Raw genomic sequence first — 56483 nt, 5'->3', positions numbered from 1 at the left:
CATCTGGCCCCAGGAGGGGGCCGGCGGCACCACGCCGAGGCCGAGGAAGGACAGGCCGCTTTCGATCGTGATCGCTGCTGCTGCCGTCAGCGAATACTGAACCGACAGGGGGCCGGCGATGTTCGGCAGAACAGTTCCAAGCACGATGCGGTGCGAAGGCGTGCCAAGCGCGCGGGACGCTTCGACAAAATCAAGGGAGGTGACCCGCAGTGCCTCTGAAAAGGTAATGCGCGCAAAGGTCGGAAAATACAGGACCGAAAGCACGGCAACCAGCGTGACGCTGCCCGGTCCGAACAGGGTGACGACGAGCAGCGCCAAAAGGATCGGCGGGAAACAGAGCACGATGTCGGATAGCCGGCTCGTCACGAATTCCGAGGGTCCACGGAAATAGGCACCGACCAGACCGAAAAACGTGCCGATGATGCAGGCAATGGTGGTCGCCACGAAAGCGACGGTCAGCGATACTTGGCCGCCGTACAGCACGCGGGCCAGCCGATCGCGGCCGAATTCATCCCGACCCAGCCAATGTTCTAGGTCAGGGGCGGCGAGCCGATAGCGAACGGCGATCTTGACGGGATCGTCGGCAGTGATCAGCGGGGCGGCAAAGGGAATGATGATCAAGGCTGCCAGAAACAGGCTGGGCAGGATCATGCGCTTGGGAAAGTTCCGGACTGACATCATTGCAGGCGGATCCTCGGATCAAGCAGCGAGGACAGGATATCGATCGCGAGATTGATACCGATGAAGATGGCCGCGACGGTCAGGATGACGGCGCGGACCGTTGGGTAATCGCGTTGTTCGACTGCCGAAACCAGCAGGCCACTGAGGCCGGGCCAGTTGTAGATGAACTCGACGAGGACGGTAGAGCCGAGAAGGATGCCGAGCTGCAGGCCGACGACGGTGATGATCGGTCCGAGCGCATTGTAGAGGATGTGTCGGCGAACCACCCGCTTGCGGCGAAGTCCTTTGGCCACCGCGGTGCGCACCCAGTCGTGACCGCGCATTTCCAGCACGCTGGCCCGGGTCATACGAAACACGATCGTCGCCAGGTGCAGGCCGACGGTCAGTGCGGGCAGAACCAGCATCTGAAGATGCTGAATCGGATTGGTCGCGAAAGCGACATAACCGCCGGCCGGCAGCCAGCCCAGGACCTGTGCGAAGAAAAAGATGAACAGCGTGCCGAGCACGAAGCCCGGAATCGAGGTCAGAAGCGCATTGATGGCGGAGGCGGCAATGTCGAATTTTCCGCCTGCCCGCAATCCCGCCGCCGTGCCTGCGGGAATGGCCAGCAACAGCGCGAAAATCGTACCGGCGATAATGATTTCGAGCGTGCGCGGAAGGCGCAGGGCGATGACCGAGGAAATCGAGCCGTTGTCGACAATCGACGTGCCGAAATCCAGCCGCGCGGTATTGTAAAGGAAGGTCACGTATTGCGTGAGGACCGGCTTGTCGAGGCCCATATTGACCCGCAGATTGGCGATGGCTTCGGCGGAAGCGGAACCGCCGCCGGTCGACAGCAGCAGTTCGGCCGGGTCACCCGGTACGATGATGAGAAGCGAAAAGATGATCGTGCCGATGACCAGCAGCATGGCAGCGGCTGCTGCCATGCGACGAGAAATGAAGGCCAGCATTCAGCGCTCCTTATGCGAATTTCGTCTCGTCGAGCGCGTAACCCGATGAACCGCTGAGGAAGCCCGGCAATTGCTCGAACCCTTCGACCGACTGCTTCATGGCATAGGCCTGGATGCGCCAGTTCAGCGGAACTTGCGGTACCTCCTCGTAATAGGCGACGACCAGCTGTTGGTAGATCGCCTTGCGCTTGTCCGGATCGACCTCGTTGCGGCCCTGTTCCAACAGCCCGTCTATGCGCGCACTCTTGAAACCGAAGGATTGCAGATAGGACGGATTGCCGGAATAGAGCAGCGACCAGAGTGCATCGGGGTCGTTGTAATTGCCCGACGTCCCGTGGACTGCGATGTCATATTTGCCTTCCTTGCCAGCCGTGACGCGGGTGCCCCAGTCGGGCAGATCGAGCGTCGCATTGATGCCGATGGCGCCGAGATAGGCCTGGACGACGGATGCCGTGTCCTGGTGCATGCCGTAGGTGGCCGTTGCCAGAAGGCGGCATTCGAAGCCGTTGGCATAGCCGGCCTCGGCAAGCAGCGCCTTGGCTTTCTCGACATCGTATTTCCATTCATGGGCCGGATCGGCGAGATCGAATTTGGAGCCGCGTGGGTTCGGGAAACCAAAGAGCGGTTCGCCACGTCCGGCAAAGGCAGCATCGACGACATCCTGCCGTTCGATTGCGTAGCCGACCGCCTGACGCACCTTGGGATTGGCGAACGGGCCGCTGGTGACGTTGAACAGCAGGAACATGAAGGGTCCCAGCGTGGCCTTCATCTTCAGCGTCTTGGATGCCTCGACCGTGTCGAACTGCGTCCAGGGAAGATATTCGATCAGGTCGACGTCGCCGGCTTCGAGTGCTGCATAACGCAGGTTTTCGTCGGCATAGGCGACAAAGCGGATGCCCTCGACCCGCGGCTGGTCGGCCATGTAGAAGTCTTTGAAGCGCGCAACTTCGATATAGACGTTCTTTTCGCTGCCCTTCAACGTGAAGGGGCCGGCGCCGATCGTCTCGCCGTCGGTGCTCTTCTTCGAAATCACCGGGCAGCAATAGCTCGCCAGCAAGTCAAGAAAGATGGCGCTCGGCGCCTTCAGGGTGATCTTGACCGTTTTGTCGTCGACCGCCTCGACAGCAGAAATGATCTTGAGATCGCTTTTCAGAAAGGCTGTGGAGCCATTCTTGGTGATCTCGTTCAGCGAGAAGGCAACGTCCGCTGAAGTCACCGGGCTGCCGTCGTGGAAGACGGCGTTCGGGCGCAGCTTGAAAACGACGGTGGTCGGGTCGGTCCATGAGAAGCTGTCGGCCAGTTCGGGCACCAGCTTGCCGCTGGCATCGTAACCCATCAATCCGCGGTACAGCATCAGCTTGACGGTGTTGGCGGCGCCCCCGGTATTATCGAAAGGCTTGATGGTCGGCGGGAAGGTCGAGAGGCCGAACTTCAACACGGAGGCCGGTGTCTGGGCAAGCGTGCCCTGCGGCAAGGTCATCGCGACGATCCCAGCGCCGAGGCTGATCAGTACACTGCGTCTGGTGGGGGACAGGCAATCGGAAGGTGTCACAGATACCTCGGGTTTGTTGGAGGGAAAATGCGGCTTCGGTTGTTCCATCAGTCCAACTTCGAAGCCGTCTGCTGTCCAATCGAAAAAATTTTGGTGGAATATAGATTTCTTTGCCGGCCACCATCAGACGAGTTTGCCTGTTAATTTGCCGATTGATTCTTATGCACAAATCGTAATCAGATCGCGCGCCCTGGCAAACAAGAACGCCAGCATTATTTTCCTCGACCCGTAGTTTGATGGGCCAATTGGTGCCGATATCTCTTGGGGGTGCTCCCGAAACGGAAGGTCTTTCGACGGCGCGTTGGTCAAAACACCTGCGCAGAGGCGTTTCCGATTTCATGGTTTGACGGACGAGGCGGCTATCGCAATCAGCCGCAACCGACAGGGGAACAACTGGCCCGTTCTTTGCTTCGCAGATGCCATGAAGACTTTGAAAAACCAGCGCCAGCAATCGGTCACGGATGTCACATGGCGGCGCCTGTTCGGTGCGTTGAACAAGGACGGGCAGGCTCTCAACCTGCAGATCCGCCGCATGATCGTCAATGCCATCGAGACCGGTGTGCTCAGTCGCAATACGAGATTGCCATCGACCCGACAGCTCGCGGCCCTTCTGGGCATTGCCCGCAACACGGTGACGACGGCCTACCAGTTGCTGACAGACGAAGGTTTTCTGATCTCGAAGGAGCGCAGCGGCATTTTCGTGGCGGCCGGCGGAGCGGCACCGGTGGTCAACCAGCCGCCGTCGGCTTCGTTCGGCCAGTGGCAGGCACGGTTTGCCATCCAGCCTTCCGCACAGCGGCAGATCTGCAAGCCGCGGGACTGGCTGGATTATCCCTATCCCTTCCTGTTCGGGCAATATGACCCGGCGCTCTTTCCGACCAACAACTGGCGCGAGGCCGTGCGCGCTGCCTCTAGTGTCAGGGAGATCCAGGGCTGGGCGGGAGACATGATCGATGATGACGACCCGGATCTGGTCGAACAATTGCGCAGCCAGGTCCTGCCACGTCGCGGCATCTTTGCTGGTGCCGGCGAGATCATCGTGACGATCGGCTCGCAGCAGGCCCTGTCGATGCTCGTGCAGCTGCTGGTCAGCCGCCGCACTGCGGCCGGCATCGAGGATCCGGGTTACCCGGATGTGCGCAACATGGTGAGCCTCGCGACATCGAACATCGTCTGCCTTAACCTCGACCGCCAGGGCGTGATTCCGGATGCGGATTTTGCGCGCAGCAACGTCGCCTTCCTGACCGTTAGCCACCAATGCCCGACCACGTCGGTGATGCCGCTCGAACGCCGCAAAATGTTGCTGCAGGCGGCACGTGTCGATGACGTCCTGATTGTCGAAGACGATTACGAGGCCGATCTTTCGATCGAAAGCGATGGTGACATCCCCTCCCTTAAGAGCCTGGATAGCGATGGTCGGGTCATCTATGTCGGCAGCTTTTCCAAGGTGCTCGCGCCGGGATTGCGGGTGGGCTACATCGTTGCGCCGCGCCCGGTCATTGACGAGCTGCGGGTATTGCGCCGCCTGATGCTGCGCCACCCGCCCACCAACAACCAGCGTGCGCTCGCAAACTTCATCGCGCTCGGTCACTACCGCCAGCACCTCAACCGCACCGGAACCGTGATGCTGGAAAGGGCGCGGATCATCTCCGAATGCCTTCCGCATCTGTTGCCATCCTGCACGGTGACGCGAGGCGAGGGAGCGACGAGCTTCTGGATAGAGGGACCGAAGGATTTTGACGCCCGCCGCATGATGGAGGCAGCCCGGCAGGCGGGCGTCCTGGTCGAAGCGGGCGACATCTTCTTCAGCGATCCGGCGCACGGCCGCCGCCTCTTCCGGCTCGGCTTCGGTTCGATTGCCGCAAACCGCATCGAGGCGGGTCTGTCGCGCCTGGCGCCATTCGTCGAGCCGTCCCGACCAACCGTCTCGCCATCCGTGCCACGTCGAGCGGTCGCCTCCATCCATCCGACCTTGAGTGCCCCCTGACACTGTGGGTCCAGAACGGACATTCCATGGTGCCAGAGCGGGTTGCGCCATCACTAGGCTGCGGGGCCGTGCTATGCGGACATTCCACGTTCAAGGAGATGCCCCATGAATTCGGCGATATTGCCCAACGATATCCAGGCCGTGATCGAAGCCGACCGCGCCCATGTCTGGCACCATTTGACCCAGCACAAGACCTTCGAGACGGCCGATCCGCGCATTTTCGTCGAAGGACGCGGCATGCGGGTATGGGATGCGACCGGACGTGAATATCTGGACGCGCTTTCCGGCGGCGTGTGGACAGTCAATGTCGGCTTTGGCCGGGAAAGCATTGCCGACGCGGTCCGCGATCAGCTGGTCAAGCTCAACTATTTCGCCAATTCCGCCGGCTCCGTCGCCGGCGCGCTCTTTGCGCAAAAGCTGATCGAAAAGATGCCGGGAATGACCCGCGTCTATTATTCGAATTCAGGATCGGAGGCCAATGAGAAGGTCTTCAAGATGGTGCGGCAGATTTCGCATCGTCATCATGGCGGCCAGAAATACAAGATCCTTTACCGCGAACGCGATTACCACGGCACCACGCTCGGCACGCTGGCGGCCGCCGGCCAGCCGGAACGGCGCGAACAGTACGGACCGCTGCCCGAGGGTTTCGTCGAGGTGCCGCATTGCCTCGAATACCGCAGCCAGTATGGTGACATCGACAATTACGGCGAGCGTGCCGCCGACGCCATCGAAGAGGTCATCCTGCGGGAGGGGCCGCAGACGATCGGCGCACTCTGCCTCGAGCCCGTCACCGCCGGCGGCGGCGTCATCGTTCCACCCGACGGCTATTGGCCCCGGGTCCAGGAAATCTGCCGGAAATATGACATTCTCCTCCATATCGACGAGGTTGTCTGCGGGATTGGCCGCACAGGAAAATGGTTCGGCTACCAGCATTTCGGCATTGAACCGGATTTCGTAACCATGGCGAAAGGCGTCGCCTCCGGTTATGCGGCGATTTCCTGCACCGTCACCCATGAAAAGGTTTTCAACCTCTTCAAGGACAACCCATCGGACCCGATGTCCTATTTCCGCGACATCTCGACGTTTGGCGGCTGTGTTGCCGGCCCGGTTGCTGCGCTGGAAAACATGCGCATCATTGAAGAGGAAGGGCTGTTGGAAAACACCACTCGCATGGGTGAACGCATGCGCGCCAACCTGCGGGAGCTGCAAGAACGCCACGCGGTAATCGGCGATGTCCGGGGTCTGGGTCTTTTCTGCGGTGCGGAACTGGTCAGCGACCGGCAGTCGAAGACACCCGTCGATGAAAAACAGGTTCAGGCAGTCATCGGTGCCTGCATGAGCGATGGCGTCATTATCGGCGCGACCAATAGGTCGCTGCCAGGCTTGAACAACACGCTGTGCTTCAGCCCGGCCTTAATCGCGACGGCAGCCGATATCGACGCGATCACATCTACTGTCGATCGGGCGCTGACAAAAGTGTTCGGCTGACAGCTGCGCGAGGTTTCCGTTCCAGACAAGGGCTCGCCATGATTGGCCGAGCCCTTGTTCATTGGCTGATCAGGCCGTCTGTTCGCGATGAACCTGGAACGGCGCCCAGGACTGGCTGATCGGCATGATCTCAAGGCTGTTGATGTTGACATGCGCCGGCAGGCTGGAGACCCAGTAGATGGTCTCGGCGATGTCCTCCGGCTGCAGCGGATTGGCGCCCTGATACAATCGGTCGTAGGACGCCTGGTCGCCGCCGGTGCGCACCAGGGTAAACTCACTTTCCGACAGCCCCGGCTCGATCGACGTCACGCGTACGCCCTTGCTCGAAAGGTCGCTGCGCAGGCCCAGCGAGAACTGGCGCACGAAGGCCTTGCTGGCACCATATACGTTGCCGCCGGGATAGGGCCAGTTCGCCGCGATCGACGCCAGGTTGACCACAAGCCCGCGGCGCGCGACCAGCGTTTCCAGCAGAAGCCGGGTGATGGTGACGAGACCGGTGATATTGGTGTCGATCATCGTTTTCCATTCGGCAAGATCGCATGTGTCGGCCATTCCGGTGCCGAGCGCCAGGCCGGCATTGTTGATCAGGGCATCGATCGCCTGGAACTCCAAGGGCAGCGACGCGAGTGCAGTGCGCGTGGCTGCCTCATCCCGGATGTCAAAACAGATGCCGATGGCGCGTGCCTTTCCTCCCAGTTCAAGGACCAGCTGATCGAGACGATCCTTTCGCCGGCCGGTAACGATGACGTTCCAGCCTTCGGCAACGAAACGCCGGGCTATGGCCTCGCCGAAGCCCGCGGTGGCGCCGGTAATAAGGGCGGTTTTCTGCATGATAGGTTCCTTTGGAGGGATCAGAGATCAGACGGTGAGGAATGCGCCGATGGCTTGGACAAGGCCGATGGTGGCGATCAAAACCAGACCACCGGACGATAGTCTGTGCCAAAGGTCCGGTGACATTCGCTGTGACAGGAAAAAGCCGACACCAAAACCGGCGAGCGCCAGCGGGAAATAGAAGGCGAGCAGTTGCATGAGCTGCAGATCAATCGTGCCGAGGAAAAAACGGCTGACGAGGCTGGCAAGATCGACGACGCCGAAAAAGACCGCCAGTGTGCCGCGAACATATGGCCGCTGCGTTCCGCCGGCCAGCAGCCATGCGGCCGCCAGCGGCCCGCCGACGGCAAAGGCTGATAAGAGCAGCCCGACGGTAAAGCCCAACAGCATGCCGAAGGATCGGCCGGCCAGCCAACTGGGTGGATTGCGGATCATGGCTACGCAGGCCGTAAGCGCGACGATGATCGCGATCATCATCCGGGCCATGTCTCCGTCGAGCCGTGCTGCCAGCAATCCGCCGCAGATGGCGCCGCAGAGACCCGAGAGAAGAAGAATGCGGCCCGCAACCCAGTCAATTGCGCCATGCTTGCGATTGAGCAATGTGAAGCCTGTCAGAAGCAAATCGTTGAACAGGATGAATGGCACGCTGACGGCCGGCAGCATCATCGCTCCCGAAATGCCAAGTGAGGCGACCATCGCGTAACCGAAGCCGGTCACGCCGCGAAACCCGCCCGCGCCGATCGTCACGATCGCAATTGCCAGCGCCTCCATTCCCCCTCCAAAGCCAGAGCGGCTGCCGAACCACTTCTGCGGAGTGTTCTAGGCAAACGGGGCAATGCCGGTGAGAGCCAGACGGCATCAATGATGGGGCCAGTGTGCATGCACAGGGCCAGATGACTGGCGAATCGCCGCAACTGGCTCTTTCGGCATGGCAATTGCTTCACGCTTAATGCGGGTAGTTTCCGTCCTCTTTTAGGAGTGAAGTTCATGAAGCGCCTGAGCAAAGCATTCGCATCCGTGGCCATGGCCTGCAGCATGGTGTTCGGCGCATCCTTCACCGCCTCGGCGGCGGACAAAAGCCTGACATTCGCCTATCAGGACATGATGACCCCCATCCGCGTGCTGATGGAATCCGGCAAGCTCGAGGCCGAAACGGGCTACAAGATCAAATGGGTAAAATTCGGTGGCGGTGGCGACGTCATCCGCGCCATGTCGTCCGGCGACGTCAATATGGGCGAAGCTGGTTCCTCGCCGGTTGCCGCGGCAGCTTCCCAGGGCCTGCCGATCAAGCTGTTCTGGATCCTCGACGACATCGCCAATGCCGAGCAACTGGTTGCCCGCAACGGCAGCAACATCAAGACGATCGCCGACCTCAAGGGCAAGACGGTTGCCGTGCCGTTCGTATCGACCTCGCATTACCAACTTATGTATGCGCTCTCAGAAGCCGGCCTTTCGTCCAAGGACGTCAAGCTGCTCAACATGCGGCCGCCGGAAATCGCCGCCGCGTGGGAGCGCGGTGATATCGATGCGACATTTATCTGGGCACCGGTTCTGGATGTCGCCAGAAAAAGCGGCACCGTCATTGCCAGTGCCGGCGATTTCGCCGCCAAGGGCAAGGCGACCTTCGACGGGATCGTCGTCACCGACGAATTTGCCGAAGCCAATGCCGAGTTCATGACGACATTCGTCAAGCTCCTGGCCGCCTCCGACGCGGACTATGCCAAGAACAAGGCCGCCTGGACGCCGGACTCCACCGAGGTTCGTGCTGTCGTCAAATGGACCGGCGCTAACGCCGCCGACGTTCCGGCCGGCATGGCCGCTTACAAATTCCCGCCACTCGAGGAACAGGCGTCGGCGGCCTGGCTTGGCGGCGGTGCCGCCAAGGCTCTGCAATCGACCTCCGAGTTCCTCAAGGAACAGGGCCGTGTCACCGATCTCGCTCCCGACTATGCGGCCTTCGTGACCGACAAATATGTGAAGTCAGCCGCCAAGTAGGCGACGGTTCCCAACGGCCGGACCGAGGATTTCGGTCCCGCACAGCTTCTGACGGAGTGATCTCGATGCTTCAGATCCGCAATGTAAGCGTCCACTACGGAGAAGGCGAAGGCGGCACGGTCGCGCTGTCGCGTATCGATCTCGATATCGGACCAGGAGAGTTTGTTGTGGCGCTCGGTGCCTCCGGCTGCGGCAAGACCACGCTTCTTTCCTGCATCGCCGGTTTCCAACCGGTGACCGACGGCACGATCTTGATCGACGGCCAACCGGTGAGCGGACCGGGCCCCGATCGCGGCGTGGTATTCCAGCGCCACGCACTAATGCCTTGGTTGTCCGTCGTCGAGAACGTGGCATTTGGCTTGCGCATGCAGGGCATGCCGAAAGCGGAGCGGCTCCAGCGTGCCCGCCACATGCTCGATCTTGTCAGACTCGACGGTTCTGCCGACAAGAAGATCTACGAACTTTCGGGCGGCATGCAGCAACGCGTCGGAATCGCCCGCGCGCTGGCAGCCGATCCGCGCATGCTTTTGATGGACGAGCCGCTTGGCGCGCTTGACGCCTTTACCCGCGAGCAGGTGCAGGAGTTGATCCTCGGCGTTTGGGCAAAGACCAGCAAGATGGCTTTCTTCATCACTCATGACGTGGAGGAGGCCATTTTCCTTGCCACCAGGCTGATCATCATGACGCCGAGACCCGGCCGAATAGCCAGGATCATGCCGCTGGAGTTCAGCAGGCGGTTCCTCGAAAGCGGCGATGCGCGGGCTTTAAAATCCTCGCCGGACTTCATCGCTGTTCGCGAGGAAGTGCTTGCAGCCATCCACCAGGGAGACGGGATGACACGGGATGCCGCAGCATGAACGATTTCTCGAAAAGTCATTCGGTAACGGCAGCCATCCCGGCCCGCAGGCAGGCTCGGAAAATGCGTCGCAGGAGGCCGCTCAGCGGCGTGCAGATCGGCCTGATCAGCCTGCTGATGGTGGCCTTCATGCTGGCCGTCTGGCTGGTCGTCACCCATCTCGGCCTGGTCAAGCCGCTGTTCCTGCCAAAGCCGGAGACGGTGCTCAGGGCGTTTTCCGATGCGATCGATGGAAGAATTGACGGGGCGCCGCTGACGGAACATGTGGCGATGAGCCTGTTCCGGGTCATTTTCGCCTTTGCGCTCGCGGCTCTGATCGGCATTCCCGTCGGCCTGGCCATGGGCATCAGCCCGGCTATCCGTGCCATGTTCGACCCCTTCATCGAATTTTACCGGCCGCTGCCACCGCTCGCCTATCTGCCGCTGGTGATCATCTGGTTCGGCATCGGCGAGACCTCCAAGGTTTTGCTGATCTTCCTCGCCTGTTTCGCACCGGTGGCGCTGGCCGCGCGCGCCGGCGTGCTGGCCGCCTCGTCCGACCAGATCAACGCTGCGCGTGCACTGGGCGCCAGCCGCCTGCAACTGCTGAGCTTCGTGATCCTGCCGGCAGCGCTTCCCGACATTCTGGTCGGTCTGAGGATCGGCATGGGTGTTGGCTGGACGACGCTGGTTGCCGCAGAAATGGTGGCGGCCTCGACAGGCGTCGGCCAGATGGTCCTTAACGCTTCGAACTTCCTGCGCACCGACATCGTGTTGATGGGCATCTTTGTGATCGGCTTCTTTGCAGTGGTCTTCGAATTTGCCATGCGCTGGCTGGAGAAGAAGCTGGTTCCGTGGCGTGGCATGGCCTAGAAAGCGCACCTGCCAGAGACGGCGGTCAGATCGACGGCCTTTGTCTAAAACAGTATCTGCACGTCAGGCACTTAACCACCCGAGGCTGCCAGCGCTATCGCATCTGCAACCTCTTCATATCGATCGGTGAGGTTGCTGGTTGCCACCCGCAGATGGTGGGTGGGTTGAACCGCGAATTTCTTGCCCGGGTGTACGGCAATGCCTCGCGCCGCAAGCGTGACGAGAGCAAATGGCTCGGAGGCGACAGGAACCCAGGCGCATAGACCACCCCCGGACGGCACAAACACGTCACGGTCTGCCAGAGCCCTCACAAGATTGTCGCGGCGCGCCTGATAGATCCGGCGTGCCTCTTTTAGGCCTTGTGCCGTCGTCTCGTCTCGCAGCATCCAGGCAGCGGCCCCCTGCAGGATGCGACTTGTCCACCCAGAGCTGAAGCTCCGATAAGACTGGATCTGATCGATGATCGTGCGCGTGCTGGAAAGAACCGCCAGGCGTAGATCCGGCCCTAAGGTCTTCGAGTAGGACAGGATATGGATGACCCGATCGGGGAAAACGCGCCCCAGCGACTGGCGTGGCGCGTCGGAAATATCCGCTAGGCCGTCATCCTCGATGATCAGCACGTCGGTATCACGAAGTTCCTCGGCGAGTTCCGCCATTCGCTGAGGCGCCACGGTCTGGCCAGTCACTGAGTGCAGCCTTGGCTGTAAGATGAAGGCGACTGGCTTGCTGAGCATTGCCTGCCTTAGGGAAGCGGGCAGGGGGCCGTCGGCATCGCAGGCGACCGGCACGATCTTGGCGCCGTGATCCTCCAGAATATCGAGAAGCCGCATAGCCGTCGGCTCTTCGATGGCAACAGCGGCACCTGGCGGCACAAGCGCATGGATCAGCGTGTAGACCGCGTTATATCCGCCGTTTGTCGCCAGAAATGCCTCCGCCTCGTAAGGCCAGGTCCGGCGAACTTCTGCCTCAAGCTCCGGCAGGATGCGACTGCGCTCATAGCTATTGAGCCTTTCCGTCGATGCCGCATGAACCAATGCATTCTCGAGCCTCGGCAGCAGCGCCCGGTCGGGCACGGCCATTGTCAGGTCGAGCACTCCGGCACCGTAATGGCCGACACTGGCCAGTCTCTCCGGCTTGGCGACGAAGCGGTCGCCGCTGACACAGGTGCCGTTGCGGCCGCGCCCGGTGATGATCTTCTGGCGACGTAGCTCGCTCCAGGCCGCCGAAATGGTCGCTGGGCTTACGCCCAGCGAAAATGCCAGATCGCGGATTGGAGGCAGCTTTGCGCCCACAGGCAACGCTCCGACTCGGATTAAGGCGCTGGTCTCTAACGCGATTCCGCGAATTGAGCGATCGCTCAATTTTTCAGCAAACCAGGCCGAATTATAGGCATCGATCATTTCGTCACCATTTAAATGTTCAATAACGTAATAACATTTGATCAGCCGTCATCGGGGTGATCACCGAATTGGTGTCCCAGCTGGCCAGCAGGCCTGCATCGCAGGCAAAGTCGAAGGCGCTTCCCCGACATTCGATCCAGTGCTCAACCCATCCGCTGCGCCGATCTGGAGAAAACCGGTGCCAGACCCCGGGAAAGAGCAGGAAAATCGAGCCTTCGCCGATTGTGACCTGCCGACGCTCTGTTCCGAATTCCAGCCGCCCGCTGCCGGCGCTGATCTGCACCACCTGATAAGCATTGAGGATGCGGCCGCGCGACCAGCTGAAATGGTGATCGTCGGGATGACGGCTCGGTGGATAGTCGGAATAGGGCGCGATTTCTGTATAGCCGGTGGAAACGGCTGTACATCCCCAGGCCGCGCAAAGACGATTGTCCGGCATGTAAACGAAATAGTTCTTCATGTTCCCTACTGCGCCAGAGGATCATTTTTTGAATGCAAAAGATCATTTTTGAGGAATATGCTGTCGTGTCAACGAAAATGCTAGATGTTAACGTCAGTGGGTAAGGTCAGTTTTCGGATGACCTGAACATCTGCGCTGAGATTATCAGCGGCTGCCGCTGCCAGGGAGGGCAGGGGCCGGGAGGAGAGAGATATGAAACATCAAGCCAGACTGCTGGTGGTTGCCGCGTGCCTTGCGGCGTCTGCTTCCTATGCCGAGGATTTCCACGGGTTCGATCCAGTGAAATTTGACGGCAACATGCTATCGGCCGACAATCTGAAGTCGATGGCGGCGGAAGCGGCGAAGGTCACGCCGCCGAAGAACGGCAAGGGCTACAGCATCGGCTTCGCCAATTTGCAGCGCGACATTTCCTTCGGCGTGCTCGTCGAAAAAGGCATCCAGCAGAATGCTGACGCCGCGGGCGTCGAACTTGTTATCGCGGATAACCGTCTCGACGGGCCGACCGCGCTTGCCAACGCCAAATCCTTTGCCGAACGCAAGGTCGATTACGTCATCGAATTCCAGACCGATGCCAATTTCGGTCGGACCGTCATGGACGTGTTCAAAGCGGACGGCACGAAGGTGACGGCGATCGACATCCCGATGCCGGGCGCGAGCTTCTTTGGCGTCAACAATCCGAAGTCGGGCTTCATGGGCGGGTCCTATCTGGCGACGGCGGCTGCCAAGAAATTCGGCGCCGATGTCGTCAAGACCGGTTATCTGGTCATCGGTGCCCTGCCGCAATCGGGCGTCATCCCGCGTATGCGCACGGAAGGCCAGCGGGCCGGCTTCATGGCGCTGACCAAGGACTTCCCGGCCGATCACATCATCGAGATCGATACCAAGAACACGCTGCAGGAATCCTTTGCGCAGATGAACAACGTCATCGGCCGCATTCCGCCTGGCGTGCCGATCCTTATCATCGCGATCAACGACCAGGCGACGATGGGGATGCTGCAGGCCGTGCGGGCTGCGGGCCGCGTCGATCAGGGGATGGCTGTGGGCAACGGGGCGGACGAGGCCGAGGCGCTCGCGACCGATCCCAACCTGGTCGCGGCAACCGGCTCCTTTCCCGGCAGCTACGGCAACTACCTGATCCCGATTGCGCTCTCGGCTCTCGCCGGAAAGCCCGTTCCGGAAGCGACGTTTGTTACCCACCAGATGGTCACAAAGGCCAATATCTGCCAGTTCTACAAGGAGTTTCCCTGTGTCGGCGAGGCGGATGGCTATGTGTTTCCGGAGCAGGAATTCGCGACCTATCTGGCAGACCTGAAGAAGCAGGACTGGCTGAAGGGCTATGAGGTCATTCTTCCTCAGCAGTGAGAGGATGCCTGAACGGGAGCGTCACATGACCGATGAGAGATCCCAAGGGAGCCGCAAACCGCGGCTCCAGATCGCCAATATCAGCAAAGCGTTTGCCGGCGTGACGGTTTTGAAGGATGTCTCGCTTTCAGCCAACGCGGGCGAGATCGTGGCGCTTCTCGGTGCAAACGGTGCGGGCAAGTCGACGCTGATGAAAATCCTGTCCGGCGTCTATACACTGGACAATGGACAGATCCGGATCGACGACACGATCAGGAGCATCTCCACACCGCAGGATGCTATTGCGGCCGGCATAAGGCTGATGCCGCAGGAGCTTTCGGTGCATCCGGACCTCTCGGTTGCCGAAAACATCGCGCTTGGCTCCATGCCAAAGCGACGGTTTGCGGGTATTCATTTGATCGACCGGCCGGCGATGGTCGGACAGGCGGAAGCGCTGCTCAAGCGGTTGCGGCTCGGTCATGTCGCGCCCGGCCGGCGCATGGGCTCGCTGCCTTTGTCCGAGCAGCGGATTGTCGAAATCGCTCGCGCGCTCTCCGGCAAGGCGCAGATCCTGATCATGGACGAGCCGACCGCATCGTTGGGCGAGGCGGACGCCGACAATCTGTTCGAGGTGATCGAAGCCCTGAGAGCCGAGGGCGTCACGATCATCTATATTTCGCATTATCTGGACGAGGTCTTCCGGCTGAGCGACCGGATCGTCGTGTTGCGCGATGGCGAGGTTCGTGGCCAGTTCAAGACGGCAGAGACCAATCGCGACCAGGTTCTGACGGCCATGCTTGGTAGCGATCTCGGCGACCTTTATCCGGCCAAATCGACGATGGTTCAGGATCCAAAGACCGTCCTGTCCGTGGAAGGCTTGTCTCTTCCCGGATGGCTTGACGGCGTCTCGCTGTCCGTGCGGCGCGGTGAGGTGTTCGGCGTTTTCGGACTGATTGGCTCGGGTTCTGAGAAGATCGGCCGTGCCATCTATGGTGCCGAACTTGCCGCACGCGCCAAAGCCGTTCGGCTGAACGATATCGAGATCGGCCTGTCGGGGCCGCGAAAGAGCGTGCGTAGCGGCATCGGCTTTGTTGCCGCCGAGCGTAAGCGTCAGGGGCTGATCGGCAATCTGTCGGTGCGCACCAACACAACCCTCCCCTATCTCGGCCTGTTTACGAAATCCGGTGTCGTCGATCAGAAGCGCGAAGATGCCAGCACCCGAGACTGGATCAAGACGCTGCGGGTCAAGACATCGGGGCCGGATCAGGAGATCCGCCTCTTGTCCGGCGGCAACCAGCAGAAGATCTGCCTCGCCCGCTGGCTGCTCGGAAGTCCGAGTTTTCTTATCCTTGAAGAGCCGACACGGGGTGTGGATCTCGGCGCCCGGCGCGAGATTTACGCGGAAATCCGCCGTCTGGCAGATGAAGGACTGGCGATCCTGATCGTCTCCTCCGACGCCGAAGAAGTTGCGGGGCTCGCCGATCGCAGCCTCGTTCTGGAAGATGGAAAGGTCGTGGCCGAGCTTGGGCGCGACGCGACTGCGGCGGATCTGATGCGGGCGGCCGAGCCTCGGTCCGCCGTGCGCGATACGAATGAACTGGAGAAAGCATGAGCAAGTCGTCCTCCATTCCCGCGGCGCCGGGTGTTTCGAAAAAGCAGGCAAGTTCGCTGACCGACCTTCTCGGCCGCCCGGCTGCCGGCATCGTCCTCCTGCTCGTGTTCTACATCCTGCTTCTGGCCGCATTCTCGCTGCTTTCACCCTATTTCCTGACGTTGAGCAACCTGTCCAATATCGGCACCAACATGGCTTTCATCGGCCTGATGGCTGCCGCCGGTACGCCGCTGATCATCGGCGGGGGGCTCGATCTGTCGGTTGCCGCCGTTGCCGGTCTTGCCGGCGTCATCGTGGCGCTGATGCACGCCAACGGCATCAATATCTGGGCGGGCTGCTTTACGGCGCTCGTCATCGGCTGTGCGGTCGGTGTGCTCAACGGCTTCCTCGTCACCCGGCTGAAGCTCAATCCGCTCATCGCGACGCTCGGCACGATGAGCATCTTTTCCGGTCTCTCCATGGTGATGACCGGCGGCCTGTCGAAGCCTCTCTTCGTTCCTGCATTCAACTGGCTCGGATCCGGCCGCCTGTTCGGCGTCCCGTTTCCGATCATCCTGATGCTTCTCGTGTTCGCCGCGCTCTGGCTGATCCTGTCGAAGACACCCTTCGGACGCTTCGTCTACGCCACCGGCGGCAACCCGGAGGCCAGCAGCCTGCTCGGCGTGCCCGTCGAGCGGACCCAGATGGTGCTCTATGTCGTCTCCGGGCTTTCGGGCGCTGCGGCCGGCATCATCCTTGCCGCAATGCTTGGCGCTGCAGCGCCGAATGCTGCAGGACAGCATCTGCTGACCATCATTGCGGCCATCATCCTTGGCGGCACCAGTCTGTTCGGCGGACGCGGCAGCGTCTGGGGCACGCTGATCGCAGTCCTTATTCTCGGCACGCTGAACAACGGCCTGACGCTGATGAACGTGTCGTCCTTCTGGCAGGACGTGACACGCGGCGTCGTCCTTTTGATGGCTGTCGGCCTAGATCAGCTGCGCGTGCGCCTGCAGAGCTGACGCTTTTCACCATTGTATCGGAGAAACAGAAATGACTGAACGCCCCTTGAAGGCCGGCCTTTTCGGCATCGGTCTGGAGGCCTACTGGCCGCAGTTCAAAGGTCTGGAAACACGGCTGCGCGGCTATGTCGATACTGTCGAGGAAAAGCTTGCGCGCCCCGGCGTCGAGGTCGTTAACCTCGGGCTGATCGATACACCCGAAAAGGCGCTCGAGGCTGGGCATCAGTTTCGCCAGGCGGACGTCGATATCATTTTTCTCTACATCACCACCTATGCCCTGTCTTCGACCGTTCTGCCGGTGGTACGCCGGGCAAAGGTCCCGGTGATCATCCTCAACCTGCAGCCGACCGCGGCCATCGACTATGCCACCTTCAACGCACTCGGTGATCGAACCGCGATGACCGGCGACTGGCTGGCGCATTGCTCTGCCTGCCCGGTCCCCGAAATCGCCAATGTCTTCCATCGGGCAGGTATCAGCTTTCATCAGGTGACCGGTGTTCTCACCGATGATCCGATCGTCGAGGAGGAAATCAACGACTGGATCGAGGCCGCGCGCGTCGCGCATTTGATGGCGCATAACCGGCTCGGCGTCATGGGCCGCTACTACAACGGCATGCTCGATATCTATTCCGATCTGACCGCGCAGGCCGCTGCCTTCGGCACCCATATTGAAGTGCTGGAAATTGATGAACTGGCGCGGCTGCGGGAGGATGTCAGCGAGGCGGATATCTCCGCCTGTCTGGCGACGATCGAAGCGGAATTCGATGTGCAGCCGGATTGCGACCCGAAGGAACTGGCGCGGGCGGCAAAAACCGCCGTGGCGCTGCGTAAGCTGGTGACCAAGAAGTCGCTCGGGTCGCTGGCCTATTATTACGAGTCCCAGCCGGGCCATGAATACGAGGATATCATCACCTCGGTCATCGTGGGTTGCTCCATGCTGACAGCTGATGGCGTGCCGGTTGCCGGTGAGTACGAGATCAAGAACGCCCAGGCCATGAAGATCATGGACAGCTTCGGTGTCGGCGGCTCGTTCACCGAGTATTATGCCATGGATTTCGCAGCCGACGTCGTTCTGATGGGGCATGACGGGCCGGGTCATACAAAAATTGCCGAAGGGCGCACCAAGATCCGGCCGCTGCAGGTTTTTCACGGCAAGGTCGGTTCCGGCGTCAGCGTCGAGATGTCGGTCAGGCATGGACCGGTGACGCTGCTGTCGGTTGTCGAGAGCGCCGGCAAGATCAAGCTGCTCTGCGCGGAAGGCGCCTCCGTCGCCGGCCCGATCCTGGAGATCGGCAATACCAATAGCCGGTATCAGTTTCCGCTCGGCGCCCGGCGGTTCGTCGAGACGTGGAATGCGCAAGGACCGGCCCACCATTGCGCCGTTGGCGTCGGACATATCGCCGGACGCATCGAAAAGCTCGCGAAACTGCTCGACCTTGAGGTCGTGAAAGTCTGCTGACCTAAAACGGGTGTAAATATGAGAGAAGCGTCTGCAATCTTTTAGACGCCTATGCGCAATGGCCTGCGAAAGTTGGCCATTTACAAAGGCTAGGAACGGACACCGCCGTGTATCTCAATGTCGAAACAGAGCTGGCTCGGGAAATCTGCACCGCGGGGATAAGTGGAATTTCTGCCTGACTTCGGCTTAGATGCCGGGAACAGGAGATACCATGACAAGACGACCGCGCCGGAACCATCGCCCGCCTTTCAAGGCAAAGGTGGCGCTCGCTGCGATCCGCGGCGAGCAGACGCTGGTGGAATTGTCCCAGCGGTTCGACGTGCGCGCGAACCAAATCAAGTAATGGAAAGACCAGCTCCTTGAGGGGGCGACAGGCGTTTTCGGCGATGAAGCGAAGGCGGAACCGACGGGTCCGGCCATCGATGTCAAAACGCTTCATGCCAAGATTGGCGAGTTGACATTGGAGAACGATTTTTTATCCGGTGCGGTCGGCAAGGCGGGATTGCTGCGCGAAAAGAAATGATCAATCGCGAGCACAAACTCTCCGTGTCGCGCCAGGCCAGGCTTCTCGGCTTCAGCCGTGGCAGTGTGGTGGCTGCATCGCGGCCGGACTCGCCTATCCTACATTCGGATAGGCGAGTCCGGCCGATTATATCAGCGACAGTGTGCCCTCAGATGGCATTCTCCAGCTTGTGTGCGATGTAGAGTTCCCGAAGTCGCAGGGTCAGGGCTCCCGGCTTGCCGTTTCCGACAGGTTGGCCGTCGATCATGGTCACGGGCAGTACGAAATTGGTGGCCGAGGTGATAAAGGCCTCGGCCGCGTTCAGGGCTTCCTCTGGCGTGAAGGCCCGTTCCTCGTAGGCGATGCCTGCTCTTTCGGCGATATCGAGCACGCTGGCGCGCGTGATTCCGTGGAGGATGGCGTTGGACAAGCCACGCGTCACCAGCTTGCCATCCGCCGTGATGATGTGGGCGGTGGCGGAACTGGCCTCGGTGACGAAGCCGTCCTCCACCAGCCAAGCGTCGTCGGCGCCTTTGGACATGGCTTCCATCTTCGCCATCGAGGGATAAAGCAGCTGCACGGTCTTGATGTCGCGGCGCCCCCAGCGCTCATCCGGTACAAAGGCCACGGAAATGCCGGTCGCGACTTTCGGGTTATCGAGCACCGACTTTGCCTGCGTGAACAGTGTCAGCGTCGGCGTTGGGTTCTCGGGGTAGGCGAAATCGCGGTCGGCGGGTCCGCGGGAGATCTGCAAGTAGATCAGGCCTGAGTCCAGCTGGTTGCGGCGGATGATGTCGCGGTGGACGTCCAAAAGCGCATCCGGTGTCAGCGGGCAGGTGATCCCGAGCTCCGCCGTGGAGCGCTGCAGGCGCGCTGCGTGGCCTGCATATTCCAGCAGTTTGCCGCCGACCACGGCAGTGACTTCATAGATCGCGTCGGCGAACAGAAAGCCGCGATCGAAGATCGACACCTTGGCTTCGGCTTCCGGCAACCAGTCGCCATTCAGATAGACAATACGGGTCAAGTCGTTTCTCTCGTTCAAGTTTTCGGTCTTGTGAAGGGTGCGATCTCAACGCCCATTCCGGTGAGTTTGCCGCGCAGTGCCGCGGCCGTCGCGGCGGCGCCGGGCGTGTCGCCGTGGATGCAGACAGTTGCCGCCTCGACGGGCAGAAAACCGCCGCCGATCGTCGGGATGCGCTTGTCGCAGATCATCGACAGGACCTGATCGACGCTCTGCTGCAGGTCGTGAATGACAGAGCCCTCCAACTGGCGGGAGGCGAGCATGCCCTTTTCGTCATAGCGGCGATCGGCATAGACCTCGCAGGCGACGGCAAGACCGGCTGCCTGCGCGGCCTCCATGGTTTGCGAATAGGGGAGGGTGATGAAGACGAGCTGCGGGTCGACAGCCTGGATGGCGCGCACGCAGACCTCGGCAAGATCGGCATCCTCGGCGGCCATATTGCCTAGCGATCCATGCGTCTTCACATGCGTGATCGGCCAGCCAAGCGAATTCGCCATGCCCTGGATGGCGGCAATCTGGTAGATCAGCTGGGCCTCAATATCTTCCGGACGCTCGCCGGAGATGCGCCGGCGGCCGAAACCGTAGAGATCCATGAATGAGGGATGCGCACCGATGGACACGCCCTTTGCTTTGGCCGCCAGGATCGTGTCGCGCATGACGCTCGGGTCGCCCGCGTGGAAACCGCAGGCGATATTGGCTGTCGTGATGGTATCCATCATCGCCGCGTCGTCGCCGATCTTGTAGGCGCCGAAACTCTCGCCCATGTCGCAGTTGAGGTCGATGGTCGGCATGGTGCACTATCCTCAAATGTGTCTTTAAAGCTGTGCCGTGGCGGCAAAATCCCAACGAGTATGTTGACATACAGATGGTGTACTGAAATGACAAGCGGGTTGCGACGTTGCTGGACGGGATGACGTTCAGACGCAGGCTAGCCGATGACGGTTCGTTTGTCGGCAGGTCTTATCCGGGCGCGCAGAACGTTTTGGGCGCTGGCATTGGTAAGGGACGCCGTTGGGAATGGGAACGATGACATGACGGGGCACGATTGTGCGCCACGGCGCTTCCCTTTTATCGCTGCCTGCGGTGACAGCGCTCTCGTCATCGAACTTTCCGATGAGATCGACGAAGAGACCAATCGGCGTGTCGTCGCGCTCGCCGACAGTCTTGCGGCAGAGGCGATCGACGGGGTTGTCGAAACGGTGCCGACCTATCGGTCGCTGCTTGTCGTCTACGATCCGGCGGTGGTGCGTGGCAACCTGCTGGCACCATTGCTGCAGGCACGTCTGGCGGGAATTTCCTCGGCAAACGTTGCGCAGAGGCGGATTGTCGTGCCGGTGCTTTACGGCGGCGCGGTGGGCATGGACCTCAATGAACTTGCCGATATGAAGCACATGGGTGCCGATGCCCTGATTGCCCTGCATGCGGCGGCGGAATACCGGGTCTATATGATCGGGTTTGCCCCGGGCTTTGCCTATCTCGGCGGATTGCCCGACCGTCTGCACACGCCACGCCTTGCGGTTCCCCGCCAGCGGATCGAGGCCAGTGCCATCGGCATCGGTGGCAAGCAGGCCAGCATCAATTCCGTGCCCGGCCCGAGCGGGTGGCGCTTTATCGGCCGTACGCCCCTCAAGCTTTTCGATCCGGCGCGCGCGGATCCCTTTCTGCTGCGTGCCGGCGACCGGGTCCGCTTTCGCCCTATCGAGGCGGATGAGGCCGTTTCTCTGGATGCAGCCTCGTCGCGGGGCACACTTGCCGCAGAATGGGAAAGCCCATGAGCAGCATCCTCATCAGACAGGCGGGTCCGATGCTGACGGTTCAGGATCTAGGGCGTGTCGGGCTACAGCATCTCGGTGTGTCGGGCTCGGGACCCATGGATGGTCCCGCGATGCGGATGGCCAACCGCCTTGTCGATAATGGCGACGGGCAGGCGGTTCTCGAGTTCGCGCATGTGGGCGGGCATTTCGAGGTGGCCGAGCCCGTGCGGTTTGCGGTCACGGGCGGCACCGTCGAGATCACCGTCGATGACGAGCGCCGGCATAGCTGGGAAAGTTTTACGCTTCTGCCGGGCCAGGTGCTCAAGATCGGCGCCATGCGCGATGCCGTATGGGGCTATGTGGCGCTGTCCGGCGGTATCGAGACGCTTCCGGTTCTGGGTGCGCGCTCGACGCATTTGCGAACCGGCATCGGCGGGCTGGATGGGCGCCGGCTTGCGGCCGGCGATCGTCTGCCGCTTGGGATCACGCGTCCGGCACCGACGCTTGCGCTGACGCAGGCTTTTCGCCGTCCGCTCGGTCCGGTGCGTGTCGTCAAGGGGCCGCAGGCAGACCATTTCGATCCGTCCGCCTGGCGGCAATTCCTTGGAACAGGTTTTGTCGTTTCCGGCCAGCGCGACCGCATGGCGCAAATGCTCGAGGGGCCGATGGTGCGCGCCGTTGGGGGGCACGATATCGTGTCCGACGGAACGGTCAGCGGGTCCATCCAGGTGCCGGCATCCGGGCGCCCGATCGTGCTGATGGCCGAGCGGCAGACAACCGGCGGATATCCGAAGATTGCCACCGTGGCCTCGATCGATCTGCCGCGGCTTGCGCAGGCCATGACCGGTGCGCCGGTGCGCTTCAAGGTGATATCGCAGGACGAGGCGGAAACGCTGTGTATCTCCCAATCTCGGGCGCTGGCTGCCTCCCTGGTCGGACTTGAGAAGAAATCGGATATGGGCTGTCTTCAAGGAGATCCGGGCCATGAATAAACCGCTCGCCAAGCAGGCTTATGGCAGCATCATCGAGATGATCCTGGCCGGCACATTGAAGCCGGGCGATCTGCTGCAGGAGGGTAAGCTTGGCGACCAACTCGCCATGTCACGGACGCCCGTGCGCGAAGCGATCAAGCGCATCGAGGCAGAGGGGCTTGCCGTCCAAGAAGGACGCTTTCTCAAGGTTCGTACCCTGTCGGCCGCCGAAGTCGAGGAGATCTTCTTCCTCCGTCGCGTTCTGGAGCGTCAGTGCGCCCGCAATTCGGTGGCCATCGATCAGCGTATCCTCGACGGTCTGGAGCGTCGCGTGCTCGACCTGCAACGGGAAGGTCCCGGCGAAGAGGAGGCGCAGCGGCAGGTGGACGACGACTTTCATTTCGCGCTGGCGCGTGCAGCGGGCAGCCAGATGATGGTCCGCACCATCGGCGATCTGCGCCGCCGAACCTGCATGTTCGACCACAGTCAGGTTCCAGAACGTTTCGGCAAGAGTTGCGAGGAGCATCTCGACATTATCCATGCGCTGCGCAGCCGCGATGGCGAGCGTGCTGCGACGTTGATGGACGAACATATTGCCCATGCCCGCGACGCGATCCTTGGTCGTCTCAGCCTTTCGAACCAGGGACTAAAGCGATGAGATGCCTGATCGTGCAGCCGATCCATGCGGACGGACTGGCTCTCCTTAAAGCGGCCGGGATCGAGCCGGTATTTTGCCCGACACCGGATATGAAGACTGTCTCCCGGTGGATCGCCGGCTGCCATGCCGTCATCACCCGTGACGCCGGCCTGTCGGGAGAGGCCATTGAGGCTTCCGACGTCCTCAGGGCGATCGTCGTCCATGGCGCTGGTCACGACCCCGTCGACAAGGCGGCCGCAGCGCACAAGGGCGTGCTGGTCTGCAATACGCCCGGCGCCAATGCGCGCTCGGTGTCGGAGCTTGCGCTCGGACTTGCACTTGCCGCTGCACGGCTTATTACCGCCGCCGATCAGGCGGTCAGAAATGGCAAACGTGGTTTTCGCGAGGACCACGCATTCCAGGAGCTGTCCGGTAAGACGGCGCTTATAGTAGGCTGGGGTGCGACCGGCGCCGGGCTCGGGCAGATGCTTCACAGCGCCCTCGGCATGCGTGTGATCGTCTACTCACCGCGCAACCGGGATACAGGTTCGTTCGAGCGCATGTCTTCGCTGGCCGAGGGGCTGGCGATCGCCGATCTCGTTTCGCTTCATACGCCACTGCGGGACGAGACCCGTGGCATGTTCGATGCCGCAGCCTTTGCGTCAATGAAGAGAGGCGCCATCCTGGTCAATACGGCCAGGGCAGGGCTGGTGGACGAGGCAGCCCTTGCGCAGGCGCTGTCAGACGGCACCATCGCCGCTGCCGGCCTGGACGTCTATTCGCCAACGGCGCCGACGGGGGCGCTCGCGACCTGCAACCGAGTGATCTTCACGCCGCATCTGGGGGGCACAACCGAGGAGGCGCTGCAGCGGGTCGCCGTGGGGGCTGCCCGGCACGTCATCACGGCGCTCGAGGGAGGCCGCCCGTCGACCACAATCGAATTTCATCCGGAGGCCAGCCTATGAGCCAAATCGTCAAGGATACCGTCGAGCGGCTGCTGGACCGCATCAACGCGATTTCCGCGGGTGGTCCGGGCTTCACGCGCCCGTCCTACAGCCCGCTGGAAAGCCAGGCGCATCGTGTCATCGAGGACGAGGCGACCGCGCTTGGCCTGACCGTGACCCGCGATGCCGCGCTCAATCTCTTCGCTCGGTTGCCGGGCCGGGACCGGAGTGCTCCAGCCATCTACGTGGGATCGCATCTCGACACCGTTGCCATGGGCGGCGCCTATGACGGCCAGGCGGGCGTTGCCGGCGCAATGGCGCTTGCCGCAGCCTTTGTCGAAAGCGGCGAGCCGCCGCCGGTCGATCTCGTCGTCACCGTCACACGTGCGGAGGAAAGTGTCTGGTTCCCGGTGTCCTATGCGGGTTCGCGCGCAGCGCTTGGTCGCCTGACGGCGCAGGAACTGCAGGCGGTGCGCAGCGATACCGGCCGCACGCTGTATGATCATATCCTGTCGGAGGGTGGCCGGCCGGACGACATCCTGACGGATCTGCCGCTTCCACCGGGACGCTTCATCGAGCTTCATATCGAGCAGGGCACGGTGCTTCACGCAGCCCATGAACCCTACGGGATCGTCAGCGGCGTTCGCGGCGGTCTGCGCTACCGGCAGGCCCGGATCGAGGGCACCTGGGCCCATTCCGGCGGCCCGGCGCGGTCGGAGCGATCGGACGCCGTCTTTGCGCTTGCCGACCTGATCGTCGCCATGGATCGTCGTTGGGACGAGGCACTGCGGGCGGGTGACGACCTTGCCATCACTTTTGGCCGCGTCGATGCCGCAACGCCGGAACATGCCTTTGCGAAAGTGCCGGGACGGGTGGATTTCTGTGTCGATCTGCGCAGTGACGATGTGAACGTGCTCGACCGGATGGACGCGATGTTTCACGCCGAAGCCTCCGCCATCGAGACGGCCCGTGGTGTGCGCTTCGCGCTGGGGGAACAGTCACGCAGCCAGCCGACGAAGCTTTCGGCGGCGCTCGCAGACCAGATTCTTGAGGCAGCCCGCGCGCTCGGCCACAAACCCCGCCGCATGCTGTCTGGCGGCGGCCATGATGCGGCGGCCTTTGCGCAGGCGGGGTGGGACAGCGTGATGGTGTTTTTGCGGAACTGGAACGGCAGCCACAATCCTGAAGAGGCGATGGACCCCGCGGATCTGGTCGCGGCGGTCAAAGCATTGCAGAGAGCCCTCGTCGCCATGGGGAGCACGTCAAGATGATGAGCGACAAGGAAACCCTGGCCCAGCAGTTCTACCGGGATCTCAAACAGCGCATTCTCGAGGGGCGCTTCTCGCAAGACGAGATGCTGACGGAGCGTACGCTGGCCGTCGAGTTCGGCATTTCGCGAACACCGCTGCGCGCCGCGATCTCCCGCCTTGAGAAGGAAAACGTGATCTCGCGGCTTCCGAACGGCGCACTGATGGTTCGCCCGGTCACCGTCGAGCAACTGCTGGAGATCGTACAGATCCGCAGGCTGCTAGAGGGAGCGGCGGCGGCCAAGGCGGCAGCGATATCGGCGCTTACGCCGGAGCTTGCCCGCTCCCGCACCCGTATGCGCGCCTATGCGGAAGGCGGCGATACCGCCTTCGACAACTTCTGGCTGGACGACGACGCGTTTCACCTGGCCGTTGCCAAGGCTGCAGAACTGCCCTTGCTTGCCGCCATGCTGACGGAAATGCGCAGTGTCGCCCGCCGCTGCACGATTACCCGTACCCATGACCGCTTCGACCAACAGGCCCGCGAGCATATCGCCGTAGTCGACGCCATCGAGGCTGGGGATACAGCTGCCGCTCAGGCGGCAATGGAACTGCATTTCGACAGCGTCAGGGGACGTTTCCTCGGCTGGCTCGCCCGCGATTGAGAACCAGTTCATGACATTTGCCGCATTCCCCGAGGATCTCCAGCGCTTGCGTGGTTGCGAGGCAGCCTTCCCGGAGGCCGAATTCCTCGATCGCCAGAAACGGGCACAGGCCGCCTTGCAGGCAAGCGGACAGGAGGCGATCATCGTCTCTGGTCCCGAAACGATCTACTGGCTGACCGGTCGCCAGACGGCAGGTTACTTTGCCTTCCAGGCGCTCCTGCTTCCTGCGCAGGGAGAGCCGACCCTCATCGTCCGGCAGCTGGAGCTGTTCGGTGCGGTGGCCAATACCTGGCTCGACGATGTCGTCGCCTACCAGGACGGTGAAAATCCCGTCGATACCTTGCTAGCGGTTCTCAAAGCGAGGAACATCCGCAAGTCGGCGATGGAGCTTGGTGGCTGGTTTCTGTCGCCGCGCGTGGCAGCCGAAATTTCAGAGCGGCTGGATGTCGGCGAACTGTTTGACGGCTCGCATATACTGCCGCCATTGCGCATGCTGAAATCCGCCGCAGAACTCAAGGCCATTCGGGCGGCGGCGCGCTATGCGCAAGCCGGCATCCTTGCCGGGATCGACGCCTGCGCCTCTGGCACGGATGAGAATGCGATTGCCGCGGCGATGCTGTCGGCGGCAACGCAGGCCGGTTCAGAGGCTATGGCCATGGAGCCGCTGGTTTCATCCGGGCCGCGCAGTGGCCTGCCGCACATGACATGGCGCCGCCGAACCCTGCGCGAGGGCGATCCCGTCTTTCTCGAGCTTGCCGGCAGCCACGCCCGCTATCACGCCGCGCTGATGCGCACGGTCTGGCTCGGAGCGCCGCCCGTCGAAGCGCAACGGATGATGGATTGCTCGCTTCACGCGCTGGATGCTGCGCTCGCATCAATCCGGCCGGGCGTGCCCTGTTCCGTCCCGCACAATGCAGCGCAGGCCGTCATCGACGAGGCTGGCTATACCGCAGCCTTCCGCAAGCGGATCGGCTATTCCATGGGGGTCGCCTTTGCGCCGGACTGGGGCGAGGGGGCTATCCTTTCCCTGTTCTCCGATGTTTCCCGCCCGATCGAAGCGGGCATGGTATTTCACCTGCCGGCCACGCTGCGCAGCTATGGTCACTGGACTGTCGGCGCCTCCGAAACCGTGATCGTCACCGAGCAGGGTGCCGAACCACTGTCGAGCCTGCCGCGCGGCCTCACCCTTCGCTGATTTTCCACCTTCCCTTCACCAACGGAGCCTTGCGCATGCGTTCTCTCTTCCATCTCGCCTATCATGTCACCGACCTCGACGAGGCACGCCGTTTCTACGGCGACGTTCTCGGTTGCCAGGAGGGCCGTTCCACTGAAACCTGGGTGGACTTCGACTTCTTCAATCACCAGATCTCGCTTCATCTGGGCAAGCCGTTCGAGGTGACGCGCACCGGCAAAGTGGGCGACCATATGGTTATGATGCCGCATCTCGGCGTGGCGCTGGAACTGGCCGACTGGCTGGCACTGGCCGAACGCCTGAAGGAAAAGGGCGTGGCCTTCGACATTCCGCCTGTGGTGCGCTTCGAAGGCGAGCCGGGCGAGCAGCGCACGATGTTCTTCTTCGATCCGAGCGGCAACCCGATCGAGGTCAAGGGTTTCAAGGATTTCGACGGTCTGTTTGCCCGCTGAGCAGCACGTATTTACGAAGAAGCCGGTCAGATGGATGCGCTGCCCGGCTTCTCTAATGATCGGTTTTCTTGGCCGTCTGGCCGGTGTCAGAACATGCTTGGCGAACGGGTGAGCAGCTCGTTGCCCTGTTCGCCGATGATGAGGATATCTTCGTAGAAGGCTGCCCCGACGCCGTCGAGCGACAGGAACGCCTCGACGCCGAACACCATGTTCTGCTCGACGATGTCCTGCGGCGTCGACATCGACGTCGAGATGCGCGGCAGTTCGAAGCCGAGGCCGATGCCGTGGCCGTAGAATGGGAAATTCTTCATGATCGCGGAGATGGAGCCGCCGAAGGCTGCGGTCATGCGGTCGCCTTCGGCTGCCACATCCAGCAAGGCGACGCCCGGCCGCAGCATGTCGGACAGGCGGTGGACGATGCCGGCGGCGGCTTCGATCAGGCGGAGCTGATCCGCGTTCGCCGAGCCTCGGACTGCGGTGCGGCCAGGATCAAGATAATAGCCCTGATAGAGCGGCCCATGCAGCGTTCCTGTGACGATGTCGCCAACGGCAGGGGTATCGGCGCTATATCCGGTCAGGGGAAAGCGCTGGTCAAACCCGAGCGTTGCGCCGTGATTGGTGCCGATCATCTGGATACGCCCCCCGCGCCGGACCGTTTCGCGGGCAGCTTCGCCAGCCGCCTCGCGCTCCGACATGCCGCTGACGAGGCTCTCCATCAGTACGGTCATGCCTGCGGTCGCCGTTTCGCCTGCTGTGCGATAACAGTCGAGTTCCCGCGGGCTCTTGATGCGCCGCACGGAGCGAACGAGATCGTCTTGAGGGATCCATTCGATCTCGGGGGCGGTCGCCTCCAACTGGCGATAGTATTTCACCGGAATAAAATTGGTGCCAACCAGGGCAACGCGTCCCTTGATACCGCGGGCCACGAGGGCCTTGGAGACGCTTTCGAACGGATGGTTGCTACAGTGAACGTCATCGATCGACACGAGATCGCGCCGTACCTCCGGCTCGTCGATGTGCAGTTGCGGCGCGTGACCCTCCTGCAGGATGACGCCTGCAAACGAGCGTGCGGTCCAGATGGACGAGTCCATGCCGCTGCTGATCGCATAGTGGTTGGAGAGGTAGAGAACGTCGCCACAGTTGTCGGTGGTGCCGCCAGCGCGTGAAAACACCACGGCAGTCTCATAGCCGCGCGCCTTCATCTCACGATGCAGGAGATCCCAACGGTGCTCATACTCGTCGATCGGAAAATAACGAACCATCATTCGCTCCAGATGCCGCCGCTTACGTACGCGTCATAACGTCTACGCGCTGTTACAGGAAAAGACCATAAACCGGCCCTTGATTTCGGTACACCGACAGTATCCGTCGGTCAATCGGCGGTCCGCGCTGTTTCGGTGAGACTGTCTGCGATCCGCTGAGATCGGCAGCGGATGCCGAAAAAGCATGCGACCCAAGCCTAGTTTGTAATCAATGTGATTGCTTTATGTGCTCTAAATTGTTGAAATTGCTACTTGAACTCCAATGGTATACTGAATAAGGTCTGATGGACCCATAAGAGATCGGGTCTCATCGCCCGCCGATGTGCTTCGCACAGGGGCAGATCATACCGTGAAGACGAGTTGGAATGGATTTGGAAACACAGGTTGTACCCGCGAGTCAGGGACGTGCGTTTCGGATGCGGGCTGGGCAGTTCGTCCGCATCTCCAATACCTACGGGCATCAGGTCGTCGATGCCTGGGCGGTCGCCGAAAGCGATACGTTCGAGGTCTCGTCGATGGATCATAGCCGTTCGGTCAACAGCAACATCTTTTTCACAAAGGGCATGAGCATCCAGAGTTCGCGTCGGCGCTCGATGCTGACCATGGTGGCCGATAGTGCCGCGGTTCGCCACGATACCCTGCTCTGCCCCTGCAGCGCGGAACTCTATCAGCAGCTAGGTTGCACCGAGTATCACCGCAGCTGCACCGACAATTTCCACGAAGCGCTCGCGCAGGTGGATATCGACCACCCCTTCACGCCGGCCTCGCTCAACCTCTTCATGAACGTTCCGGTCGGGCCGGACGGAACCGTGGATCGCTTGCCGCCGGAAACATCCGCAGGCGACTGCGTGGTCCTGCGGGCAGACATGGATCTTGTGCTTGTGCTGTCGGCCTGTCCGCAGGACATCACGCTCATCAACGGTGCTGCCCGCACGCCGAAGGACGTTACCGTTTCCATCACGGACACCTTTTCCCCGCAGGAGGCCGCATGAGCGATCCGCTTCTGAAACTGAGGGAGATCCGCAAGAGCTTCGGTGACAACGAGGTGCTTAAGGGCGTCTCGCTCGAGGTGGCGGCAGGCGAGGTTGTCTCGATCATCGGCGCCAGCGGCTCCGGCAAGAGCACCTTTCTGCGCTCGATCAACGCGCTGGAAATGCCGCAGTCGGGGTTCATGGAATTCGAGGGACTGTCATTCGATTTTCGCCCGGAATCGCGTCTCTTCCCGACGCCGGCACAACTGCAGTCACTGCGTGCCCGCGTCGGCATGGTGTTCCAGAGCTATAATCTCTGGCCCCATATGACCGTGCTCGAAAACGTCACGCATGCGCCAATCCGGCTGCTGAAACTGCCGCGGGCGCAGGCCCAGGAGGAGGCGGAAGCGCTTCTTTCGCGGATCGGGCTCTATGAAAAGCGCCACAGCTACCCCGCGCGGCTTTCCGGCGGGCAGCAACAGCGCGTGGCGATTGCTCGGGCGCTGGCGATGAAGCCGCGACTGATGCTGTTCGACGAGGTCACCTCCGCGCTCGACCCCGAACTGGTGCATGAAGTGCTGGTGCTGATGGCCTCGCTTGCCGCCGACGGCATGACGATGCTTCTGGTGACCCATGAGGTCGCCTTCGCGCGGGATGTGTCGTCGCGCGTGCTGTTCTTCGACAAGGGCGTGATCGCCGAGGAGGGGTCTCCGGAGATTCTGCGGCGCCCCGAAAGTGAAAGGTTGCAGCAGTTCCTGCACCGCATCCTGCACGACAGGGTAGGTCATGCCCTGTCCAATACCAGCGGCGAAGGAGTGCAGGCGTGATTGTCAACGTCTTCGACGAGATCAAGATCTACGGCCCGGGATTTCTGGAAGCCTCCTGGACCGTGTTCGGCATTACCATCCTCACCATTGCCGTCAGCTGGGTCTGCGGTCTGGTGGCAGCGCTCGCACAGCGCTCCGACTGGAAGGGCGTGCGCATGGCCGCCGGTTTCTACATCTGGTTCATCCGCGGCACGCCGACGCTGATCCAGGTCTTCCTCATCTATTTCGGCCTGCCGCAGATCGGCATCCGGCCTTCCCCCTTTACGGCGGGGGTGATCGCGCTCGGCATCAACAGCGGCGCCTATGTCGCCGAGATCGTGCGCGGCGGCTTGACCGCGATCCAGCGCGGGCAGACGGAATCGGCGCTTGCTCTCGGCTTCAGCCCTGCCGAGACGATGCGCACCATCATCCTTCCGCAGGTCTTCCGCATCATCCTGCCCTCGATCACCAACGAAGCAATCTCGACGCTGAAAAACACCTCGCTTTTGTCCACCATTACGGTCGTGGAGCTGACCCTCTATGCACAGACACTGATCGCTTCGACCTTCCGGCCGTTTGAATTCTACATCGCGGTCGCCTTCATCTATCTCTTCCTGACGACCATCCTCACCTTCGTCGCGTCGTGGCTGGAACGCCGCTACGCCAACCTTGGATGATGCGGCCATGAGCTTGCTGACGCCGGATTCACTTGAAACTCTGCGCTTCCCGTCGATCCTCCCCGCCGGGTTGAAATGCACCGATTACCCAAATGCCGAACGACCAAATCCATTATAAAAAAGGGAACTGAAACATGAAAATGAAGTCTTTCATCCTTGCCGCTGCCGCCTTCGCGGGCCTTGCCATCACCTCGATCGCCCATGCGGCCGACCTTGAACTGCTGCAGCCCGGCAAGCTCATGGTCGCCACCGAAGGCACCTACGCTCCCTTCAGCATGCGTGCGCCCGACGGCAAGCTCGACGGCCTTGAAATCCGTGTGATGAAGGAAGTCGCCAAGCGGCTGAACCTCGAATACACGCCTGTCCTGATCAAGTGGGATTCCCTGCTCGTCGGCCTTCAGGCGGACCAGTATGATGTGATCAGCGCCGCCATGGACATCACCGAGGCACGCCAGAAGCAGGTCACCTTCTCCAACGGCTGGCTCGAATCCGGTGGTCGCGTCGTCACCGCCAAGGACAGCAAGATCACGAGCGCTGCCGACATAAAGGGCAAGGTCGTCGGCGCGCTCGTTGCTTCCAGCTGGACCAAGATCGCTGAGGAAAAGGGCGCAACGGTCAAGGGCTACAAGGCCGAGTCCGACGCTATGCAGGACCTGGTCAACGGCAATATCGATGCGGTGATTACCGATTCGATCGCGGCTGCCTATGCCATCACATCGGCCAAGATGCCCCTCAAGATGACCGATGATTACGTCAGCCACGTCCAGAAGGGATTTGCCTTCAAGATGGGCAAGCCAAACCTTGTCGATGCCGTCAACAAGGCGCTTGCAGACATGAACGCCGATGGCACCTATGCCAAATTGACAAGCGACCTGGTCGGCTTCAATCCGGCTCCGAAGGACCCTATCAAGACCATCAAGTAAACCCCGGGCATCCCGGAATGTTCGAGACATCATCCGCGCCGGCAACGATCATCACGATCGCTGCCGGCGCAATACTTGGCACGGACATGAGACCGCACGACCTTGCCCGGTCCTGTGTTTCGCCGACGGGACCATTCTGACATCGCAAGGCTTCCCCGCATTCTGAGTGTGACCTCAGGTGGAACTGTATTGTTCTGGCTTGTGCCTTGTTCAAGTACTGCAGAAAATCGATGTCATCCGTAGCCTGACCAACACGCCTGCTCTGGGGTTAGGCGTCTGCCGGAGCGCGTCGCTAACGTTTGGCGTGTTCCCACGTGGAGTTGGATGACCGACCCTTATGACGCCGTCGGTGTGACCCGCACAGTCGTGAGGGGGGAAGTCCGCAAGGACTACTGGCCTGTGCTCGTCTTCCGACACACCAACGGGATTGTGGGGCACAGACATTCAAGGGTAGCCGAATTTACACGCCTCCGCGCCATTAGGCCCCCGCGACCAAATAAAAACAAAAAATCTCCCATCTTGGGAGCAGCTTTTGCGTTGAGGGAATGGACGGGTGCTGGCCGAGGTAGGGCGGCATACGCAGATGAGAAGTGGTCCTTCCCGGGCCTGAGGACGTGCCCAACCATCCGCCTGCATGGATCAGCCAACGCTACCCGCCGTGTTTCACAAAACGAGCGATGTCTGCGTGCGTACCGAACCAGACATCGTCATGATCCTGGATATGGCGGATCAGCTCTTCGAGGATGAAGATGCGCGAGCGGTAGCCGGTTACATGCGGATGCATGGTAAGCAGAAAGAGGCCGCCCTCCTTGTAGGCGCGGTCGAATTCGCGCTTGAAGATGTCGAGCACCGCCGGTGGCGGGGTATAGGGCCTGTGGGCGGTGAACCTGTTCATGTTGAAATAGACCGCGTCGTCGCGGATCCATTCGACCGGCAATTCAACCATGCCTGTCGGCTCGCCATTCTCTAAAAGCTCGTAAGGGTCGTCGTCGGCCATCAGTGAGCTGTCGTAGAGCAATCCGAGTTCGCGCTGGATCTGCAGCGTCACAGGTGAAAAATCCCAGGAGGGGGTACGCATCCCAACGGCGCACACGCCGGTGATCTTTTCCAGTGTATCGGCGGCGCGCAGATGCAGTTCGCGCTCCTTCTCGGGCGGCACCTTGGTATTGACCTCGTGGATCCAGCCATGCAGGCCGATCTCATGGCCCTCGGCGATCAACTGTCGTTGTTCATCGGGGTAGAGCAGGGCGGCGACGGCGGGCACGAAGAAGGTTGCGGGTATGTCTGCCGCCCGCAGCGTCTCGAGTATGCGCGGCACGCCCACACGGTTACCATACTGCCCTTGCGACAGGCGTCCGATGGATTCGCCGCCATCGCGCAACTCGTTCGTCTCGTGGTCGCTGTCGAAGGAGAGTGCCACGGCACAGCGGGCGCCATCCTTCCAGGCGTTCGGCTTTAGCGACCGGCCGGCGCGCACCTTGTCGACCTTGCCGCGCCAGGTCGCCTCGTCCCATTCCCACGGTTCCATCGGTCTCGTCCTCTCGTTATTCGGCAGCCTGCGGCAGTACCGGTACCGCCGCCAGCAGGCGTTTGGTGTAGTCGTGCTGCGGATCGGCATAGATCGTGCCGGCTTCGCCCTCCTCGACGATGCGGCCGCGATACATGATGGCGACCCGATCACAGAGATGGCGCACGACCGACAGATCGTGGCTGATGAAGATCAGCGACAGGTCCAGTTCCGACCGCAACCGGATCAGAAGGTTGATGATCTGCGCCTGGATCGATACGTCGAGGGATGCCACCGGCTCGTCGCAGACGACGACATCCGGCTGCATGGCGAGCGCGCGGGCAATGGCGATGCGCTGCCTCTGCCCGCCGGAGAACTGATGCGGGAAGCGGTTGGCAAAGGCCGGATCAAGCCCGACGGCCGCCAGCCAGTCCCCGACATAGCTCGATGCATCGGACCGTGTCACCAGCCTGTGGGCAATTGGGCCTTCCGCAACGATGTCTCCGATGCGCATGCGGCCGTTCAGCGACGCGAACGGATCCTGGAAGATCGTCTGCACCCGCGTTGTGATCTTGGAGGGGCTGCGCCCGGCGCTCATCACCGGCTGCCCGTTGAGACGGATGGTGCCGGAGGTCGGAATGGTAATGCCGGCCGCCATGCGCCCGAGCGTCGACTTGCCCGAACCGGATTCGCCGACGAGGCCGAGCACCTCGCCGCGCTTCAGCACCAGGCTGACGCCATCCACCGCCTGAACCGAGCTTAACGGTTGGGCAAGACCCGACTTGATCGCCAGGTTGCGCATGAAGCCGGCCGGCTTCTCGAACCGCTTCATCACCTGGTTGATGGCGAGATAGGGACTGCCGAGCGGCGGCAGGTTGGCGGTCGCCGCCTGGCGCGGCGGCGGGGCGGCATCGGCAATGCCGCTTCCGCGCAGCAGCAACTGGCCGGGCTTTGCGCGCGACGGCAGGGCGTCGAGCAGCGCACGAGTATAGTCGTGCTGCGGCTTCGTCAGAACCGCCAGTGCCGGGCCGATCTCGACGATCTTGCCGGTCTTCATCACGGCGACGCGGTCGGCGATCGAGGAGACGATCGCAAGGTCGTGACTGATCCAGATCAGCGCCGTGCCAAGTTCGGACACCAGCTCCTTCATCTCGGTCAGGATTTCCGCCTGGATCGATACGTCGAGCGCTGTCGTCGGCTCATCGCAGATGATCAGTTTCGGACGGTGGAGTAGGGCGATGGCAATCGCCACGCGCTGGCGCATGCCGCCGGAGAACTGGTGCGGAAAGAAATCCACCTTGCGTTCGGGATCGGCAATGCGCACCTGCGTCAGCGCCTTGATCGCCCGCTCGCGCGCATCGGCAGCACTGATCGCCTCATGCGCGTCGAGCGCCAGCTTGATCTGGGTGCCGATGCTGAGCACCGGGTTCAGCGTCATCATCGGATCCTGGAAAACCATCGAGATGGTCTTGCCGCGGATGGCGCGCAGTTCGTGCGCCGGAAGGCCGATCAGTTCGCGCCCTTCCAGCTTGATCGAGCCTTCGACGATACGTCCGGGTTCGTCGATCAGCCCGATGATGGAGAAGCCGGTGATCGACTTGCCCGACCCGGATTCGCCCACGACCCCCAAAACTTCGCCGGGCGCCACGGAAAAGGACACGCCGTCGACGGCCTTGATCTCTCCGCGGGCGGTCGGGAACCATGTGACGAGATTGGTGACCTCGAGCAAGGGTGTGGTCGTTTGTGGCAGCGTCTCGGTCATCGGCGGAGCCTCGGGTTGAGCTGGTCGCGGATCTGGTCACCGACCAGGTTCAGCGACACGATGAACAGGATGAGCGCCACACCGGGATAGATGGAGATCCAGTAGCGGCCTGACAGCAGGTACTGGAAGCCGTTGGCGATCAGCATGCCGAGCGAGGGTTCCGTCGGCGGTAATCCGACGCCGAGGAAAGACAGTGTGGCTTCCAGCGAGATCGCACTTGCGACCTGTACGGTGGCGACCACGATCAGCGGCGGCAGCGAGTTTGGCAGGATATGGCGGATCACGACCCGCAGCGGCGACAGCGGAATGGACAGGGCTGCCTCGACATAGTCCTTTTGCCGTTCTGCGGATGCGGCCCCATGCGCGGTGCGGGCGAAGTAGGCGTATTGAGCAAAGATCAGCGCCATGATGAGCTGGTAGCGGCCCTGACCGAGCATGGCGGCGATGACGAAGGCAAGCAGGATGGCGGGGAAGGACAGCTGCAGGTCGACGATGCGCATGACCAGGTTCTCGTAGCGCCCGCCGATATAGGCGGCCGAGCAGCCGACCATGGCGCCGATGACGAAGGCGATGGTGCCGGCGATCACGCCCATCTGCAGCGAGATGCGCAGGCCGTAGATGATCGCCGAAAGGAGATCGCGCCCTTGCGAATCCGTGCCGAGCCAATGGGTGTAGCCGCCCGTGCCGACATAGCCGGGCGGGCGGCGGGCATCGCGCAGCACGAGGTTGGCAAGATCGTAAGGATCCTGCGGCGTGACGAGCGGTGCAATGAGCGCGATCAGGACGATCAGGAAGACGATGATCGCGGCTGCGGTGGCAACCTTGTTGCGGGTGAATTCTTCGAGGAAGCGGCCAAACAGAGTGTCGCGCATGTCAGGCACGTCCCTTTCTCAGGCGCGGATCGAGCAGCGCATAGGTGAGATCGACCACGAGGTTGATGACGATGAACAGGAGCGCGACGAGCATGAGGTAGGCCACCATGACAGGACGATCGAGCGAGGTGATGCTGTCGATGATCAGCTTGCCGAGGCCCGGCCAGGAAAAGATCGTTTCCGTGACCACGGCAAAGGCGAGTGTCGAGCCCAGTTCCAGCCCGAAGACGGTGACGAGCGGGATCGAGATCAAGCGCAACACGTGGCGGCTGAGGACCGTAAACTCCGACAGGCCGGCGGCACGTGCGAACTTTACGGTATCGCTGAGCATCAGCTCGCGCGTACCGGCACGGGCAAGCCGGATCATCAGCGAGAACTTGAAGAGCGCGAGGTTGAGCGCCGGCAGGACGAGATGCTGCAGGCCGTTAGCGGTCAGGAAGCTGAAGTCGACGCCGAAGAGGCTGACCGTCTCGCCGCGTCCGCCAGCCGGCATGACCCCGAACTGCACGGCGAGCACCATGATCAGCATCAGGCCGAACCAGAAGGTGGGCACCGAAAAGCCGAGGATGGAAATCGCCATGATGGCGCGTGATAGGAAACTTTGCGGCTTGTAGCCGGCATACATGCCAATGGGGATGCCGACGAGGCTGGCAAACAGAACAGCAGCCAGCGTCAGTTCCAGCGTTGCCGGGAGGCGCGAGAGGATGAGTTCGCTGACCGGCATGTTGTAGACAAGCGAGCGGCCAAAGTCCCCCTCGAACACGCGTCCGACAAAGGAGAAGTACTGGCGCCACAACGGCTGGTCCAGCCCGTATTGGGCGATGACGGCAGCCCTGATATCCTGTGTCGCATCAGGCGAGATCAGCACGTCGATGGGATTTCCCACCGCATAGACGCCGGTAAAGACCAGCGCCGACATGGCAAAGACCACGATGACGGCCTGCCACAGGCGCTGCAAGATGAAGCCGAACATATATCCCCGTCCTTATAAGATCGTCCCGTCTTGGCGCGGGTTTGAATGGCGTGTGTGAAGCGAGGCGCAGCTAGAACCAGTCGACCTCAAGAAGCTCCCGCGTTTCGGCGACTGCGACCTCCCAGATCGCCAGCATGTCCTCATCCGGCCGCTGGTAGAGGCCGTGGTAGTTGCCGTCACCAAGCATCTCGCGCTTGCGCGCCGCATCGATTCGCGCCAGCCGGGCATAATCCGCCTGCGGCTTTGAGCCGGTTGGTTGACGCTGGTCGGTCGTGCGCGTCCACGGGAAGTTTTCCATCCAGGACGCATGCGAGGCAGCAGGATCCACCGCCTGCACCTTGGCCAGCGTCTTGGGCGCGCGCCACCAGTCGTGGAACTTCACCGAACTGTCGGGATGGGCATTCAGCCATTCCGAGATCACCACGGTCGCCGGCGCATTGCCGCCATGGCCGTTGACGATCAGGATGCGGCGGAAACCAGAGCGGTGGATGCTGTCCATCAGGTCTCGGATGATTCCGATATAGCTGGAAAGCGACAAGGTCAGCGTGCCGGGATAGGTCGCGAAGGAGGAGGCAAGTCCGTACGGCAGAACCGGGAAAACCGGAACGCCTGATGGCTCGGCCGCATCGAGGGACACTTTCTCGGCAAGGATCATGTCTGTCGCAAGGCTGAGATAGGCGTGCTGCTCGACGCTGCCGATCGGGAGAATGCAACGGTCGTCCGTGGCGGCGCGCTCCTCCACCTGCATCCAGTTCATGTCGGCAATCTTCATCAAGAACTCCTGTCTTGCGGTGGCGGTCAGCTCAATCAGAACCGACGCATATGCATAAAAAATAGGCTTCCGAATGCGCTGCATCATAGGGATGATGCAGTTCCATACGGAACTAAAAAAAGAGATTGACAGGCAAATAACAGCCGGTCAAGTTCCATACGGTACAAAAAACGAGTGGAGACTGACGCGAACATGACGGTGCAGCTGGAACAAGCGTCCCTCGAAACGCTCCTTCGTCAGGGTGGAAAGACCTTGTCGGGATCCGAGCCCGTCGATGCACTGGTGGGCGTGAAGCTTTGGGAAAACCCATGCTGGCTTTCCTTCCGCATCAACTTCCTCGCACTGCAGTTCAATGTGCCGATCTACCGCTGGACGGAGAAGGAATTCGGTCTGCCGCGGCCGGAATTCGTCGTGCTCTATTCGCTTGGCCTCGCGGATGGGCTGACCGCAAGCGCGATCTGCATTTCCTCTGGCTTTCCGAAGAACACGATCAGCCGGGCCATCCAGAAGCTGATCGACAAGGACATCATCCGCCGCGAGGTCGATCCGGCGGATCTGCGCAGCTTCGTCCTCTACATCACAGATGAGGGCAAGCGCATCGTCGATGCGGCCATGCAGCCAATGGTCGAACGTGAGAGAGCCATGGTCTCCGCGCTGACCCCGGCTGAAATGCTGATGCTGTCCGAGCTTCTGGCAAAGGTCGTCGTGAATTCACCTGTCTCGCCACCAACGATAAATATAGAGGAGAACGAAGAATGAGAATTTCCAAGCTTCTGCATACCGTCGCGCTGGCTTCTGCCCTGCTTGGCGGCGTATCTTCCGCGGCACTTGCCGCCGATCTGACCATCGGGGTGCGGGCTGGCCCGCTCTCGGTCGACCCGCATTTCACGGCCGCCGGCACCCATGCCGAGGCTATGAAGCACATCTTCGACTCGCTGGTGAAATCCGGCAACAATCTCGAGCTGGAGCCGGGTCTTGCCACCAGCTGGACTGCCGTCGACGCCACGACCTGGGAATTCAAGCTGCGCCAGGGCGTCAAATTCCACGACGGTTCGGACTTTACTGCCGAGGACGTCAAGTTTTCCATCGAGCGCATCCCGGCCGTGACGGGGCCTAACCCGACAACCATCTATGTGCGGCGCGTGCGCGGTATCGAGATCGTTGATCCCTATACGATCCGTATCAAGACCGACGGCCCGGCGCCAACCCTGCCCAACGACTTCATCCGCCTGTTCGTTGTCTCGCACACGGCAGCCAAGGACTTTTCCGCCAGCGCCGACAAGGCGGCGGAAGGCTTCAATTCGGGCAAGGCAGCGATCGGCACCGGCCCCTACAAGTTCGTTTCCTGGACACCGAAGGAACAGCTCGTCGTCGAGAAGTTCGACGGTTACTGGGGCGAAAAGGAGCCCTGGGACAAGGTGATCCGCAAGGAAATTCCCAATGACGCGGCCCGTGTCGCGCAGCTGAAGGCCGGCCAGGTCGATCTGATCGCACGCATTCCGTCCTCGGACGTCCCGACCCTAGAGCAGGACAGCAAGCTCTCCATCATCCGCCAGGACAGCGTCTACCTGTTCAACATGGCCTTCGACTTCCGCGACAAGCCTCCGCAGGTCAGCGCCAAGGACGGGTCGCCGCTTCCCAAGAACCCCTTCCAGGATGCCAAGGTGCGCGAAGCCTTCGATCTGGCGATCGACCGCGAGACACTCACCGAAATCGCCATGGAAGGCATGGGCACTGTTCAGTCGCAGCTGGTGACGCCGAATATCTTTGGCTGGAACCCGGATGTGAAACCGACCAAGTCCGATCCCGCCAAGGCCAAGGCGCTGCTCGCCGAAGCAGGTTATCCGAATGGCTTCAAGGTGACGTTCTCCTTCACAAATGACCGCCTGCCAGGCGACAAGGACGTCGGAACGACGATCGCCCAGATGCTGACGGCCGTCGGTATCCAGGTCGAAGCCAATGCCCAGCCGGGTGCGGTATTCTTCCCGGCTAATACCCGCGGCGACTATTCCATGACCATGTCCGGCTGGGGAACGCTGACGGGCGAGGCGAACTACACGCTGTCGTCGCTGACGCATTCCAACGATCCGGCCAAGAAGCTCGGCGCCTTCAATCTGCGTGGCTACGTCAACCCGACGATGGACAAGCTGATCGAAGACGCGGCTGTCGAGATGGATACGGCAAAGCGGGAAAAGTTCCTGATGGATGCCAATGCGCTCGTCGCGAGTGATCGCCCATACCTCGCGATCGCATCGACGATTACCGCCTGGGGGATGAAGAAGAACATCAGCATCGTTCCCCGTTCGGACGAGGATACGCTGGCGATGAACATCCGCCCGGCCAAGTAAGGGCGGACGTCGAACTGCAACAATCGGCCGGGCGCGTTGCCCGGCTTTTTTGCGGGAAAGAACACAGACATCAATGGGAGGATACCGGTGGGAAAGATCGCTCTTGCAATTCACGGCGGCTGCGGCGTCATGGCAAAGCTCGACCTCAGCGACGAGGATTGGGCGGCGGCGCGCATCGATCTCGGGCGCGCGCTGAAGGCCGGCTGGAATGTCCTTGAGGCTGGTGGTTCGGCGCTCGATGCGGTTCAGGCCGCAGTCGTCGTCATGGAAGACAGCCCTCAGTTCAATGCCGGCTACGGCGCTGCCTTGAACACCGAGGGCCGGCACGAACTCGATGCGTCGATCATGGACGGCAGGACGCTGGAAGCCGGCGCCGTCACGCTTGTCCAGCGCATCCGGAACCCGATCAAAGCCGCCCGCGCCGTCATGGAAGCCGGAGACGCTGTCCTTCTGGGCGGACCGGCAGCCGACGCCTTCGCCGAGAAGTCGGGTCTCGACATGGTCGAGCCCGACTACTTCACCACCGAGCGACGTACCAAGGCGCTTGCGGCCATGAAAGCGCATGCGGTGGCCGGCACTGCTGCGAAGGCGAGCGAAGCAGAGAAACACGGGACTGTCGGCGCAGTGGCGCTCGATGCCGACGGGCATTTGGCGGCCGCCACCTCCACGGGCGGCTATAACAACAAGCCGGACGGTCGCATCGGCGACACTCCCATCATCGGCGCAGGCACCTATGCGCGTGACGGGGCCTGCGCCGTGTCCGGTACCGGCAAGGGTGAGTATTTCATGCGCTATGCCGTTGGCCACGAGATTGCCAGCCGCTTCGCCTACCTCGGCGAAAGCCTGGAGGCTGCGGCCGCCAAGGTCGTCCAGCACGACTTGAAGCAACACAATATCGGCGCGGGTCTTGTCGCCGTCGGGGCCGACGGATCAATCACCGCCCCCTACAATACCGATGGCATGTTCCGTGGCTGGGTGACGCCAGAGGGCGAGTTCTTTGTCGGCACCCATTCGGACGTCTTGCGGATCCAGCCCGACTGACTGCTTACGGAAACGATATCGAGGTCGCCCGGCCTGGGCGGCCTCGACCGTTTCACTTGCCGCCATCGACGCTGATGATCTGGCCGGAGATCCAGCTCGCATGGTCCGAGGCGAAGAACATCACGATGGCGGCGATGTCCTCGGCGCTGCCGAGGCGCTTCAGCGCGATGTTGTTCATAAGCCGCTGTTGGCCGTCTTCGCCCATCGCTTCCCACTGGCGTTCCGTTGCGGGATTGGACCTCACGAAGCCCGGCGCAACATTGTTAACGGTAATGTTCCAGGGCCCGAGCTCATGGGCGAGCTGGCGCGTCAGGCCGATCTGGCCGGCCTTGGCACTGGCATAGGACTGGATGCCCGTGAGCGAGATGCCAAGCCCTGCGCCGCTGGAGATGTTGATGATGCGGCCGGCCCGCTTCTTCTTCATGGCGGGTGCAATCGCCTGCGCCATGAAGAAGGCGCCCGACAGGTTGACGTCGAGAATGGCCTGCCAGTCGCTTTCGCTGATCTCCTCGATCGGGCGCCCGATCTGGCCACGCACGCCACCGGCATTGTTGACGAGAATATCAACGGCGCCGAAGGAGGGGACCAGGGCCTGGACGTCGGCACGATTGCCGACATCGAGAATATGGGCGGTGGCATGGCCGCCGCACAGCGAGACCGTCTCTTCGAGGCCGGCTTCGTTCACGTCGCATGCGTGGACGCGGGCGCCCCGGCTCGCAAATCCGTGGGCGATCGCGCGCCCGAACCCGTGTGCCGCACCGGTTACCACGACGATCTTGTCCTCGAATGAAATGTTCATGCGCCGGCCTTTCCAAGCTCTTCCAAGTTGGCGAGGTCGAGCGGACGCCGACCTTCTTCGATCTCGTGGATCATCTCCACCAGTCTTGCCACCATCGGCGTCGGAACCTTGGAATCCTGGCCGATCGATACGACCGGCAGTACCTGGGCGTCCACTTCTGTCTTGCGCTTGCGCACCGCCAGATCGCGCCAGATACCGGAATGGGATTTCAGCGAGCGACGATTGTGCGCGACCATGTCGTCGAAGGAGCGATCGGTCTGCTGCTGTTGTGCAAGCGGACCGAAGGCCGAGGGATCGAAACCGTCAAAAGCTTCTGGTGTGATGTTGTTGATCGCCGCGACGGTTGCCACCTCAAGCGCGAGCTTGCGCAGGACCGGACGCGCGGCTTGGTTGTCCAGTACATCGGCAATGCTGTCATTGGTCAGCGCCGTGCCGAACAGCAGCGCCCCGTAGATCATCTTTCCCCACAGGAAGCCCCAGATGTTGTTGGTGATCAGCGCTCCCGGCTCGAACTGCTTCAGCAGCTCATAGATCGCCTCGGCGCGATCGGAGAACCGACCATCGAGTTCGCCGATGACGACGGCGCCATGGCCGCTGTAGTGGACCAGGCCCGGCTCCAGGTAATCCGCACCGAAGTTGACGAAGCAGCCGACGACGCGATGCTCGCCGACGATACGTGCAATTACCTGCTCGTTCAAGCCGTTCTGGGCGGAGACCGCGTAACCGTCCGATGACAGATGCTGCACCAGCGCCTGTGTGGCATCTTCCGTATGATGCGCCTTGACGCAGAGATAGATGCGCGAGAATTCTCCATGGAGGTCCTGGGGCAGGCAGGCCTTGGCCTTGAAGGCGCCCTCGAAGATCGGCCCGGCGATGCGAAGGCCGCCAGCGTTGATGGCATCCACATGGTCCTTGACGGTGTCGACGAAAATGACATCCTCGCCGGCCCGCAGGAAGGCGGCTCCAAGCGTGCCGCCAATGGCGCCCGCTCCCCAGATCACGATCGGCTGGCTCATTACGTCGTTTCCTTCTGCACAAGATCGTTATTTTGTTGGTCGGTCGCGTCCGACCGTGGCTCCTGGCCGACCAGACGCAGGGCCGGCACGATGATCCGCTCGATATCGGCGGTATCGGGGGCGTGGCGGTATTCGATGCTCGGCATGTCATGGGGGATCTCCGCCAGTATGGCTTCGGCCCCCGTGGCAAACACCAGAACAGTGGCCTGCGAGACCTTCGCCAGCAGCCCGGGACTGTCGATCGTGTCTGCGGCCACGTCGGCGACATGCGGTGCAAACCGCGTCACGCCGCTCTTCAGGATCGGAAGGAACTCGGCAAAACGGGAGACGGCTGCAATGCGTGCAAGCGAATCCAGCGACGCGAGCGATCGCCGGGTTTCCTGTGAGGGTGTAAATCGGATAGCCACCACGCGGGTCTCCGGCAGGAGCGCCTCGACCTGCTTCTGCCGGCTCATGATCGTCACCGCAAGATCCGCTGCGCGGGCACGCGCCCGTGTCGCCAAATCACTCTCTAGGGCGCCAATCGTCACCGGCTCGACGATCACCTCAGGTCCCAGGCGTTCGGCGATGAACCGGGCGTAGCTTTCCGTCGCCTCGCCGAACAGGCCGATCATGAGGATGCGCCGCTTGCGGTCTTGGGAGGTGCTGTGCGAAACGCGCCCACCGATGGCCGCTAGCAGGTCGACCGATCGCAGGCCCAGCTTGCGGCTCTGGTCGATCAGAGCGTCGATCTGCCTGTAGAGGGTCGACATTGCGCCCTGCGGTAATGCCTGCACCTGCTGGTGATTGCTGACAAAGGTGCCGGCTCCCGGGCGGGTTTCGACGAGACCTGCGGCCTTCAGGTCGGCATAGACCTGAGCGACCGTCATCGGAGCAACGCCGAGCGTTTCCGCCAGCTCCCGCACGGATGGAAGTGCCTCTCCAGGCGCAAGATCGCCGCAGCTGATCCCATACTCGATCAGGCCGTGAAGCTGGCTGCGCAGGGAGACCGGCAATGTACGATCGATGGCGAGCTGCATGGCGAGCGTCGATCTCCGTATTAAGAGAATAATACGATCTTTTCACTCAGACTGACATCAGTCAATAGATCGCGTGGAACCGCAGTCAGAAGCCGCTATGCCCCAAGGAATTGTATCAATATAATAGAACAATTACAGAGTTTTGCCGGATCTCATAGTCCAATGGCCGTGACGTATGGACCATTCAGACCCTATGCCGCCATGACCAGCCGACAGGATCAGTGCCCATGAGTTTCGATGCCTTCGAACAGCAGATCGCCAGGCTCAACGACGTTCTGTGTGCCGTCAACCTGCTGACCTGGGACAGCCGCACGATGATGCCGCCCGGCGGCCTGGACGCCCGGAGCAAGCAGATTGCGACCCTCGTCGGGATGACTCGCGACATGGCCACAGGTGAGGGGCTGCAGCGGGCGATCGAAGATGCACGGGCGGAACTGGCCGGGAACGATCCCCGCGACGCGCGTCTCCACGCCGTGGAACAGGCAGCGGCGGCGACAGCGGTTCTGGCGCGCATCCCCGCGTCGCTCGTCAGTGCGTCCGCCGAACTGAAAACGGTGGCGCAGGGCGCTTGGAGCCGGGAGCGTGGGCGCCTCCGCGTCCACCGTTTTAAAAGGCCACCCGCACTGTCAGACTTGCATTGAACGGCTGGCCAACGGCAACACCATAGGCCGAATTGCCGATCGAGGATGTGTAATAGACCTTGTCAAAGATATTGTTGAGGTTCAGCTGGATCTCGACCGGGTGCTCTCGTTCGATCCGGTATGTCGCAAACAAATCGGCGACGCCGTATCCGGGCAGGTAGAAGCTGTTGGCGGCGTCGCCGGCCCGCTGGCCGACCGCGCGCACGGCGCCACCGAAACGCAGGCTGCCGCGGCCGCCGAACACCGCGCCGTAATCATAGGCCAGACGCAAGGCGGCCGTGTTGCTTGCGACGTTTGCCAGGCTGTTGCCGGCGTAATCGGGATCGTCCACCACCTCTGCATCGGTCAGGCCATAGCTTGCGACCAGTTGTACGTCGTCCGTCAGCTGACCGGCGAGATCAAGCTCGATGCCCTTGGAGCGGACCAGCCCGGCGGTGCGATAAACCGTCTTTCCATTCACAGTTTCCGAATAGGCGACGTTCTTCTTCTCCGCGTAGTAAACCGCCAGCGTGCCACTCAGCCAGCTGTTGAAATCCACCTTCGAGCCGATTTCATAAGAAATGCCCTTTTCCGGATCGAGACTGCCATAGGCGCTGTTGATCGAGCTGTTGGGCCTGAAGGTCCGTGCAACATTGGCGTAGAGCGACGCTTCAGGGCTGAGGGACCAGACAAGACCGGCATTGGGGATCAGCGCCAGCCCGTCGGTATCGCTGTTGACCGTGCTGCCGCTGCCGGCCACGACGTCATAATGGTCCAGGCGCAGGCCGGCAACGGCGATCCACTCGTCCGAAAGGTGGATGCGGTCCTGGGCGTAGACGGACTGCGTGCGCTGGCGCTGATATTCCCGCGTCGAAGTCGCCGCATCGTAGGTGCAGGGCGATATGGCGTCGTAGACGAGCTGATTGACATTGAAGCGGTTGCCGACGTTGCACTGCTGCAGGGCCGCGCGGGAAATGCGCTCGTCCCGCACGGCCGCGCCGAACAGGAACTCGTTATTGAAGCCAAAAAGTTCCTCGCTACCCGTCAGGTCCGCCCGCAGCGAGTGGACGGTGGTATCGTAATAGCCGCGCACGTCCGAGCGGCGGGTCAGCACGCCGGTCGTTGCGTTGTAGGCGGTGGCACGGGTCTGGTCGGCGGAAAAGCTGTCCTTGCTCCACCCGTAGTTCAGCGCCAGGTTCCAGTCGTCGCCCAGCTCACGGTCCAGCGACAGCTTGATCAGATCGGAATCGCCATCCACCTCCGACCAGTCTTCGTCCAGGCGCTGCCGGCGGCTGATGTCGAGGAACTGCCGGTTGGCGGTGTCGTAAACAGTGCCGCGATCATAGGGATTGAGGTAGTGCTGATGCGTGTAGGATATGCCGATCTTTGTGTCCTCGCCTTCCCATGACAGCGATGGTGCGACGAGCCAGTTGCGGTTCTTGCCGAAATTGCGCCAGTAATCGCCATCCTCGCCCTCGACGATCAGGCGGTAGGAAAGATCGGTATCCGTGATCGGCCCCGTGATGTCGAAGCCCGCCTTCTTGGAATATTGCCCGGCGCCATAGGCGGAGAATTTCGTCCAGGCTTCGGCGGCAAAGCTGTCCTGCGGCTTCTTCGTGACCACATTGATCATACCGCCCGGATCAAGCACGCCGTAGAGCGTGGAGGCCGGCCCCTTCAGCACGTCCACATAGTCCGTCGTGGCGTTGAAGCTGCGGGGCAGGGCCGTGTTGAGGCCGTCGGTCAGGATGGAACCATCCCGGCTTTCGCCGAACCCGCGGCGGATGATGGCGTCGTTGGCGCCGGCAATCGTATTTCCCTGGGTGATGCCGCTGACATCCGACAGCGCGTCGTCCAGGCTGCTCGCCGCCTTGTCCTGGATGACTTGCGGTGCGACCGTGGTCACCGCCTGCGGTATGTCCTTGACCGGCGTCTGCGTGCGAGTTGCGGTTGCGGTGCGGGAGGTCTTGTATGCCGCCTTGTCGTTCTCGCCATTGATGAAGATCGGGTCCAGTTGAAGCGCTGCACCGTCCTGCGCCAGGGCGCCAGGGCCGAACGTATTGCAGGTGAGGCCAAGCGACAGGGTCGTGCAAAGCAGGGCGATATGGTGGCGCATTCTCATCAAAGGTCACGTGTGGTTTGAACTGGGTTGACCAGTCATTCGATAGTGGAATGTAGTAGTCAAGTTTTTCTGCGTGGCGACCGAGGAAACGGCGAGGTGAGCATTGCGGTGGCAAAGGGCCCGATCTGTCGGATGGACTGGTGCAATGTCTGGCCAAAACTACAGATTTTCTCAATGAAAACAAAAGACCCAATCGGAAGCGGGCAGGGATGACGATTGCAGAACGGGCTGCAGGGTGCGGCAGACGACACTTCCAGCCTCGCATCGAAAGGGCAGCCTAACGGCAGCAAGGACCGGCGATGAAGGGCTCCGACACAAAAAGCACGGACGCTTATAGTTGACTACTACTTTCAACTATGCAGACAAACCCGCTTCCGCAACGCGAGCATTTTCGAGCATGACCAGCAGATCCGGCGACGCGCCGACCAGAAGCAGGCTTACGGCAGAAGCGCTTTCCGTCGGACATGGCGGGCAGGCTGTGGTCCAGGATATCGAACTTGATATTTTCGAAGGCTGCATGACGGCACTGCTGGGGCCCAATGGCTCTGGAAAATCGACCCTTCTTGCGGGTTTTGCCCGCCTGCTGCCGGCGCTTGGCGGATGTGTGCGTCTCGACGGTTGCGACCTTTCGACGTTTCCCAGCCGCCACGTGGCGCGCGTGCTGGGCCTGTTGCCGCAGCAGCCGCCCGTTCCGGAAGGTCTCAGCGTGTTCGACCTGGTTGCCCGTGGCCGTTTTCCCCATCAGGGCTTTTTCAGCCAGTGGAGCCGCCAGGATGAAGCAGCCGTTGGCGAAGCGCTCGCCCTCGCCGCGATCGGCGATCTGGCCGACAGGCCGGTGGAAACCCTGTCCGGCGGGCAAAGGCAGCGGGCCTGGATTGCCATGGTGCTGGCTCAGGAAACCCCGCTGCTTTTGCTCGATGAACCGACCACCTTTCTCGATGCCGCCCATCAGGTCGCCATTCTCGATCTTCTGCGCGATCTGGTCCGCCGTCATCGTCGCACGGTGGTTTGTGTCCTGCATGACCTCAACATGGCGCTTCAATATGCCGACCGGCTGGTTTTCCTGAAGGCGGGCAGGATCCGCCACGTCCTGACGCACCCGTCGCAATGCGATGGCCGGATCATAGAAGAGGTGTTCGAGATGCCGGTGGTCAGCCTGTCGCACCCGCAAAACGGGCTGCCGGTTTTTCTGCCCTGCACGTCGCGGCAGCCGGAAGCCCGGCCATGATCGCCATGAGCCGCGCCGGTCAAGGCCGCGAAAGGCCCGTTCTGTTGCCGATGCTGTCCGTTCTGGCGGTGCTGGCCATTCTCCACATCCAGCAGGGTGCGCGGCCCATTCCGGCAACCGTCATGCTCGATGCCATCCTTTCCCCGGATCGCGACGCGTTCGACCATTTCGTGATCCTGTCCCTCAGGCTGCCGCGTGCAATCGCCTGCATCGTTGCGGGAGCAGCGCTCGGGGCGGCGGGTTTTCTGCTGCAGGTGGCGATGCGCAATCGTCTGGCGGAGCCGCATGTTCTCGGCCTCAATGCGGGAGCAAGCCTTGCCGTCGTGCTGGTGACCACCTACCAGCCGGTCGGGCTGCCGGACATCCTGATGCCGCTTGCCGCAAGCCTCGGCGCAGCCGGCCTGTTCGGTCTTGTCCTCGCCCTGTCTGCGGTGGGATCCGGCAGGTTCGACCCCGTCAGGATGGTTTTCTTCGGGATTGCGCTTTCCGCACTTGCCAGTGCCCTTGTCTCCGCAATCCTCATCCTGAACGAGGACACGCTGGAGCAGTTGCGTTTCTGGCTGGTGGGAGATGCTGCCGGCGTTGGCTCCGCCTCCGTCTGGTCAACCTTACCGGCCGTCGCACTCGGGCTTGTGGCGGGCTGCCTGCTGATGCCGCAGCTTGCCACGTTCAGCCTTGGCGAGAGCATTTCCGTCGCGCTCGGCGCCTCGGTGCGCAAAACCCGTGTCGCTGCGCTCGTCGTGACGGCGTTGCTGTGCGGTTCCGCCGTTTCCCTTGTCGGCCCGATCGGCTTCGTCGGCCTGATGGCGCCGGCCCTTTGGCCCCGCCTGCATCAGCGTCCCTCATTGGGGGCCTTCCTGCTGGTTGCCGGTTCAGGAGCCGCGATCCTGCTTGCGGCAGACATTCTGGCCCTCGGACTTCTGGCGCCGACCGAACTGCCGACCGGGGCCTTGACCGGACTTGCCGGCGCCCCCGTCTTCATCTGGCTGGTGGCAAGGAGGCTCACATGAGCCGCTTCCTTATGCCCCCGCCCGCAAGGAATGCACGACGCCTTGCCCTGCGCCTCGGTCCGTTTTCCACCCGCCTTGCCGTGCGAGGGCTTGCGGCAAACCTTCTTCTTGCATTCTGCCTGCTTCTCGTTGTCTGGCTCGGCCTCTCGCTCGGCAGCCGCCCGATCCCGCTTGCCACGATCCTTGCCTGGCTGCGACTGGAGCAGGTCAACGAGACCGACAGCATCATCCTTGGCAGCCTGCGCGCGCCACGACTATGCCTGTCCATGCTGAGTGGCGCCATGCTGGCGCTGTCCGGCGCCTTGACGCAGCATGTGACGCGCAATGGCCTTGCCGATCCAGGCCTCATGGGCGTTCGATCGGCTGCCGCCCTCCTCATCGTCGCCCTCATTCTCGCATGGCCTCAGGCGCCGCTCGCATTGCGGCCGGTCGTTGGCCTTGCCGGCGGCCTGCTGGCCGGGCTGATGGTCAGCTTCCTTGCGCGGGGTGCAAGTCCCCTCAAATTCGTGATGATCGGCTTCGGCATCTCCTGGTGCCTGTCCTCGGCGCTCGTCATCCTGCTGGCATCTGCCGATATCCGCAGCCTGCAACGCGCGATGATATGGCTTGCGGGAAGCCTGGAAGGAGCGGATTGGCCGGCCGTGCGCCTTGCCCTGGTCGTGTTCGTTCCGACAGCCATCGCATGCCTTGGCCTTGCCCGGCAGGCGGAGCTTCTGGACCTCGGAGCGGCCACCGCGTCTGCGCTTGGGATCAATCAGACACGGCTGCATGTTGCATGCCTTGCGATAGCCGTTCTTCTGGTGGCAACCAGTGTTTCCGTGGCCGGCGGGCTCGGCTTTGTCGGCCTGGTTGCGCCACACATGGCACGCTTCCTGCCAAGGCAGGGTCTGGCGGGCCGACTGATCTGTGCCACGCTCATCGGGGCTCTGCTGGTCATGGTTGCCGATCTTGCCGGCAGCATCGCCTTTTCGCCCATTCGCCTGCCGGTCGGCATTTCGCTGGCAGCGATTGGCGCGCCGGTCCTGATCCTTCTCCTTTGGCTCCGTGGAAACAGGATATGAAACCGTGATACGATCCGGCCTCCTTACGTTGATCCTTATCGCATTGGTGATGGCGCCGACTGTCGCAGGGGCGTTGACGATCGTCGACGACCTCGGGCGCTCGGTGACGCTGGCGCGCCCTGCAGAAAGGATCGTCTCCAATTACGACATCGACGTCACGATCCCGCTCATCGAACTCGGCGCCATGCCGATTGCCAGCCACGGGCGGCTTGCAGGCGACGGCAAGCCCTATCTGCGCTCGTCGAAACTGCTGACAGGTATAGATTTTGACAATAGCGACATTGCTTTCATCGGTGCCGCCGAGACCGATCTGGAGGCCGTTGCCGCGCTGAAGCCGGATCTGATCGTCACGGAGATTTCGCGTGCCACGCCGGTGGAGACGCTCGAAAAACTCGCGCCGACCATTGTGATCAATTCCGATCTCGGCGCGCCGCATGTTTATGCCCTGCTTGCCGCTGCCACCGGAAAAGAAGCCGAATTCAGGCGGCTGGACAGCCGTTACCGCGCGCAGCTGGCCCTGATGAAGGCAGAGGTGCAGCCGGAAAGGCACTTAGTTTCCGTTTTCCAGCCCCTTCGCGGCAAGCTCAATGTCTACCAGAGCTACCGCGCGATCGGGCAGGTGCTGCGCGATGCCGGCTTCCGCTTCCCGCCGCTGATCGATGACATTCCCGCAGGCCAAAGCATTGTCGTCAGCGTCGAGCGATTGCCGGATCTCGATGCCGATGTGATCTTTGACCCTTACCGCTCCGACCGCAAACAGGGCGCCAGGGCAGAGATTGCCGCCATGGAAAGAATGGTGCCGGGCTTTTGCAGGTTTCTGTCCGCCTGCCGCAACGGGCGCTATATCCTGACCCCCCGCGAAGAGGCAATTTCGAACTCTTATGCGGCCCTGTCGCGCATGGTCGCCATCGTGCAGACAGCGTTTGGCCCCAGGCCGCCGGGTTCTGGAACGTCGCCGGAGCCATCCGGCCTCGCCATGCCGGCGCGATGACGGCGCAAGGCGAAACCGGCTGCCGGGCTTCGCTCTTGTCTTGGCTTTGCGGTCTGTTCTAAACGATGGACCACAGTGAAACGCAGGAGCGGTGAAAGACCGGATCGTCCCATGTCATCGCAGGAAAGACCCGTTCGCTTCAAGGACCGTTTCGCAGACCAGCTCGCAAAACGCCGCGCGCGCCTGTCTCCCAGCCTCCTGAAGGTTGTGGAGTTCATCGACGCCCACCGCCACCGGGTCCTCGGACTTTCCGCACTCGAGATCGGATTCGAGACCGGGGCGTCGGACGCAACCGTCATTCGCGCCATCCAGGCGCTGGGCTTCAGCGGGCTGCGCGAACTGAAGGATGTTCTGGAAGCCTGGCTTGGAGAAACGGATTCGCCCATCGAGAAGATGGCAGCAACGCTTCGTGATGTGGACGGCCACGTCAACAAGGCGCTGGACTTCGTGCTCCAAGCGACATCGACGACCGTCGATGCGCTTTCGTCTGCGGAGAATCGGCGTGCCATTGCGGCGATCGCGCAGCATCTGGGGGCCGCCGAGGGTCTGGGCGTTTTCGGTATCGGGGCCTCGGGCATCATCGCGGATTACGGTGCGCGCCTGTTTTGGCGCTCCGGCTTGCCAAGCTATTCGCTGAATGCAACCGGCATTGCGCTTGCGGAACAGCTTCTGGCCATGCGCAAGGGACACATGCTGATCATGCTTCTGCACGGCAGGGCTCACCGGGAGGCAATGGCCGCCATTGCCGAAGCGGAACGGCTTGAGATCCCCATCATGATGGTGCTTGGAAAAAGCGATACGCCACTGCGCAGTCACGCGACGGAGGTTGTTGTTCTTCCGCGCAGCAAGACGGAACTGATCGCCCTGCATGCGCCTTCCGTCTTCGCGATCGAATTGCTGCACATCGCCTATTGCGCAACACAACCCGAGCCGACGCTCCAAACGCTTGAACGTCTTGTCGAGCTTCGAAACGTGATCCGTCCTCATTCAAAATAAGGCACTGGTTCGAACCGCAAGAATGCGCCATCTAGTTTATATCCCGCGGATACGACCCCGAGTAACGTGGACGCGCTCTGGATGAGTTGGCAGGCCGGACAACCTTGCCGGTTACAATCGGCCACCGGCTGGAATCGGCGAAGATCATTGCGGATGCTGGCCCCAATCCTAGTAACCTTGCCGTTCGCTTCGCGTTAATCGTGGTGTCGACGCCGGCACTGTCCCAGCCCAGCGCTACGCCGGAGTGCAGGCCGCCACTGCCAAACATGGCAGCAGCCGTGGTGGCCGTCTAAGCCGCAGCCAAGTACCTTGCGTATGATGGAGGAGAGGAAGAGCGACCGCAACAGGACTGGTGCGCAATCAGCCCTCATTTCTCACCCGCCTCCAATCAACTGTGCTCCTTAGCAACAGCAGCAGCCGGGTGTCTTTGCTTTTCGGACGTGGTCGAAATTCCTCGCCGGATCAAGAGGTCCGATTGCGGTTTTCCTCTGGCTGGCAGCCAAAACCGCTCAAGCGCAATTGGCACCGATCATCGACACTTGTTAATAGCCAGCCGATTTCTGTCCAGCCGCCCAGCTTCTTCAAACGGATAGGTGCAATAAAGAATTTGACCGCCTGACTCAGAATGATTAAACATGAATTTTATACTCATATTAAATCTGAACGATATGCTGTTCCACGCCAACAACCATGGATAGACTTGATGCAGTCTATCTGTCTCTCAGAGCGAGCCTTTCCCGCAGTATCGCCGCCATCATCGGTGATCGGGTAATGGCTGATGATCTTACGCAAGAGATCTATGTGCGAGCGCGCAAGTCGCTGGAGACGCGCACCCCTGATAATCTCGAAGCCTTTCTGTGGAAGATTGGGAGTAATCTGGCGCTAGACCATCTGCGCCACACCAAGACCGCGGCGCGCCGGATCTCGTCCGGCGTTGGAGTAGATCATCTTGAGGAAATTGCCGACACAGGGCCAACCGGTGAGCAGCGGTTGAACGCCCGTGATGAACTGCGGATAGTTATCCAGCACATGGAGAAGCTGCCGGCGCGGGCGCGTGAGGTGTGGCTCTTAAGCCGCCTGGAGGGCTGGTCCTATCCGAAGATCGCTCAGCATCTCGATGTCTCTCCCAACACGGTTTTCAACGACATGAAAATGGTCATGGGCCTTTTTGTGGATCTAAAAAGGCGAATGAATCGAGATGCGTAGAGAAAAACGTTCAGCTTATGGGGAAAAATTGGGCGAATCCTTCGTCCCAAACGTCACCTACATGAGGCGCATTATGTCGTCCGATGCGTGTGGAGGCTGAACAATGAGTGAGACTGCTGTCGGCTCCGGCTCACCTGAGAACTACTGTCATGCCGACCCTGATCTGGATGCAGCACTCGAGTGGTATGTGCGTCTTCACAGCGGGGACGCGGTGTCCGGCGACCTTGATAGGGCCTATCGCACCTGGCTGGCTGCGTCACCTGCCAACCGGGCAGCCTTCCAGGAGGTTGAGGCAATCTGGGGCGATCAGACCATTCTGGAAGCCTCCCGCCTGTGGCCGGTCTGTCCCGCCCAGCCGGAACCGGTCAGACGAAAACGGCAATGGATGCCGATACGCACGCGTCTCTGGCACTGGCAGGCGGCTGTCGCTTTCCTGCTTCTCACGATGGGTCTGCAGTTGTTTAGCCCTGACCTCTTCGTGTGGTTGCAGGCCGACTACCAGACAAGGGTTGGGCAAACCACAGACATCCGGCTGCCCGACGGGTCTCGGATGGTTCTCAACAGCAGGAGCGCCGTCAAACTGGATTTTAACAATAACCAGCGTGGCGTTAAGATACTTGCTGGCGAAGCATGGTTCGATGTCGTTCACGACGCGGCACACCCGTTTCGCGTCGAGGGACGTTTTACTGACACCTTCGTTCTGGGAACACAGTTTGCCGTAAAGGTCGAACCTGACGACGACGTGATCTCTCTGGAAGCCGGTCGGGTTGATGCGGCCCATCACGATCCGTCTTTACCCCACAGACATCTTTTGCCTGGTCAAATGGTCAAAGCCGATCGGATGACGATATCGGACGTATCTGAGTTCGATCGCGATGAAGTGCTTGGCTGGTTGGAAGGGCGCTATGTGTTCGCTGACAAGCGGCTGGAGGATGTTCTCGATGATCTTGCAGACAAGGTGCCGGAGCGCATCATAGTCCTCAACCGCACGCTCTTGAATGTCCCCATCAGTGGCAATTTCCGTCTTGAACGGTCACAAGCCATGATGACCGGAATAGCCGCCGCCGCAGGCGGTCGCGCCATCAGCCTTCCCGGGGGCTATATAATCATTCGTTAGTTACTCAACTTTCTTTGTGAGGTTTTGCAGGGTCGAACGTCATTGCTTGCGTAGGCAGTCGGAAGCTGCCGCCACCCCACAGGAAACGGGGTGACCAGAAGGGGGTGTCGCCATGAGGGATGGCGACGCATGCAGGAGACGGACATGCTGACCATGGGGATTTGCTCAAAGCGCGCAGGCCGGATGACAGCCTTGCTGGCGACATCGGCGCTGGCCACTTTGATTGCTTTGGCAGGGGATGCACTCGGCCAGACGGGGCCGCAAGCAACCAGTTCCAGCAGCCAGCGGGACTTTCTCATACAGGCTCAGCCCCTCGATCAGGCATTGAAGGCCTTCATCCGTGCGACGGGCTGGCAGATCGGTTATCCGGCAGGCTTAACCGCCGGAAAGCGCTCCCACGCCATCACGGCGACGGTGTCACCTGAACGCGCGCTTCAGATGCTGCTCGAAGGCACAGGTATCGGGTTCAGGCAGACGGGCACCGATGCAGGCGTCCTCTTTGGTCGTGATACGCGCACTGATGCTTCAGGTGTCAATGATGGGGCTACGGTCCTGGATACCGTCCTCATTCAAGCCAATTCCAATGGCGTCATTCTCGGCACCGACAGCTTGGCAGATACCGGCACCAGCACCGTCGCCGGAGGCCAGATCGCGCTGCGCAGCCAGGGCGGCGACGCAAACGGCATCCTGCGAAACCTGCCGAACGCCCAGTACCAGAACGACATCAGCACTTCGGCAGGCGCAACCGACCAGACCGTGATCGACCTTCGGCCCAAGGAAGTTTCGATTTCCGGCGCGCGCATCTATGAGAACAATTTCATCCTGAACGGCATGGATATCAATACCGTGACCGGTAGCCAGGATCGCTATGGAACGAGCGCTGATCTGGAAGACGACAAATCGCCGCCCAATGCCGACCGCATGTTCGACCTGCACTCGCAGACGATCTATGTGCCGAGCGATTTCGTGGAAAGCGTTACGGTCATCGACAGCAATGCCTCGGCAAAATACGGCAATTTCCAGGGGGGCGTTGTTTCCTACGACCTGAAAAATGCCAGCAAGGACCGGTTGCGCGGCAGTGTCAGCACCGATTTCACGACAAGTGACTGGAGCGGCTTCATCCTCGGCACGGATGATGGGCTGAATCCGGCAAACGTGGCCAGGAACGAATATCTGCAGCGGCGGAGCGCGTTCACGCTCACCGGCCCGCTCACGGACAATATTGCGGTGCTCGGCGAATACAGCCGTTCGTCTGGCGTGACGAACAAGGAGCGCAACTATATCTACACACAGGACCGTGACATCGAGGAGAATTCCAAAAATGAATTCTATCGCGGTCAGGCTGTCGCTGAGACCGATTTCGGCGATTTCACGCTGGAAGGGGTCTACACCCGTTACAACCGGAGCTGGGACAACACTGATTGGCGTGACATGGCGATCGATCTCAGCAAGCGTTCCTTTGTCTCCAAGCTTCAGAACGATTACGAGTTCGAGGATCTTGAACTGGGCGGTCTGGCGCTCTCCAACGTCAAGC

General features: G+C 61.5%; 52 protein-coding genes and 1 pseudogene (2 of these 53 only partly in view). 34 read left to right on the top strand and 19 right to left on the bottom strand.

The features are described 5' to 3' along the window. The 3 genes in view from AC4CWF_RS25340 to AC4CWF_RS25330 are tightly spaced (at most 10 nt apart) and all read right to left on the bottom strand, a layout consistent with a single transcriptional unit that may run on beyond the window. A protein-coding gene (locus AC4CWF_RS25340) for a dipeptide/oligopeptide/nickel ABC transporter permease/ATP-binding protein (protein ID WP_491286628.1) crosses the window boundary here: on the bottom strand, positions 1 to 681 show its 5' portion. Its footprint begins 1242 nt before the window's first position; 681 of the gene's 1923 nt are visible here — the first part of the coding sequence; its start codon is at positions 679 to 681; its stop codon lies off the left edge, out of view. Further along, positions 678 to 1631, bottom strand: a complete 954-nt coding sequence (locus tag AC4CWF_RS25335; protein ID WP_491286627.1) for an ABC transporter permease — start codon at positions 1629 to 1631, stop codon at positions 678 to 680. The genes AC4CWF_RS25340 and AC4CWF_RS25335 overlap by 4 nt, the downstream gene beginning before the upstream one ends. Positions 1632 to 1641: 10 nt before the next feature. Continuing rightward, a complete protein-coding gene (locus AC4CWF_RS25330; RefSeq protein ID WP_491286625.1) occupies positions 1642 to 3111 on the bottom strand; it encodes an ABC transporter substrate-binding protein in 1470 nt (489 codons plus the stop codon). Positions 3112 to 3604: 493 nt separating this feature from the next. On the opposite strand from AC4CWF_RS25330, the gene pdxR reads away from it, so the two are divergent. After that, positions 3605 to 5170: a MocR-like pyridoxine biosynthesis transcription factor PdxR gene (gene pdxR / locus AC4CWF_RS25325; RefSeq protein ID WP_491286623.1), complete on the top strand. Its 1566-nt coding sequence runs from the start codon at positions 3605 to 3607 to the stop codon at positions 5168 to 5170. 105 nt (positions 5171 to 5275) lie between these two features. Beyond that, positions 5276 to 6658: an aminotransferase family protein gene (locus tag AC4CWF_RS25320; protein WP_491286621.1), complete on the top strand. Its 1383-nt coding sequence runs from the start codon at positions 5276 to 5278 to the stop codon at positions 6656 to 6658. A 69-nt stretch (positions 6659 to 6727) separates the two neighbouring features. Here AC4CWF_RS25320 and AC4CWF_RS25315 read toward each other — a convergent pair whose 3' ends face one another. Next, on the bottom strand, positions 6728 to 7489 hold the full coding sequence (locus tag AC4CWF_RS25315) for an SDR family NAD(P)-dependent oxidoreductase (RefSeq protein WP_491286618.1): 762 nt from the start codon (positions 7487 to 7489) through the stop codon (positions 6728 to 6730). A 27-nt stretch (positions 7490 to 7516) separates the two neighbouring features. Continuing rightward, positions 7517 to 8260, bottom strand: a complete 744-nt coding sequence (locus AC4CWF_RS25310) for a TSUP family transporter (RefSeq protein ID WP_491286616.1) — start codon at positions 8258 to 8260, stop codon at positions 7517 to 7519. Positions 8261 to 8476: 216 nt separating this feature from the next. On the opposite strand from AC4CWF_RS25310, the gene tauA reads away from it, so the two are divergent. The 3 genes from tauA (at position 8477) to AC4CWF_RS25295 (ending at position 11192) form a co-directional block, all read left to right on the top strand. Next, positions 8477 to 9484 carry a taurine ABC transporter substrate-binding protein gene (gene tauA / locus AC4CWF_RS25305; RefSeq protein ID WP_491286614.1) on the top strand — a complete coding sequence of 336 codons (1008 nt, stop codon included), beginning with the start codon at positions 8477 to 8479 and terminating at the stop codon, positions 9482 to 9484. Between the two features lie 59 nt (positions 9485 to 9543). Then, the gene (locus AC4CWF_RS25300) at positions 9544 to 10341 is read left to right on the top strand and encodes a taurine ABC transporter ATP-binding protein (RefSeq protein WP_491287817.1); all 798 of its coding nucleotides are present in this window, start codon (positions 9544 to 9546) and stop codon (positions 10339 to 10341) included. Positions 10342 to 10403: 62 nt separating this feature from the next. Beyond that, entirely contained in the window at positions 10404 to 11192 is a 789-nt protein-coding gene (locus AC4CWF_RS25295; RefSeq protein WP_491286612.1) for an ABC transporter permease subunit, read from the top strand. A 71-nt stretch (positions 11193 to 11263) separates the two neighbouring features. Here AC4CWF_RS25295 and AC4CWF_RS25290 read toward each other — a convergent pair whose 3' ends face one another. Continuing rightward, entirely contained in the window at positions 11264 to 12592 is a 1329-nt protein-coding gene (locus AC4CWF_RS25290) for an aminotransferase-like domain-containing protein (protein ID WP_491286610.1), read from the bottom strand. 19 nt (positions 12593 to 12611) lie between these two features. Beyond that, positions 12612 to 13052 carry an AraC family ligand binding domain-containing protein gene (locus AC4CWF_RS25285; RefSeq protein ID WP_491286608.1) on the bottom strand — a complete coding sequence of 147 codons (441 nt, stop codon included), beginning with the start codon at positions 13050 to 13052 and terminating at the stop codon, positions 12612 to 12614. A gap of 192 nt (positions 13053 to 13244) precedes the next feature. On the opposite strand from AC4CWF_RS25285, the gene AC4CWF_RS25280 reads away from it, so the two are divergent. From AC4CWF_RS25280 to AC4CWF_RS25260, 5 genes and pseudogenes are all read left to right on the top strand, one after another. Continuing rightward, the gene (locus AC4CWF_RS25280) at positions 13245 to 14414 is read left to right on the top strand and encodes a sugar ABC transporter substrate-binding protein (RefSeq protein WP_491286606.1); all 1170 of its coding nucleotides are present in this window, start codon (positions 13245 to 13247) and stop codon (positions 14412 to 14414) included. A gap of 25 nt (positions 14415 to 14439) precedes the next feature. Continuing rightward, on the top strand, positions 14440 to 16005 hold the full coding sequence (locus AC4CWF_RS25275) for a sugar ABC transporter ATP-binding protein (protein WP_491286604.1): 1566 nt from the start codon (positions 14440 to 14442) through the stop codon (positions 16003 to 16005). Next, positions 16002 to 17006 (top strand): ABC transporter permease, encoded by a 1005-nt coding sequence (locus tag AC4CWF_RS25270; RefSeq protein ID WP_491286602.1) that lies wholly within the window; start codon positions 16002 to 16004, stop codon positions 17004 to 17006. Before AC4CWF_RS25275 ends, AC4CWF_RS25270 begins: the two co-directional genes overlap by 4 nt. A gap of 31 nt (positions 17007 to 17037) precedes the next feature. Continuing rightward, on the top strand, positions 17038 to 18465 hold the full coding sequence (locus tag AC4CWF_RS25265; protein WP_491286600.1) for an L-arabinose isomerase family protein: 1428 nt from the start codon (positions 17038 to 17040) through the stop codon (positions 18463 to 18465). 190 nt (positions 18466 to 18655) lie between these two features. Continuing rightward, positions 18656 to 19071, top strand: a pseudogene (locus AC4CWF_RS25260) (transposase); the annotation flags it as partial. Between the two features lie 65 nt (positions 19072 to 19136). Here the strand turns inward: AC4CWF_RS25260 and AC4CWF_RS25255 are convergent. After that, positions 19137 to 19991, bottom strand: a complete 855-nt coding sequence (locus AC4CWF_RS25255) for a D-amino-acid transaminase (protein ID WP_491286598.1) — start codon at positions 19989 to 19991, stop codon at positions 19137 to 19139. 14 nt (positions 19992 to 20005) lie between these two features. Beyond that, on the bottom strand, positions 20006 to 20779 hold the full coding sequence (locus AC4CWF_RS25250) for a LamB/YcsF family protein (RefSeq protein ID WP_491286597.1): 774 nt from the start codon (positions 20777 to 20779) through the stop codon (positions 20006 to 20008). A gap of 240 nt (positions 20780 to 21019) precedes the next feature. Here AC4CWF_RS25250 and pxpB point away from each other — a divergent pair, with 240 nt between their 5' ends. From pxpB to AC4CWF_RS25210, 8 genes are read left to right on the top strand one after another with little or no spacing between them, the layout of a single operon-like run. Then, positions 21020 to 21763 carry a 5-oxoprolinase subunit PxpB gene (gene pxpB, locus AC4CWF_RS25245; protein ID WP_491286595.1) on the top strand — a complete coding sequence of 248 codons (744 nt, stop codon included), beginning with the start codon at positions 21020 to 21022 and terminating at the stop codon, positions 21761 to 21763. Further along, complete coding sequence (locus tag AC4CWF_RS25240; protein WP_491286593.1) at positions 21760 to 22734, top strand: 5-oxoprolinase subunit C family protein; 975 nt, start codon at positions 21760 to 21762, stop codon at positions 22732 to 22734. The genes pxpB and AC4CWF_RS25240 overlap by 4 nt, the downstream gene beginning before the upstream one ends. Continuing rightward, positions 22727 to 23371, top strand: coding sequence for a GntR family transcriptional regulator (locus AC4CWF_RS25235; protein WP_491286591.1), 645 nt, complete (start codon positions 22727 to 22729; stop codon positions 23369 to 23371). Before AC4CWF_RS25240 ends, AC4CWF_RS25235 begins: the two co-directional genes overlap by 8 nt. Next, positions 23368 to 24315 (top strand): NAD(P)-dependent oxidoreductase, encoded by a 948-nt coding sequence (locus AC4CWF_RS25230; RefSeq protein ID WP_491286590.1) that lies wholly within the window; start codon positions 23368 to 23370, stop codon positions 24313 to 24315. The genes AC4CWF_RS25235 and AC4CWF_RS25230 overlap by 4 nt, the downstream gene beginning before the upstream one ends. Next, positions 24312 to 25565 (top strand): hydantoinase/carbamoylase family amidase, encoded by a 1254-nt coding sequence (locus AC4CWF_RS25225; RefSeq protein ID WP_491286588.1) that lies wholly within the window; start codon positions 24312 to 24314, stop codon positions 25563 to 25565. Before AC4CWF_RS25230 ends, AC4CWF_RS25225 begins: the two co-directional genes overlap by 4 nt. Continuing rightward, positions 25565 to 26206, top strand: coding sequence for a GntR family transcriptional regulator (locus AC4CWF_RS25220; RefSeq protein ID WP_491287815.1), 642 nt, complete (start codon positions 25565 to 25567; stop codon positions 26204 to 26206). Before AC4CWF_RS25225 ends, AC4CWF_RS25220 begins: the two co-directional genes overlap by 1 nt. Before the next feature lie 10 nt (positions 26207 to 26216). Then, positions 26217 to 27401, top strand: a complete 1185-nt coding sequence (locus tag AC4CWF_RS25215) for a M24 family metallopeptidase (RefSeq protein WP_491286587.1) — start codon at positions 26217 to 26219, stop codon at positions 27399 to 27401. A gap of 35 nt (positions 27402 to 27436) precedes the next feature. Further along, the gene (locus AC4CWF_RS25210; RefSeq protein WP_491286585.1) at positions 27437 to 27850 is read left to right on the top strand and encodes a VOC family protein; all 414 of its coding nucleotides are present in this window, start codon (positions 27437 to 27439) and stop codon (positions 27848 to 27850) included. Between the two features lie 86 nt (positions 27851 to 27936). On the opposite strand, the gene AC4CWF_RS25205 is transcribed toward AC4CWF_RS25210, so the two are convergent. Beyond that, on the bottom strand, positions 27937 to 29115 hold the full coding sequence (locus AC4CWF_RS25205; protein ID WP_491286583.1) for a M24 family metallopeptidase: 1179 nt from the start codon (positions 29113 to 29115) through the stop codon (positions 27937 to 27939). Between the two features lie 362 nt (positions 29116 to 29477). Here AC4CWF_RS25205 and AC4CWF_RS25200 point away from each other — a divergent pair, with 362 nt between their 5' ends. The 4 genes from AC4CWF_RS25200 to AC4CWF_RS25185 all read left to right on the top strand — a co-directional run bounded on the left by AC4CWF_RS25200 (position 29478) and on the right by AC4CWF_RS25185 (position 32489). After that, a complete protein-coding gene (locus tag AC4CWF_RS25200; RefSeq protein WP_491286582.1) occupies positions 29478 to 30104 on the top strand; it encodes a DUF1989 domain-containing protein in 627 nt (208 codons plus the stop codon). Then, positions 30101 to 30910, top strand: a complete 810-nt coding sequence (locus tag AC4CWF_RS25195) for an amino acid ABC transporter ATP-binding protein (protein WP_491286580.1) — start codon at positions 30101 to 30103, stop codon at positions 30908 to 30910. The genes AC4CWF_RS25200 and AC4CWF_RS25195 overlap by 4 nt, the downstream gene beginning before the upstream one ends. Further along, a complete protein-coding gene (locus tag AC4CWF_RS25190) occupies positions 30907 to 31566 on the top strand; it encodes an amino acid ABC transporter permease (protein WP_491286579.1) in 660 nt (219 codons plus the stop codon). Before AC4CWF_RS25195 ends, AC4CWF_RS25190 begins: the two co-directional genes overlap by 4 nt. A gap of 134 nt (positions 31567 to 31700) precedes the next feature. Continuing rightward, complete coding sequence (locus tag AC4CWF_RS25185) at positions 31701 to 32489, top strand: transporter substrate-binding domain-containing protein (RefSeq protein ID WP_491286578.1); 789 nt, start codon at positions 31701 to 31703, stop codon at positions 32487 to 32489. A 649-nt stretch (positions 32490 to 33138) separates the two neighbouring features. Here AC4CWF_RS25185 and AC4CWF_RS25180 read toward each other — a convergent pair. The 5 genes from AC4CWF_RS25180 to AC4CWF_RS25160 all read right to left on the bottom strand — a co-directional run bounded on the left by AC4CWF_RS25180 (position 33139) and on the right by AC4CWF_RS25160 (position 38375). Then, positions 33139 to 34017: a polysaccharide deacetylase family protein gene (locus tag AC4CWF_RS25180; RefSeq protein ID WP_491286576.1), complete on the bottom strand. Its 879-nt coding sequence runs from the start codon at positions 34015 to 34017 to the stop codon at positions 33139 to 33141. Positions 34018 to 34033: 16 nt separating this feature from the next. Continuing rightward, positions 34034 to 35758, bottom strand: a complete 1725-nt coding sequence (locus tag AC4CWF_RS25175) for a dipeptide ABC transporter ATP-binding protein (RefSeq protein WP_491286575.1) — start codon at positions 35756 to 35758, stop codon at positions 34034 to 34036. Next, positions 35755 to 36630 (bottom strand): ABC transporter permease, encoded by an 876-nt coding sequence (locus AC4CWF_RS25170; RefSeq protein ID WP_491286574.1) that lies wholly within the window; start codon positions 36628 to 36630, stop codon positions 35755 to 35757. The genes AC4CWF_RS25175 and AC4CWF_RS25170 overlap by 4 nt, the downstream gene beginning before the upstream one ends. 1 nt (position 36631) lies before the next feature. Beyond that, on the bottom strand, positions 36632 to 37603 hold the full coding sequence (locus AC4CWF_RS25165) for an ABC transporter permease (RefSeq protein ID WP_491286572.1): 972 nt from the start codon (positions 37601 to 37603) through the stop codon (positions 36632 to 36634). Between the two features lie 70 nt (positions 37604 to 37673). Further along, positions 37674 to 38375, bottom strand: coding sequence for a creatininase family protein (locus AC4CWF_RS25160; RefSeq protein WP_491286570.1), 702 nt, complete (start codon positions 38373 to 38375; stop codon positions 37674 to 37676). A gap of 192 nt (positions 38376 to 38567) precedes the next feature. Between AC4CWF_RS25160 and AC4CWF_RS25155 the strand changes: the two genes are divergently transcribed. The 3 genes from AC4CWF_RS25155 (at position 38568) to AC4CWF_RS25145 (ending at position 41764) form a co-directional block, all read left to right on the top strand. After that, positions 38568 to 39134, top strand: coding sequence for a MarR family winged helix-turn-helix transcriptional regulator (locus AC4CWF_RS25155; RefSeq protein ID WP_491286568.1), 567 nt, complete (start codon positions 38568 to 38570; stop codon positions 39132 to 39134). Next, the gene (locus tag AC4CWF_RS25150) at positions 39131 to 40723 is read left to right on the top strand and encodes an ABC transporter substrate-binding protein (RefSeq protein WP_491286566.1); all 1593 of its coding nucleotides are present in this window, start codon (positions 39131 to 39133) and stop codon (positions 40721 to 40723) included. The genes AC4CWF_RS25155 and AC4CWF_RS25150 overlap by 4 nt, the downstream gene beginning before the upstream one ends. A gap of 87 nt (positions 40724 to 40810) precedes the next feature. Further along, positions 40811 to 41764 carry an isoaspartyl peptidase/L-asparaginase family protein gene (locus tag AC4CWF_RS25145; RefSeq protein WP_491286564.1) on the top strand — a complete coding sequence of 318 codons (954 nt, stop codon included), beginning with the start codon at positions 40811 to 40813 and terminating at the stop codon, positions 41762 to 41764. Positions 41765 to 41816: 52 nt separating this feature from the next. Here the strand turns inward: AC4CWF_RS25145 and AC4CWF_RS25140 are convergent, their stop codons facing one another. The 3 genes from AC4CWF_RS25140 to AC4CWF_RS25130 are packed head-to-tail and all read right to left on the bottom strand — an operon-like array spanning position 41817 to position 44598. Then, a complete protein-coding gene (locus AC4CWF_RS25140; protein ID WP_491286563.1) occupies positions 41817 to 42563 on the bottom strand; it encodes an SDR family NAD(P)-dependent oxidoreductase in 747 nt (248 codons plus the stop codon). Then, the gene (locus AC4CWF_RS25135; protein ID WP_491286561.1) at positions 42560 to 43579 is read right to left on the bottom strand and encodes a ketopantoate reductase family protein; all 1020 of its coding nucleotides are present in this window, start codon (positions 43577 to 43579) and stop codon (positions 42560 to 42562) included. Before AC4CWF_RS25135 ends, AC4CWF_RS25140 begins: the two co-directional genes overlap by 4 nt. Beyond that, the gene (locus AC4CWF_RS25130; RefSeq protein WP_491286559.1) at positions 43579 to 44598 is read right to left on the bottom strand and encodes a GntR family transcriptional regulator; all 1020 of its coding nucleotides are present in this window, start codon (positions 44596 to 44598) and stop codon (positions 43579 to 43581) included. The genes AC4CWF_RS25135 and AC4CWF_RS25130 overlap by 1 nt, the downstream gene beginning before the upstream one ends. A 227-nt stretch (positions 44599 to 44825) precedes the next feature. Here AC4CWF_RS25130 and AC4CWF_RS25125 point away from each other — a divergent pair, with 227 nt between their 5' ends. Then, a complete protein-coding gene (locus AC4CWF_RS25125; protein ID WP_491286557.1) occupies positions 44826 to 45239 on the top strand; it encodes a hypothetical protein in 414 nt (137 codons plus the stop codon). Here AC4CWF_RS25125 and AC4CWF_RS25120 read toward each other — a convergent pair. Then, positions 45205 to 47340, bottom strand: coding sequence for a TonB-dependent siderophore receptor (locus AC4CWF_RS25120; protein ID WP_491286555.1), 2136 nt, complete (start codon positions 47338 to 47340; stop codon positions 45205 to 45207). The two genes, AC4CWF_RS25125 and AC4CWF_RS25120, sit on opposite strands and share 35 nt — an antisense overlap. 397 nt (positions 47341 to 47737) lie before the next feature. On the opposite strand from AC4CWF_RS25120, the gene AC4CWF_RS25115 reads away from it, so the two are divergent. The 8 genes from AC4CWF_RS25115 to AC4CWF_RS25080 form a co-directional block, all read left to right on the top strand. Further along, complete coding sequence (locus AC4CWF_RS25115) at positions 47738 to 48568, top strand: ABC transporter ATP-binding protein (protein WP_491286553.1); 831 nt, start codon at positions 47738 to 47740, stop codon at positions 48566 to 48568. After that, the gene (locus AC4CWF_RS25110) at positions 48565 to 49578 is read left to right on the top strand and encodes a FecCD family ABC transporter permease (protein ID WP_491286551.1); all 1014 of its coding nucleotides are present in this window, start codon (positions 48565 to 48567) and stop codon (positions 49576 to 49578) included. Before AC4CWF_RS25115 ends, AC4CWF_RS25110 begins: the two co-directional genes overlap by 4 nt. Next, complete coding sequence (locus AC4CWF_RS25105; protein ID WP_491286548.1) at positions 49575 to 50639, top strand: FecCD family ABC transporter permease; 1065 nt, start codon at positions 49575 to 49577, stop codon at positions 50637 to 50639. Before AC4CWF_RS25110 ends, AC4CWF_RS25105 begins: the two co-directional genes overlap by 4 nt. 7 nt (positions 50640 to 50646) lie before the next feature. Beyond that, a complete protein-coding gene (locus AC4CWF_RS25100) occupies positions 50647 to 51630 on the top strand; it encodes an ABC transporter substrate-binding protein (protein ID WP_491287813.1) in 984 nt (327 codons plus the stop codon). 111 nt (positions 51631 to 51741) lie between these two features. Further along, entirely contained in the window at positions 51742 to 52626 is an 885-nt protein-coding gene (locus AC4CWF_RS25095) for a MurR/RpiR family transcriptional regulator (protein ID WP_491286546.1), read from the top strand. A 771-nt stretch (positions 52627 to 53397) separates the two neighbouring features. Next, positions 53398 to 53832, top strand: a complete 435-nt coding sequence (locus AC4CWF_RS25090) for an RNA polymerase sigma factor (RefSeq protein WP_491286544.1) — start codon at positions 53398 to 53400, stop codon at positions 53830 to 53832. Positions 53833 to 53935: 103 nt separating this feature from the next. Continuing rightward, positions 53936 to 54949, top strand: coding sequence for a FecR family protein (locus AC4CWF_RS25085; protein ID WP_491286542.1), 1014 nt, complete (start codon positions 53936 to 53938; stop codon positions 54947 to 54949). A gap of 129 nt (positions 54950 to 55078) precedes the next feature. Further along, a protein-coding gene (locus AC4CWF_RS25080; RefSeq protein WP_491286540.1) for a hypothetical protein crosses the window boundary here: on the top strand, positions 55079 to 56483 show its start. Its footprint extends 1511 nt past the window's final position; the window shows 1405 of its 2916 coding nt (coding positions 1-1405); it begins with the start codon at positions 55079 to 55081; its stop codon lies beyond the right edge, outside the window.

The sequence above is a fragment of the Neorhizobium sp. PAMB6630 genome (assembly GCF_058242775.1).
This window is presented reverse-complemented; position numbering and strand designations above follow the sequence as displayed.

Bases quoted from the DNA above. Each gene is read 5' to 3' on its own strand.
- AC4CWF_RS25335 (WP_491286627.1), bottom strand. From the start codon at position 1,631: ATGCTGGCCTTCATTTCTCGTCGCATGGCAGCAGCCGCTGCCATGCTG.
- AC4CWF_RS25330 (WP_491286625.1), bottom strand. From the start codon at position 3,111: ATGACCTTGCCGCAGGGCACGCTTGCCCAGACACCGGCCTCCGTGTTG.
- pdxR (WP_491286623.1), top strand. From the start codon at position 3,605: ATGAAGACTTTGAAAAACCAGCGCCAGCAATCGGTCACGGATGTCACA.
- AC4CWF_RS25320 (WP_491286621.1), top strand. From the start codon at position 5,276: ATGAATTCGGCGATATTGCCCAACGATATCCAGGCCGTGATCGAAGCC.
- AC4CWF_RS25315 (WP_491286618.1), bottom strand. From the start codon at position 7,489: ATGCAGAAAACCGCCCTTATTACCGGCGCCACCGCGGGCTTCGGCGAG.
- AC4CWF_RS25310 (WP_491286616.1), bottom strand. From the start codon at position 8,260: ATGGAGGCGCTGGCAATTGCGATCGTGACGATCGGCGCGGGCGGGTTT.
- tauA (WP_491286614.1), top strand. From the start codon at position 8,477: ATGAAGCGCCTGAGCAAAGCATTCGCATCCGTGGCCATGGCCTGCAGC.
- AC4CWF_RS25295 (WP_491286612.1), top strand. From the start codon at position 10,404: ATGCGTCGCAGGAGGCCGCTCAGCGGCGTGCAGATCGGCCTGATCAGC.
- AC4CWF_RS25290 (WP_491286610.1), bottom strand. From the start codon at position 12,592: ATGATCGATGCCTATAATTCGGCCTGGTTTGCTGAAAAATTGAGCGAT.
- AC4CWF_RS25285 (WP_491286608.1), bottom strand. From the start codon at position 13,052: ATGAAGAACTATTTCGTTTACATGCCGGACAATCGTCTTTGCGCGGCC.
- AC4CWF_RS25280 (WP_491286606.1), top strand. From the start codon at position 13,245: ATGAAACATCAAGCCAGACTGCTGGTGGTTGCCGCGTGCCTTGCGGCG.
- AC4CWF_RS25275 (WP_491286604.1), top strand. From the start codon at position 14,440: ATGACCGATGAGAGATCCCAAGGGAGCCGCAAACCGCGGCTCCAGATC.
- AC4CWF_RS25270 (WP_491286602.1), top strand. From the start codon at position 16,002: ATGAGCAAGTCGTCCTCCATTCCCGCGGCGCCGGGTGTTTCGAAAAAG.
- AC4CWF_RS25265 (WP_491286600.1), top strand. From the start codon at position 17,038: ATGACTGAACGCCCCTTGAAGGCCGGCCTTTTCGGCATCGGTCTGGAG.
- AC4CWF_RS25250 (WP_491286597.1), bottom strand. From the start codon at position 20,779: ATGCCGACCATCGACCTCAACTGCGACATGGGCGAGAGTTTCGGCGCC.
- pxpB (WP_491286595.1), top strand. From the start codon at position 21,020: ATGACGGGGCACGATTGTGCGCCACGGCGCTTCCCTTTTATCGCTGCC.
- AC4CWF_RS25240 (WP_491286593.1), top strand. From the start codon at position 21,760: ATGAGCAGCATCCTCATCAGACAGGCGGGTCCGATGCTGACGGTTCAG.
- AC4CWF_RS25235 (WP_491286591.1), top strand. From the start codon at position 22,727: ATGAATAAACCGCTCGCCAAGCAGGCTTATGGCAGCATCATCGAGATG.
- AC4CWF_RS25230 (WP_491286590.1), top strand. From the start codon at position 23,368: ATGAGATGCCTGATCGTGCAGCCGATCCATGCGGACGGACTGGCTCTC.
- AC4CWF_RS25225 (WP_491286588.1), top strand. From the start codon at position 24,312: ATGAGCCAAATCGTCAAGGATACCGTCGAGCGGCTGCTGGACCGCATC.
- AC4CWF_RS25220 (WP_491287815.1), top strand. From the start codon at position 25,565: ATGAGCGACAAGGAAACCCTGGCCCAGCAGTTCTACCGGGATCTCAAA.
- AC4CWF_RS25215 (WP_491286587.1), top strand. From the start codon at position 26,217: ATGACATTTGCCGCATTCCCCGAGGATCTCCAGCGCTTGCGTGGTTGC.
- AC4CWF_RS25210 (WP_491286585.1), top strand. From the start codon at position 27,437: ATGCGTTCTCTCTTCCATCTCGCCTATCATGTCACCGACCTCGACGAG.
- AC4CWF_RS25205 (WP_491286583.1), bottom strand. From the start codon at position 29,115: ATGATGGTTCGTTATTTTCCGATCGACGAGTATGAGCACCGTTGGGAT.
- AC4CWF_RS25200 (WP_491286582.1), top strand. From the start codon at position 29,478: ATGGATTTGGAAACACAGGTTGTACCCGCGAGTCAGGGACGTGCGTTT.
- AC4CWF_RS25195 (WP_491286580.1), top strand. From the start codon at position 30,101: ATGAGCGATCCGCTTCTGAAACTGAGGGAGATCCGCAAGAGCTTCGGT.
- AC4CWF_RS25185 (WP_491286578.1), top strand. From the start codon at position 31,701: ATGAAAATGAAGTCTTTCATCCTTGCCGCTGCCGCCTTCGCGGGCCTT.
- AC4CWF_RS25180 (WP_491286576.1), bottom strand. From the start codon at position 34,017: ATGGAACCGTGGGAATGGGACGAGGCGACCTGGCGCGGCAAGGTCGAC.
- AC4CWF_RS25175 (WP_491286575.1), bottom strand. From the start codon at position 35,758: ATGACCGAGACGCTGCCACAAACGACCACACCCTTGCTCGAGGTCACC.
- AC4CWF_RS25170 (WP_491286574.1), bottom strand. From the start codon at position 36,630: ATGCGCGACACTCTGTTTGGCCGCTTCCTCGAAGAATTCACCCGCAAC.
- AC4CWF_RS25165 (WP_491286572.1), bottom strand. From the start codon at position 37,603: ATGTTCGGCTTCATCTTGCAGCGCCTGTGGCAGGCCGTCATCGTGGTC.
- AC4CWF_RS25160 (WP_491286570.1), bottom strand. From the start codon at position 38,375: ATGAAGATTGCCGACATGAACTGGATGCAGGTGGAGGAGCGCGCCGCC.
- AC4CWF_RS25155 (WP_491286568.1), top strand. From the start codon at position 38,568: ATGACGGTGCAGCTGGAACAAGCGTCCCTCGAAACGCTCCTTCGTCAG.
- AC4CWF_RS25150 (WP_491286566.1), top strand. From the start codon at position 39,131: ATGAGAATTTCCAAGCTTCTGCATACCGTCGCGCTGGCTTCTGCCCTG.
- AC4CWF_RS25140 (WP_491286563.1), bottom strand. From the start codon at position 42,563: ATGAACATTTCATTCGAGGACAAGATCGTCGTGGTAACCGGTGCGGCA.
- AC4CWF_RS25135 (WP_491286561.1), bottom strand. From the start codon at position 43,579: ATGAGCCAGCCGATCGTGATCTGGGGAGCGGGCGCCATTGGCGGCACG.
- AC4CWF_RS25130 (WP_491286559.1), bottom strand. From the start codon at position 44,598: ATGCAGCTCGCCATCGATCGTACATTGCCGGTCTCCCTGCGCAGCCAG.
- AC4CWF_RS25125 (WP_491286557.1), top strand. From the start codon at position 44,826: ATGAGTTTCGATGCCTTCGAACAGCAGATCGCCAGGCTCAACGACGTT.
- AC4CWF_RS25120 (WP_491286555.1), bottom strand. From the start codon at position 47,340: ATGAGAATGCGCCACCATATCGCCCTGCTTTGCACGACCCTGTCGCTT.
- AC4CWF_RS25115 (WP_491286553.1), top strand. From the start codon at position 47,738: ATGACCAGCAGATCCGGCGACGCGCCGACCAGAAGCAGGCTTACGGCA.
- AC4CWF_RS25110 (WP_491286551.1), top strand. From the start codon at position 48,565: ATGATCGCCATGAGCCGCGCCGGTCAAGGCCGCGAAAGGCCCGTTCTG.
- AC4CWF_RS25105 (WP_491286548.1), top strand. From the start codon at position 49,575: ATGAGCCGCTTCCTTATGCCCCCGCCCGCAAGGAATGCACGACGCCTT.
- AC4CWF_RS25095 (WP_491286546.1), top strand. From the start codon at position 51,742: ATGTCATCGCAGGAAAGACCCGTTCGCTTCAAGGACCGTTTCGCAGAC.
- AC4CWF_RS25090 (WP_491286544.1), top strand. From the start codon at position 53,398: ATGGCTGATGATCTTACGCAAGAGATCTATGTGCGAGCGCGCAAGTCG.
- AC4CWF_RS25085 (WP_491286542.1), top strand. From the start codon at position 53,936: ATGAGTGAGACTGCTGTCGGCTCCGGCTCACCTGAGAACTACTGTCAT.